Raw genomic sequence first — 45,952 nt, forward strand, 5'->3', positions numbered from 1 at the left:
ACCCGAACCCGGGGTGATCTGCCAGTTGTAGCCGATCTGCGCACCGCCGGAGAAGCCGTCCTGGCTGCGGTCGCGGAAGGAGGCGACGGTGCCGGGGGCGGCGTAGGGGAAGGGCACCGCGAAGGTGTTGTTGGTGCGGCTGCTGGCGTCGAAGGCGTAGCCGGCGTTGATACCGAAGTAGGCGCCGGTCCAGGTGAAGACCGGGACGGGGGTGAACACCGGCGGCGGGGCGGCGCGGCGCGGCAGGTCGGCGGCCGAGGCGGCGGCGGTCAGGGCCGTGAAGGCGGCCAGCGAGGCCAGGAGCTTGGTCATAACGGAAGGTCCAAATTTCGATCTGGGTGTATGGCTACCGGTCCGTGATAGAAAAGGCTGTAGTTTTACGGACACACCATTCGGCGACGGGGTAGGGCGGCTTAGTAAACCGAATATGAACGCACCCGAGATCGGCAAAATACATCGCCTGACACTCAGCCGGTCGCCACAACATCTCAGATGCGTTTTGGTTGCAGTCCGCCGCCACGTCGCTTGGCAGCTGTGGCCGAAGGGCTACAGGACGGGGTCGGCGGTTCGCTGCAGTGTAGGACCCTCACTGGGTTTTCAGCCCCACCATGCCGATCCGGCCCGAGGACCGCTACTTCTGTCCCGTCGATTGGGCGCAGCTCTCGGCCGTGATCCGGTTCGGGCGGGCGAGAGACTGCTGCGAAGGTTGCGGGCGGCCGCGCAGGCGGATGGTCTACCGCCTCGGCGATGGCCGTGGTGGGCGCGGATGCCGGCCGGTGGCGCCGTGGCGCTCGGTATCCTCGGCGGCGTCGTGGTTGGCAGTGCCATCGCGTTGGCCAACAGCGGCTAGAGCGGTTTCGGTTTAATCGGGGTCGTATCCTGTCGCGACGAAGAAGTTTGCAGCCTCGTCGGGCGTGACGGCATCGACGAGCCGCCCGATAGTGGTCCAGAGCCCTTCGCGCGTGCGCTCGGCGGCCTTGCGCAGCCCCGCCTTCAACTTCGAGAACGCCATCTCGATCGGATTGAAGTCCGGCGAGTAGGGCGGGAGGAACAGGAGCCGCGCGCCTGCCGCCTCGATCGCCGCGCGCACGGCCGGGCCTTTGTGGCTGCCGAGATTGTCCATGATCACGATGTCCCCGGGTGCGAGTTCGGGCACCAGGACCTGATCGACGTAGACTTGGAAGGCGTCGCGGTTGATCGGCCCGTCGAGCACGAACGGCGCGGCGATCCCGGACAGGCGCAGGCCCGCCACCAGGGTCGTGGTCTTCCAATGACCGTGCGGGACGGGGGAGCGCAGCCGCTGGCCGCGGGGACAGCGCCCGCGGGTGCGGGCCATGTTGGTGGCAGTCCACGTCTCGTCGAGGAACACCTGCCGGTCCGGGCCGAGATCGGGCTGGCTCTCGAACCACGCTTCCCGGGCGGCCTTCACGTCCGGCCGATCCTGCTCTGCGGCGTGGGCCGTCTTTTTTTGTACGTCAGGTCGCGCGCGTCGAGGAAGGCCCACAGCGTGCCGAGCCCGACGGTGAGGCCATGCTCGTCCTGCAACCGGGCGCGCATCTCCTCCAGGGTGATGTCAACCTTCTCGTCGATCAGCGTACGCAGGAACGTCTCGTAGGGGTCGAGCTTGGAGCGGCGGGCACGCCCCTGCGGCCGGGCGGCCACCGTCCCAGTCGCGGCGAGCGCCGCCATCCAGCGGATCGCGGTTGCTTGGCCGACCCCGAAGCGGGCGGCCGCCTGACGGCGCGAGGTCGCCGCAGCCGCGGTCACCACCCGCTCGCGCAGGTCCAAGCTGTAGGGGCGGCCCATGCATCACTCCGGCTGTCGACCGGCCTAATGAATCAGCCTCCCAGCGCCGCGTGAACCCCACCAAGCCGACTCAGCCCAAACCGAAAACGCTCTAGTACCCGGGCCGTCCGGTCTGCTCCGCGCCCAATCCGTACGGTTCCTCTGCCACGTCGAGCGACGCGCGTACGTTGACCCGTACGGGGACGAGCACGTTCGGCGGGTCGGGGTTCGTGAGGAGGCCCACGCCATTCCCGGAGGCTGGGGAATGGCAGACGTGGGTGGCCTAGGTGGCTTTCGTATTTGATCCGGTATCGGCCAGGATCGCGTCGCCGCGGCGCCGACACACCTATCCACCGTGGAACATAGCGCCACCGGAACAAGAACCGAATCTCGGCATTGGCGGCTCACATTGTGGAGACGACGATGACTGACAAGAAGGGCAACGGTAGCACGACAGCCAAGAAAGCGAATGCCAAGGCGAGCAAGGAGGGTAAATCCAATCCTCGTAAGTCGTCGGCGGCACAGGCCGAACTCGGCAAGAAGGGCGCTAAGAGCAAATAAGCGAAGCCTTCACCCCACTTAGACGGGCGCTTCGAGGGCTGGCAGCCCCCGGGGCCGGTGCCCCGCGGTCTCCAGTCCTGCCGCCTCGCACCGACCCTCGCACGACTGCTCGACCTGGGCTTCGAGGGGTAGATGCGGAGATCTGTCCCCACCAGCCTGTCATCGCGTGCCCGCCGGCAACAGCACCGTGTGGCGTCGCGAACGCCTCGGGCACATCGGCAAGGGTAAGCGTTACCGTAGCAGGTGTTCCGCGCAGAAAAAGGCCGCTCCCGAAGGAGCAGCCCGACGTCTAGGGAGGAAACGCTCTCGGGGAGGGCTGCGAAACTGCGACGCCGTCGCGGTCTCACGTGGCCCGCCTCAGCCTGCGCGGTGCGGCGCACAACTGCGGTCGGGCTTCGTCGCGCGCAAAAGTGGCGCTGGATGTCCGCTCAGGTGCGCGTCCGCGCCGTGGCTCGGGCTCCCGGAACGTTCCGGGGCCGCGTCTCACCTAGCTTCGTGGGAGACGCAGTCGTGTCGGCCGTCAGCGGGCCAAAGCGTCGGCCGGGCCACCGGCATGCTGGCCCGAGTACCGGTAGGCCGGGGCGGTGCGATAGTGGGTCACTGAGACTTCTGGCAGGACCACCGAGGCGTTGCCGACGTAGCCCGAGTAGGCCGAAGCCGGATAGGGGCTGTGCCTGCTGTCGATGCCCTGCGCCAGGGCGGGCGTGGCGACGGCGACCAGGGCGGCCGCGGCGAGCAGATGCAGCTTCATGACGATCTCCATGCGGGTTCGTTCGACTTCACGGGGAAGCCATCCGGTCAGTCGGGTCGCGTGAGGAAGATCGTCGGTGCGGCGGTCTCGATCGCGGCGGCTGTGCTTGGCCGGCTGTGACCTCTCAACGGCATACTCTGCCGATCGTTCGCCGGGTTTTGTGCGCCGCCACACAGGGGGTGCACCGAGACAGGCGATCTATCCGTGACCCCTCCCCACCAATACCCCCCGACAAATCCCGACCGAGGTCCGAGGTTGTGAGCGGCTTGCTGCGCAGGCGCACACCAAGATCAAACGCCAGGATCAAGCATCCCATTGTTGACGAGGGCGTTGCGCGTGGAGCTGTGCCTCGGCTTGCTCGCGCTGCAGGATCTCATGGCGGAGCGCATCGTTCACGGATCGAAGTTCGCGGGCGCGATGCCGGTCGGTCCGAATGACCAGCCAAGCGAGGGCAGCAGCGAGACACAGGGCGGTGACGATAACTGCAGCCAGGATCGACCGGCGGAACGCGGCTCGTTCGGCGCGTGTGGCCTGGAGTTCTATCTCTGCTCGGTCGAACTCAGCGATAGCCGTCCGAATACGCCTCATCAGGTCGCGTCCGGCGTTGGTGCGCACAATGGTGAGCGCTCCCGCTTGGTCGCCCGCCTGCATGCGCTCGGTCGTTCGCGCTAGCTCGGCCACCTTCTCACCGATGATGGGGCGGAGCTGATCCAGCCGGGCTTGCTGCTCTGCGTTGTCGCCCGTGAGGTACCGCAACTCTGCCTCGGCAGCCGGCAACTCGCGGCGAGCGGTCGTGAACGGGTCGAGGTAAGTCAGGTCGCCGGTGAGCAGGTAGCCGCGCTGGCCTGTCTCCGCTTCTTGAATGAGCCGAGATAGCCGCGCCTCGGCCCGCCGCACTTCAGCGGAGTGCACAGCCCACGCATCGGCATCCGCGCTGGCCAGAGCGGCAACGACGGCTGCCAAGCCGGCGAGAATGAGCAAGGCGAACCCGACGACCATCGCGGCGGTTTCGCGAGATCCGGGGGGGCGTCGGGCGGAGCGATCTTCCAAGTTGCATCCTCCGCACTGGGAATTGGCAGCTTGGCAGTGCCGACATAGGGGCCGCGTTGGCAAGACCATCGCACGTCGCTCAGGCCCGACAAGGGCTCGTCGCCGCGGTCGCCACACCGCCCTGCTGCAGACCGTCGCCGCGTCGCTCGTCCCGTCCGACTGCCCGCGAGATTTCTCACAGGATCGCCTCGGTTACGGTCGAACGCTGCCCCTCGGCGGCCTTTCATCGCTTCCGTTGCCTACTCCTCTGTGCGCCGCTTAACGGGCGGCAGGGCGTCGCCGGGCGTCGTCGCGTCCCGTTGATAGTTGGGCCCGCCGATCGCCACCTCGGCGACGTCGTCGATCGCCTCGATCACCTTCGAGGTCGCGTTGTAGAGCGGCCCCCGCGGCTTGGCCCTGGTCAGAGCCTTGCGGCGCTGCCAGTGCCAGTGCTCAAGCGCTTGGACCGCCGTTTGCACTGTTCTTTCAAGTCGTGGAGGACCAGTGCATGCGCCTGGATCTTGATGGGCAGGGCGGGTGGCTGATTACACCGGCGCAATTAGCGCATCGGCTCGGCATGAGCGAGCCGGCTCTACGACGGCAAGCTGCTCTCGGCCATATCGATAGCCGCCTTGATCGAGGCTATGGCCGTGATGAGGGCCGTTCGCGTGTGACGGTAATCGTTGGCAAATTCGGTTGGCAGGGCATCTTCCATGCCGATGGCCGCCTGCTCTCTGAGTTCCGGTGGGAGCCTCGGCCAAGCACCATGAGCCTCAACAAGCTGAAGGCATCGCACAGACCTTGAAGACTGTCCGCCGTGGCTCATCGAGAGTGGCCGCGAACCAGCGCCGTCGAGCCTCAGATAACCGCCCTGCCCCCATTCCGCGTTTCGGGCTGCGTTGCGTACTGGCCCCGGTCGTGAGGAACGGCACCAAGGCCCGGTCATCCCGTACCCGGATCGGGTGACGGGTCTTATCGGGCACATCAGCCCCGCGGGTCTCCGAGTGCTGCTTCGCTATCGGCCCGCCTTTGCGAGGTCATCGCGAGTTCCTCCCAAACAGCCCTCAGACCGGTAGCTCCCGCTACCGGGCTTCTTTTTGACCAACAGGAGGGTCAGACTGCTGATGGTCAATGGAGGATTAGGGCGAGCATGCGACGCCCTCAAGTCCGCGCAAGCCTTTGGGTTCGCAATGCTGGGCGCTCGAAAGCACTGGAGACCCCGCAGCGCGTACATGGAAAATCAGGAAAGTACATGCACGGTTCACTGACAACAGCACCCGCTGTCCGCTGGCTTGCAAAGCTGTCGCTTTGAGCGTGCCTTCAAGTGACGACGGCGGTTTTCAAGGATCTGGCGACGTCATCAGCCTGATCTCGGGTCAGGCCCGTCAACAGAATGGCATCGTCCCGGTACACCGTGTACGTGCCGTCGTCTGTCGCGCGGATACGGATCATGTCAGCCCCCCGTGGCGAACTGCGTAGTAGCGTATACTCGGGCAGGGTATTGGCAAGGGTTGGCCGGTAAGAGTCTGTTTGCCACCGTGTCGCAGCTTGCACCCGCGGCCGGAGCGCGACCTCCGAGCTTCGGCAAGAGTGGCGTCAGGGCGCGATCTCGTTCCGGTCCCGGTGCGGCCTCGTCGGCGCAGTCGCGCTCGCCTAGCGTGGACCGCTCTTCTCGGATCTGACGCCGTGCACGAGGGTCGCCAGGTAGATGGCGGATGCGATCACGGCGCAGGCGATGACGCCGAGGGCTTGAGCGGTTGGCACGGTCATACCAGCAACCATGCCGTCCGGTTGTGGCGAGCATGTTGCCGGATTTGGGCAGGGCAATCACGAGCTAGCGATATGGTGTGCCGGGCTCCACGGCGGGCGTTAGGTCACAGCCATGCTTTGGTCCTGCCTGATCCTCATCGCCGAACAGGCGTTCGTGCCGGCGCAGTGGGAGCGCGCCTCCGTGCGAAGGGAGGCGGTTCTCGAAGGGCTCGTGCTCGGTGCCGTCGCCGCCACCGTTGGCACCGGGGCTCTCGTATTCTCGACAGGAGCCATTGAGATCCGCGGCATAACCCACTGCGTGGACTGGCAGCGAAGGCACAACCAGGTGCGGCTGGACGATGGGCCGCTACCGCCTCTTGCCCCTGAACGCCCCAGTCCCCCGCTACTCAAGCACCGTGCGGCCGCTCCTGGTCGAACCGCCGAGATGTAGAACGGTGCAGAGGCCCAGTCCGTCCGAAGGAGCGACCGATCGGCACGTGCGCTCGGCGCTTGGTTTCAGCGAGCGCTCTGCCACCGAGCAGTGATCTCCCGGAAGGCCACATCGCCGTCCGCCTCTGACGCGCCTTCCGACCCGAAGGATCGAACCGACTGGCGCACGATGACGCCGTCGCGCGTGATCGACCAGTCGAACCGGCCGGGCTCCTTCGCAGAGGGCGTCACACGCAGCGTGTGAGGGTTCGGCTTGAAGATGATCATGACCTGCATGTGGTGGCTGACAGAACCATCCGTCAGGGGACGGAAGACAATGGACGGGCCGGAGTTCTCCCCAAGCCCCGTCAACCCGTGATCAGATAGGGCGACGGGGCTGACTGTCGTCCCTGAGGCACAGGACGGACTGCCTGCCGGGGAACGCGCTCTCGGGTCTCGGCCGTTCGGCTCGACAGCGAACGGCGAGAACACCCACTGTTCCAGACCAGATGGCCGAGACCGGCCACCACTCAGGTGAGTGCCTGTGGGTGAAGCGAGGGCGTGCCGGAGTACCGGTTCGGATCCTGCGGACAGCCGGTATGCACCCGGCGATGAGAAAGCCTCCGGCGGCCATTCTCCGCGTAGGATCCATAGAGCACCAGCGCACCATGGCAGGATGGGCAGCGCTTGGGCGCCATCACGTAGACGCCTCTTGCTTCGGTCGCGCTGATCGGACGCCAGACGCCCTCGATCTTGGCTTCACAGATCTGTGTATCAAGTGCTGCCATGCCTGCGAGGCGCCATGCTGAAGGGGTCGATACCAGCCTCGGATCGGGTGCGAGAGCGTGGCAAAACGCCAGCGCTCAGTTCATGCGTTGGCGCCGGTTCTCGACCTCCTGCTGGGCCAACTTGCGCCCCAGCGCCAGCAGCAGCGCATCTGCCTGGGCCTTCAGATTGGGATCCTGCATCTCCACGATCGCCTGTTGGGCGGCAATGATATGATCGGCCGCCCGGTCCAGAGGCGCCTCGCCCAAGTGTGTCTCGGGCTCGTCGAACGTACCCTCGCTCACCCGCATCCGAGTGATGTCGATCAAGATGCCGCTCCCACCAATCGGCCTACCAATGTGATCGTGTGTGAAACGGCCGCGGGCCAAGACCCAGCGCGTCCGCCCGTCTATGGAGGTCACCCGGTATTCGGTCAGGTACGTGCTGCCGTCACGAGCACTGCGCCGAGCCAGAGCGAGCACCCGCTCTCGATCCTCTGCATGAATTGCATCGATGTACGCAGCGAGCGGCATACCTTCCTCGGATTCGCCGGGAACCAAGTTGAACAGCAGCGCCACGAATCCATCGGAGCGTACTTGATCAGTTGCCGCGTCCCAATCCCATCGGCCGATCACATCGAGTGCATCGAGGGCGTTCTGGAATGCTGCGGGACAGGTCTGTCGCGGAAGAGGCTTGGCTTTCGGCACCGAGGCACCCGGCTTTGGTTACTCGCTAACCTTTCTATCTGGCACAATCGTGCAATCACAAGGGAAAATTTATGCCGCACCGCAACTGCTGCGTGCACATTTCGACGGTCGTATGCAGAGCGTATGATCCGTACGTGCATGAGGCGCCATCGTGCGCTCGGACGGATGGCCGATGAGATCGAAGAGGGCAAGTCTGAGCGTGGACGCGCAGGAGGATCAGCCACAGGGCGACATCCACGACCGTCCGATGCAGTCGGGGGTCTCAGCGAAACGGTGGGTTCTGGGCCGCGTCGCCGAAGCGCTGGGGATGCCTCTGGCCACGCTGTACGACCCGCTCAGCGCTACCATGCTAGCGGCAGATGCCGCCTCCGATCTCGACCACGAATGTGAGGCACTTCTGCACGCCTACAAGCGCATCAGCGATCCCGGGCGCCGCCGCCTCCTCGATCTCGTGCAGGAGGCGGCCGAGAGAGCCTGAACCGCCGACCCGTGGGTGTTCGAAGGCGGTTCGGCCTACCGAACCAAGCAGGGTCAGATCTGGTGGATCCCGGTATGGGAATTCGCCAGGAGAGGCGCTGACCGGTGAGCTGCCGGCGCTTCGCGTAGATCGGCAGCACGGGCTCGCTGCCGGCCTTCACCGTGCTGGTGGCGATCCTGGCGTACCGCGGGCTCACAGGGCTGGTGCCGTGGCGGCTCAGAATGGATCGAACGGGCCGCGTGCCCCCAGGTTCTGCAAACAGAACCCTCGGCGCTGTGGGGAGCACCCCGCGGGGGCGGCCGTTGCCCCGAGATGCGCACAGCCCCCGCCGTCCTGATCATGCTCGTCCGCTCGGGCCCGACCTCGTGTACGTGGCGGGCGACACGCTCCCGCCACAAGACCCATCGCGCCAGACGACAGCGCTCAAGTGGATCGTCAGCCCTCCTGCGATCGTGGTGTTCCGGGCTCCTCAATGAGGATCTCACCGCTTCTGGTTGCCACTCTCCAGCGCTGCTCCGCCTGCGTGTTGGCTCGGGCAGGCATTCCACTCGCCGCTCGCCCGCGGCTTGTGACGGCCCCATTCCTTCCGGACCACAAACGTCAGATCCGCCCGGCCCGGCGCCGCGGCTATCTTCCTTCAAGACCAGCATAGCGTCGGAGATATCGAACCATCTCTCAACCAAGCGCGTTTCTCAGCCTTCAACTCAAAGGAAGCTTCTCATGCGTCATCGCGTTCTCGCAGCCGCGGCCGTCTTCAGCCTCGTTACAGGTGGGGCCTATGCGCAGGCTCCCGCGGCGGCTCCTGTTGCGCCCTCCACTCCCGGCGCTTCGGGCGTAGTTGCGCCGCAGAACAGCACTACCGGTAGCAACGGCGCCGTGACGGCTTCGCCGACCGGGCAGCCGGCCGACACGATGTCCAACAGCTCGTCGTCCGCCGGGAATGCCAATCAGCCTGAGCGCGCTGTTCCTCAGGGCGGCGGTGGTGGCGGCAGCAGCAAGTAGCCGCTGAGCGCCAGCATTTGCGCGCTCTTCCTTCGGTCCCGCCGGCACCGCCGCGCGGGGCCTTCTATCCGCATCTCACTCTGTCGGCACCGGGCCTTCGTATCGGACGTCGACCCACCCGCGTCGTCTTCAGAAGGTGTTCCGCCCCAGAGGGGCCGATGCACGGCCAAGCCATCTACGCCGCCGTCATCGCCGGCTCCGTCGAGTTCGACTGTCTCTATCACGAGGTTCCCGAGACCCGAGACGACTGATCGGGTCGGCAATACAGGACCGCGAATGAGCCCGCCCGGTCCGCCGGAGCGGGCTTTTTCGTTCCAGCCGACCAGAACTAGGTGACGCGGCCGGACACCGCGTAGATGACGATCCAAATCCCGACAGTTAGGACGATCGACGCCATGACAGCGGCCGGATGAGCCCGCGTGTGGGTATCGGCGCTGCGTGAGGGAGCGATCTGATCCGAGCCGTCGCTCCCGGCGCGAGATGGCCCCGACGCCAGCGACCGCACGGCCGAGTATGGCGCCGAGGGCGGGTCATCGAGCTAGGCGGACGCGATCAGCATCCAGTTGCGAGCCCGAGCCAGTCGGTCGTCGTCAGAGGCAAGCGGCATGTCCGTGATGACGCGTTCGACGATGTGGCGCGTCATCTCCTCATCTAGGCCGATGCCCACCGCGAACCCTTCGAGGCGCCTCATCAAGCGCTCGATGACGATCTCGCGGTTGGGGTCGGCGTCGTCGCTCATCCCTGGTCCGGAAAACCCATGATGACGGCGGTCTTCGCCGTCGTGCGGAACTGCTCGGGCGTGGTGCCCTTACCTCGCCTTGCATATCAGAGCGCCCGTCTACCGTCGCCTCCTGTCGCGACCAGATCTGAGGGGGACTGAGCATTGAGCGCCCACCGACGGTCGGGCTAATGCCTGCTAGCGGATGGAGCGCTCCAAGATCATTGAGCGCGGTGATACTCCGTTTGGTGGCACGATCAAGTTCCACGATGGTGCGCAATTTCATTGCGCGATCGTGTTTATTTTCGACTGAATGACCTAGGTAAATGACAACAATTTATATTTCTCAAACAGACGTGGATGATGGATGTATCGGCAGATGGGAACTGCTAAACGCGGCTCTTGACTGAGGCGAGGTACTCGATGTGCGACTCAGCCTTGGCGGGCTCGGAGGTTTCGATAGTGCCTCCGAATGTCAGTCCGACACCTGAGACGCTCATCCTCCGCGAACATATTCGCCGGATCCTGCGCAAGCTCTGCGATCTCGGTGGCGTTCGATAGTCCGGACGTCAGCGCCGCCAGCAGGCACGCGGATGTCCGGATGTAGCCGCGTGGCTCTAGCTGGGTTCTCGAAGGGCCACGGAGGCGGCGACCGCTCGCATCATACGCGGCTCCTGAGCGAGCCGGCGGAAACTCACCCATCTGAGACGTCCTGAGAGCTATAGGTGCCGACGGCACATGGCCGAAAGCCGCCGGTCCGCTTCTGGGCTGGTCCGCTGGAAAATCGGACGGGCTGCCAAGATCCAGCTCGGACAGGTATGCTCGCCAGATCTTCGCCTCGAAGCAGTTGTTCAGGGCGAATCATTCTCCAAGATGTGCTCGACCGTGGGTGGCCGAAGCCACGCACTCGCCGTATCCGAGTCGCCACGCGCATTGCGCCGGATGACCTGCGGCGGCTGCCCGAACGCTCGGAGGAACGCGCGACGCATCCGGTTGCGGTCTGCGAAGCCGGTTTGGTTGGCGACGGCGTCAATAGGATGCCGGCTGCGTTCCATCAAAACCCGCGCAGCCTCGACCCGGAGATTTTCGACTGCCTTGGCCGGCGATTGGCCGGTCTCCGCATGGAAGACGCGGCTGAACTGGCGCGGGCTGAGGTGCGCGGCTTCCGCCAACTCCTCGACCGATAGCGGGCGGTGTAGATTGCGCTTGGCGTAGGTCAGGGCCGCTTGGATGCGGTCCGACTTCGCGTCGAGGTCGAGCAGGGTCGAGAACTGCGACTGGCCCCCCGCCCGGCGATGGTAGAGCACGAGCTTCTTGGCGATCTCCTTCGTCACCTCGTGACCGAGATCTGCCTCGATCAGAGCGAGGACGAGGTCGATGCCGGCACTCATGCCCGCCGATGTCCAGATCGGGCCGTCGTTGATGAAAATGCGGTCCGTGTCGGCCGCGCACTTCGGGAACCGGTGCTGCAACTCGCGCGCATGCATCCAGTGCGTCGTGACCCGTCGGCCGTCGAGCAGTCCGGCCTCGCCGAGAACGAAGGCCCCCGTGCAGATGGCGGTGACGCGCCGGGCCCGGGCAGCCGCACGCTGAACGAGCGCGACGAGGCCCGGCGTCGACGGTTGCACGAAGGTGCCGCCGCCGATGACGAGTGTGTCGAAGGGCGTCTCGCCGAATGCCTCCGTTTCCACATTCATGCCGGCCGAGGTGCTGACCGGACCTCCGTGCTCGGAGATGAAGTGGATGTCGTAGATCGCTTCGTCCGATGCGAGGTTGGCGACCTCGAAGGCCGGCACGGCCGCCAGCGCCATCATCGAGTAGCCGGGATAGACGACGAAGCCGACGCGCTGCATGCCACCTCCTATGACCTAAACCGACGCAAATATGACATTTGCGCCATGTCGGGGCAACGGTAGCGTCCTCACATCGAACGCCGCCAACCTGTGGCGCGAGAGAAGAGGAGAACGACGATGACTACGCAAACCGGCAAGGGCCTTGCCGTTGTCACCGGTGCATCCGCCGGCATCGGCGCGGTCTACGCCGACCGTCTCGCCAAGCGGGAGTATGACCTCCTGCTGGTCGCCCGAAACGGTGAACGCCTGCAGGCGCTGGCCGACCGTCTGACCCACGAGACAGGACGCAAGGTCGAGCCGTTCAAGGCCGACCTAGGCCGCAAGGACGATCTCACGCGCCTGGAGATGCGCCTGCGCGAGGACGCGAGCATTACCATGCTCGTCAACAACGCCGGCATCGGCTCCGTCGCCTCGACCCTTCAGGCCGACGTGGAGGCGATGGACGCGATGATCCAGCTCAATATCACCGCGCTGACCCGACTGACCTACGCGGTCGCGCCGGCTTTCGTTGCGCGCGGCTCGGGGACCATCATCAACATCTCGTCCGTCGTCGGCATCGCGGTCGAGATGCTCAACGGCGTCTACAGCGCCTCGAAGTCCTACGTCCTCAGCTTCGGCCACGCGCTGCAGAAGGACCTCGCGGACAAGGGCGTGCGCGTCCAGACCGTGCTGCCCGGCGCGACGGCCACAGAGTTCTGGGATGTCGCAGGATACGCGGCCCAGAAGACGTCCGCGATCACCATGTCGGCGGCCGATCTGGTCGACGCAGCCTTGGCTGGTCTCGACCAGGGCGAACTCGTCACCATCCCGGGCCTGCAGGACGTAGATGACTGGACGCGCTGGGAGGAGGATCGCCGGGCCATGGCCGCCAAGTTCGGCAACGCCAAGCCGTCGGCGCGCTACGGGCTCGCGGCGGCGAACGCGGCCTGAACCCGGAGACTGTCCATGCCGTACCTCCAGCTCGACGTGACCGGCCCGTATTCCGTGGCCTCCAAGAAGCGCCTCGCGGCGCAGATGAGCCGGACCTATGCGGAGATGATGTCGGTCGACATCAGGCGGATCAGCGTCGCCATCCGCGAGCTCGGCGAGGGCGGCGTGTGGCGGATACCGGAAGCCGGCGGCGAGCCGGTGCCGGTCTCCGTGATGATGCTGGACATCCGCAAAGGACGCTCGGCCGAGTTGCGGATGGAGGTCGCCAAGGCGCTGTGCGCCCATTGCGTCGAGATCCTCGGCCTGCGCGAGGATCGCCTCAACGTCGAGTTCACGCAGCATTCCGGCGACGAGATGTATCACCCGACCCTCGGGGGCTACAGCCCCGAGTGGTCGCCGGACGAGCGATGATCAGTGTCGCAAACGGTTCTGGCCGTAAGCGGCTGGTCCATCTTTGTGAGTGCCGGTGTCGAGAGCGGACGAGCCGCTCCTAACTCGCTGAGGTTATGCCGAGCGCCTGGCGCTCAGTGCTGTACAGGCAGAGTATAAACAGTCCTCGGATCGCAGGCTGCCGAAGGAACGCGGTGACAAATCCTGCGCCGGCTTGTGAGCCTTGTGATGCCCGTGATCTGACTGGCGATCTCGCTCACCACAGCGATGTCGGCATAACACAGGAGCGACGGATCAAACCTCGACCTGCATGCCGGTCTGCGCGGTGATGCGGCTGTAGTGCTCGGTCCGGCGATGCCGGGCGAAGTCGAAGATCGTCGTCTTGCCGAAGGCGCACTTGTCGAAGTCGCAGGCGGCCAGGATGAGTTCGTCCTCCTCCGTTGTCGCCCGTGCGAGGACGAATCCATCCGGGTCGACGATGATCGAGCCGCCCATCAGCGGATGCCCATCCTCGATGCCGGCCTTGGCCACGCCGACGACATAAGTTGCGTTCTGATAGGCGCCCGCCTGAAGCGACAGGTCGGAATGGAACAGACGCTTCTCCAGGCCTTCGGCACTCTGCTGACCGTTCGCCGAGGGGGTGTTGTAGCCGATCGTGACGAGTTCCACCCCCTGAAGGCCCAGGCACCGGTAGGTCTCCGGCCAGCGCCGGTCGTTGCAGATCGCCATGCCCATCACGACACCGGCGTTGCGCCAAACGCGAAATCCGAGATCGCCCGGCTCGAAGTAGCGCTTCTCCAGATGCTGGTGGGTGCGCTTCGGGTCGTACTCGCTGTGCCCGGGTAGATGGATCTTGCGGTACTTGCCGACGATGGCGCCCGCCCGGTCGGTCAGGATCGAGGTGTTGAAGCGGCGTCCCTCGGGCGTCAGTTCGGCGTAGCCGAAGGTGATCGCAATCCCCAGGGCGCGTGCGCGCTCGAACAGGGGCGCCGTCGCGCCGTTCGGCATCTCGCGCTCGAAGAACCCGTCGATCTCGGCCTCGTCCTCCATGTACCATCGTGGAAAGAAGGTGGTAAGCGCGAGCTCCGGATAGACCAGCATCTCGACACCCCGAGCGGCGGCGGCTTCCAGAAGGTCGATCATCCGGGCCACGACGACCTGCCGGCTGTCGGCACGCTGGATCGGGCCCATCTGAGCGCCGCCGACGACGAGTTGAACCATGGGTGAGCTCACCTTTCTGGATCGGTCATGGCCGGGCCGAACGCCCTGCAACCCCGTATTCTCCCGCCGGTGCAAAGCCGCTGCCAAGCTCTGAAACCGGCGCCTGCACGAACCCGCATGCAACCCTTGCAGACAGCTTGGCTGAAGATTTGCGGGACAGACGTCAGTTGCCGGCCATCCCACGTCGGCACGAGACCGAGGTCCCGACATGTCGACGTTGGCATCCTGGCGATTCGCGATCTTGTCCTTCGCCTGGCTGGTGGGCATGCACCACGCCTCCTTGGCCCAGGGCGTGCTGCGGATCGGCATGACCGCCTCCGACATCCCGCTGACCACGGGACAGGCCGACAACGGCGGCGAGGGGATCCGCTTCGTCGGGCAGACGATCTACGACGCGTTGATCGCCTGGGACCTCTCCCGCTCCGACAAGCCGGCCGAACTGATACCCGGCCTCGCGACGAGCTGGACGGTGGATCCGGTCGATAGGAACAGATGGACGCTCAAGATCCGACCGGGGGTCAAATTCCACGACGGGTCCGATTTCACCGCCGATGCGGCCGTTTGGAACTTCGACAAGCTGTTGAAGCCCGACGCCCCTCAATACGACCCGCGACAGTCCGCGCAGGGCAAGGTGCGCATTCCGGCGGTTGCGAGCTACCGGGCAATCGATCGGATGACGCTGGAGGTCATGACCAAGGCACCCGATGCGACGCTCCCCTACCAGCTCGTCTATATCGCCATGTCCTCGCCGGCGCAGTGGGAGAAGGTAGGCCGGTCCTGGGACACCTTCGCCAAGCAGCCATCGGGTACGGGCCCATGGAAGCTGACGCTGTTCGCCCCGCGCGAGCGCGCGGAGATGGTGCCCAACGGCGCCTATTGGGACCAAGCACGTGTGCCGAAGCTCGACAAGCTGGTGCTGGTGCCGCTGCCCGATGCGAACGCGCGTGTCGCCGCGCTGCGTTCCGGTCAGGTCGACTGGATCGAGGCGCCGTCGCCGGACGCGGTCGCATCCCTGAAGAAGGCGGGCTTCACCATCGCCACCAACTCGTATCCGCACAACTGGACATGGCACCTGTCGCGCGTCGAGGGGTCGCCCTGGAACGACATCAGAGTGCGAAAGGCGGTCAATCTCGCCATCGATCGCGAGGGATTGAGGGAGCTGCTCGGCGGCTTGGCGGTGCCAGCCACGGGGTTCCTACCTTCCAACGACGCGTGGTTCGGCAACCCCACGTTCCGGGTGAAGTACGATCCCGAAGCGGCCAGGAAGCTCCTCGCCGAAGCGGGCTACAGCCCGGCCAAGCCTCTGAGGACCAGGATCGCGATCTCGGCATCGGGCTCCGGCCAGATGCAGCCTCTGCCGATGAACGAGTTCATACAGCAGAACCTTGCCGAGGTCGGCGTCCAGATCGACTACGAGGTGGTCGAGTGGAACACGCTCATCAACATGTGGCGCGCCGGTGCCAAGGCCGACATCTCACGCGGCGTGACCGGGATCAACTACAGCTACTCGCTGCAGGATCCGTACAGTGCGCTGATCCGTCATCTTAAGTGCGACCTGACGGCTCCCGTGGGAACCAACTGGGGATACTATTGCGATCCAGCGATGGACAAAATGTTCGATGACGTGCGCAACACCTTCGATCCCGTTCAGCAAGCCAAGGTCCTGATGAGGATCCACGAGAAGTTCGTCGACGATGCGCTGTTCGTCATGGTCGTCCATGACGTGAACCCGCGAGCCATGAGCTCGAGCGTGAAGGGGTTCGTTCAAGCTCAGAGTTGGAACCAGAGCCTCTCGCCGGTCTACATCTCGGCTCCGGAACGTTAGCGGGTGAGATGAGCGCCGTTCAAAGCCGATAGGACGTTGGCCGGATGTGGTCGATAGCGGAATGGCTGCTTCGGAGAAAAAACTGACAGGAAAGCAGCCCGCCTAAGAGCCTATGAGCAATCCGCAGCCGGCATGATTGACACGTGAGCTGACACCACCTTCCAACCGCTGTCGGGTAGACGCATCCAAGTCTGGCTTTGACGCCCGATGCCGGCCTTGCCGCGCGGCTTGAATTCCAGATTGACCGTGGCGAAATCGCTCCCGAGCGTCAGGATCTCCAGCCGGATTCGCGCCTCCTTGGTCCCGCCCGGCGGCGGATCGGCTGCGACGCGTGCGGCGTGGACTTCGGCAAAGCCGTAGCAGTTCTCGTGGAGGGCGAAGCGGATCGTGTGCGGACTGTCCCAGAAGGTCTCATCGAGAACGGCGACATCCTTCTCGACGAGCGCCCGCTCGTAGCGCTCAAACAGGGCGGTGATCTCGGCCACGACCTCGGGGCGGTTCACAGTCGCGTCCATTCAGCCCTCCAGGGCGACGGCGGTACGGAGCAGGTCGAGGTCGGCTCCACGGGCACCTAGGATCGACAGGCCGACCGGAGCGCCGTCGACAAGTGCGCCCGGCAGATTGACCTGCGGGACGCCGGTGAGGCCGCCGTGGCTCGTCAGGCAGGCGATGCGCTCGCGCAGAGGATGCAGCGCGCCGAGCGGCAGCCCGCGCAGGGGCGCCGGGAACGGGGTGGTCGGGAGGCACAGGATCGTGCCGGGGGACAGAAGCCGCGCGAGCCGCGCCCGGGCCTCGATCCGCATCAGGCTCGCAGCGCTGCGCTCGGCATCGGTTATCATCGAGCCCTGGATCAACGATCGGGCGACCGCGAAGGCCATGCGTGGATTGCAGGCATTGAGCCAGGGTTCGAAGGTCTGCCACGCCTCGCTGCTCTGGAGGACGCGCTGCGCCCGCTGCCACACGGACAAGCCCTGCGGCGCAAGGGTCACGTCGCGGCGGTTGCCGATCAGGGCGGCCAAGCGGTCGACCTGCGGGGCCAGCGCCTCCTGCACGGCGGCATCGGCGAAGCCGAGCGCGTCGGCGGCCACGAGCAGCGTGTGCGGCGTGTGGTCCGGCATAGCTTCGCCGAACACCACCTCGCCGACCCGCGCGAAGGTGCGCGCGTCCCGGGCGAACCAGCCGCAGGTATCGGAGCTCGGCGCCTGGACGCAGATCCCAGAAAAGTCGACGCGGCCGTGCGTTGGCCGGATGCCGTAGAGGCCGCAGAAGCTCGCCGGTACGCGCACGGACCCGCCGGTATCCGTGCCCAGGGCGAAGTCGCAGGCGCCCGCGGCCACCGCGGAGGCCGAGCCGCTGGACGAGCCGCCGGGCACCCGATCGGGCGCCGCAGGATTGAGCGGCGTGCCGTCGTGGGCGTTCTCGCCGAGAATTCCCAGTGAGACTTCGTCGGTGACCGTCTTGCCGACGACCGAGGCGCCCGCATCGAGCAGCGTCTGCACCACGCCGGCATGGCGGGCCGGCGTCGGGTAGACGCGCGGCCAGTCCGGGTTTCCGCCTCCCGTGGGAGTGTCCGCGAGGTCGATCAGGTCTTTGACGGCGAAGGTGAGGCCGGCAAGCGGCCCCGTCGCGGATCCGGCGACGCGGAGGCGCGATCCGGGCAGGAACGGGTCCGTCGAGAGGGGCTGCGCGGTCGTCATGCGGGGATCGGTTCCTGCCATTGGGCGCCGGGCACGGCGGCGAACAGCGCCTCGGTATAGGGGTGCTTCGGCGCGAAGAAGATCTCGGCCGTGGGCGCGACCTCGACCACCTGACCGGACCGCATCACCGCGATCCGGTCGCAGACCTGCAGAGCGACCCGGAGATCGTGGGTCACGAACAGCATGCTGAGGTGCAGCCGCGCCTTGATGTCGGCGAGCAGCGCAAGGACCTGCGCCTGCACGGAGACGTCCAGGGCCGAGACCGGCTCGTCGGCCACCAGGATCTCGGGCTTCATGGCGAGCGCCCGGGCGATGCCGATCCGCTGGCGCTGGCCACCGCTGAACTCGTGCGGGAAGCGCTGCGCCGCCGAGGGGTCGAGGCCGACCAGCGCCAGCATCTCGCACGCCTGGACCCGTGCGATCCCGGGCTCGGTGCCGTGGATGATCGGCCCCTCAGCGACGATGTCGACCACGCGCTGGCGCGGATCGAGGGAGCCGTACGGGTCTTGGAACACCATCTGCACGCGCCGGCGGTGCGGGCGCATCTGGCGGCGGCTCAGCTCGGCGACGCTGTGTCCGGCAAGCAGAATTTCGCCGCCATCGACCGGCATCAGGCGGGTGATCGCCCGCGCCAGCGTGCTCTTGCCCGAGCCGCTCTCGCCTACGAGGCCCAGAGTCTCGCCCCGCCTAAGCAGAACGTCCACGCCGTCGAGGGCTCGGGTGACGCGGCTCCCGAAAAGGCCGCGGGCGCCGTAGGTCTTCTCGACCTGCTTGGCCTCCACCACGAGAGGTGCGGTGCTGGCGGCGCGGCGCGGCGGCGGGACGAGCTTCGGCACGGCGGCGATGAGGGCGCGGGTGTAGGGATGCTTCGGAGCCCCGAGCACCGAGGCTTTTGGCCCCTGCTCGACCAGGACGCCTTTCTGCAAGACTGCCACCGTGTCGGCGATGTCGGCCACGACGCCGAAATCGTGCGTGATGAACAGGACGCTCGTGCCGTGCTCGCGCTGCAGATCGCGGATGAGGGAGAGAATCTGCGCCTGCGTGGTGACGTCGAGGGCCGTGGTCGGCTCGTCGGCGATGAGCAGCCGCGGGCTCAGCGCCAGCGCCATGGCGATCATCGCCCGCTGGCGCTGGCCGCCCGAGAGCTGGTGCGGGTAGGAGCGCAGGAGCCGGATCGGGTCCGGGAGGTGGACGCTCGCGAGGAGCGCGAGGATGCGCGCCCGGCGGTCCGCGCGCCCGAGCGTCGTGTGGATTCGCAGGACCTCGTCGATCTGCCGCCCGATCGTGTGGAGCGGGTTCAGGGCCGTCATCGGCTCCTGGAAGATCATCGCAATGCGCGCCCCCCGGACCTTGCGCATCTGACGCGCGGTGATCGCGGCGAGATCCGCGCCCTCGAACTGGATGCGCCCGCCGGCCACACGCACGCGCGGTCCCGGGAGCAGCCCGAGGATCGCGCGGGCCACCATCGACTTGCCCGATCCGCTCTCGCCGATCAGGCAGGTGACCGCGCCGGGCCGCAGGACCAGATCCAGGTCGGTGACGGCATTCGGACGGTCCGCGCCGGGCGGCAGCGTGATCGTGAGCTTCTCGATCTCGAGGACGGCGTCGCTCATCGCTCTCGGAGCCTCGGATTCAGGACCTCGTTCAGGCCGTCCCCGACGAGATTGATCGCGAGGACGGTCAGCAGGATCGCCAGCCCGGGGAAGGCGCAGATCCACCACGCCGACCGGAGCACCGCGCGGCCCGAGCTGATGATCAGGCCCCAGCTCATGACGTTGGGATCGCCGAGGCCGAGGAAGGCGAGCCCCGCCTCGATCAGGACCGCCGTGCCGATCAGGAGCGTGCCGACGGCGATGATCGCCGAGGTGCAGTTCGGCAGCATATGGCGGAAGACGATGCGCGCGTCGCCCGCCCCCAGGCCGTCGCAGGCCAGCACGAACTCGCGGCCGCCGAGCGCCACGAACTCACCCCGGACCAGCCGGGCGATGCCGGGCCAGGAGACGGCCGCGATGGCCACGACCTCGCTGAAGAGCGACGGCGACAGGATCGCCACGATCAGGATCGCCAGCACGAAGGCGGGGATCGTCTGGAAGAACTCCGTGAGTCGCATCAGCGCGACCTCGACGCCGCCCCGGTAGTAGCCGGCCAGCCCGCCGATCAGGGTCCCGAGCAGGATCGCCGCCCCGGTGGCGCTGAGGCCGATGATCAGGGAGGTGCGGGCGCCGTACGCGATCTCGGCGGCCACGTCCCGGCCCAGCGTGTCGGTGCCGAGCAGAAACTGGCCGCCCGGCGGCTGGAGGGCCGGGCCGACGAGCGCGAACGGATCGCCCGGATAGAGCAGTGGCGTGAGCGCCACGAGGGCGATCAGGCCGAGGAGCACCGCCGCCCCCGCGAGCGCGAGGCGGTTGCTTGCGAACCGCGCCAAGGCCGTTTGCATCGCTACAGCTCCATCCGCGGATCGAGGCAGACGTAGACGAGGTCCACGGCGAGGTTGATCACCACGACGAGGCAGGCCGAGACGAAGAAGATGCCGAGGAGCAGGTTGAGGTCGCGCGACTGGAGCGCGTTGAAGGCCAGTGTGCCGACCCCCGGCCAGCCGAACACTGTCTCGACCACGATCGAGCCGCCGATCAGGTTGCCGGCCTGCACGCCCGCCATGGTGACCACCGGCAGCAGCGCGTTGCGCAGGACGTGCCCGACCATCACCCGCGCCTCGGTTTGACCCTTGGCGCGGGCGGTGGTGACGTAGTCCATGCCGATCTGTTCCAGCACGGAGGCGCGCATCACCCGCGCGTAGACCGCGAGGTAGAACAGCGCGAGCGCCACCGCCGGCATGACGAGGTGGCGGCCGACGTCCCAGACCTCGTCCCAGCCCTCGTTGTCGGCGCCGACCGTGTCGTAGCCGCTGGTGGGCAGCCAGCCGAGACGGATGGCGAAGACCACGATCATCATCAGCCCGAGCCAGAAGCCCGGGGTTGCGTAGGCCACGAGGCTGACGAGAGAAATGACCGCGTCGCGCCAGGAATTCCGCCCGGTCGCGGCCACGAGGCCGAGGAGCGTGCCGATCAGCAACGCGGCCGCGAAGGCGGTCAGCATCAGCAGCCCGGTGGGCCAGAGCCGGTCGACGATCAGGCTCCCAACCGGGCTGTCGTTGCGGAACGAGTAGCCGAGATCGAGGTGGAGCATGTTCAGCAGGTAGACGCCGAACTGCGTGGCAAGTGGCCGGTCGAGGCCGAATTTGTGGCGCAGCTGCTCCATGTATTCGGGGCTGGCCGCCCCGCTCTCGCCCGCCAGCACGGAGGCCGCATCGCCGGGCGCGAGGTGGATCAGGAAGAAGTTGAGCACGACGATGCCGAGCACCACCGGGATCGCCAGCAGCAGCCGGTAACCGAGGAAACGCGCGAGCCGCACGGGACTACTTGTCCATCCAGGCCCGCTCGAAGGCTTGCTGGGTTCCGAGGGGGCCGGTCGTGTGGTCCTTGAGGCGCCGGTTGAAGACGCTGACGTACTGCACGTCGATCAGCCAGATCATCGGGCTGTCCTCCGCCAGGACCTGCTGGACCTTCTTGTAGAGCGCGGCGCGCTTCTCCGCATCCGGCTCGCGCGCGCCCTCGCCGAGCATGCGATCGACCTCGGGATTGCTGTAGAAGGTGTCGTTGACGAAGGTCACACCCTTGCGGATCTGACTGGTAAGGAACTGCTTGTTCAGCCCGTAGACCGGGTCGACGCCCTGGCTGAGGAACGGCTCGTTCAGGTCGTAATCGTAGTTGGTGTAGACGCGCCGCAGCCAGGTCGCGGTGTCCTCTGAGCGCAGCGTCACGGCGATGCCCACGCCGGCCAGCGCCTGCTTCAGGTACTCGGCCTGCCGCAGCCACTGCTCGCCGAAGGAATTGACCTCCAGGTGCAGGGCAAAGCGGGTCCCGTCCGCGCCGCGCGGGGCGCCGGCTTCGTCGAGCAGCCGGTTGGCGATGTCCAGACGGTCGGGCACATCGTACTGGCGCACGTCGTCGGTGTAGAGGCCGGCGGTCTTGAACTTGCGGCTGAGCGGGCCGGTGGCGGGCTGGCCGTAGCCGAACATCACGTCCTTGAGGATGACCTTGCGGTCGATGGCGTAGGCGATCGCTTGGCGCACTTCCTTCTTCTGGAGATGCGGGTGGCGGCCGTTCAGCTCCAGAACGCTCTGGGCCGGCGTCATCTCGTAGCCCTTGGTCGTCAGGTCGAGGATCGGGTTGGTCTTCATCCGCGCGAGATCGGCGTAGTTCACCGCGCTGTACCCGGCGAAATGCGCCTCTCCCGCCTCCATGGCTGCCGAGCGCGTGGCCGCGTCCGGGATGAACCGGGCGACGATCCGGTTGAGATACGGCAGGCCGGGCTTCCAGTAGGTCTCGTTGCGATCGAGGCGCACGAACTGGCCGCGCTCCCAGCTCGCGAACTTGAACGGGCCGGTCCCGATCGGCTTGTTGGCGCTGGGGTTCTGGAGGACGTCCGTGCCCTCGAAGACGGAGCGGCACAGGATCGGCAGGTCGCGCCCGGAAAGCGCCTTCATGATGTAGGGCGCGGGATTGGCGAGCCGCAGCACAGCGGTCATCGGGTCCGGCGTGTCGACGGCGACCAGCTCCGCGAGCATGACCGGCGCGATCGGATTGTACTTCTTCAGGATCTCCATGAAGGAGTACTGCACGTCGGCGCTGGTGAACGGCTTGCCGTTGTGGAAGGTCACGCCTTCCTGAAGCTTGAACGTGATGGTCTTGCCGTCGGGCGCGACCTCCCAGGACTTCGCGAGGTTCGGCTGCGGGTTCTGGTCCCAGTCGTAGGTGCACAGACCCTCGTAGACCTGGGTGGCGATCGGCGGGATGTTGCCCGCCGACACCGCGTAATGCGCGAGGGTCGAGGGCTCGGGATGGACGATCATCACCATCGTGCCCCCGCGTTTCGGTTCGGCGGCGCGCGCGCCGCTCGCGGCCGCTGCGAGGCCGAGGGGAAGCGCCAGAATCGTGCGGCGGGAGAGATCAGTCGCGTCGAACGTGCGGGACAAGCCAGAGGACTCCTGAAGCGTCCCGGCATTTCGCAATACGCGTGCCATGTATGCTTCCGGATTGAGTGTTATATTGCGTGACATGAAACATTTCTTTGTAGTTTCAATCCATCATCCCTCAGGGTAGAATAAATATTCTGCACATTATTGACCAAGGTCGATGCCCCGCTGCGCAGCCCCGGTGCCGTGCAGCGGGCACGATGAACTACGCAAATCAGCGGTTCGGGTCCGGACCATCATCGGATGGCGGATATGCCCATGAATTCACTGGAATGCCGCAAGTATCGACTTCGGCACCTTGCAGATGTACGTATAGTTCGGATTGACCATCTGCGTGCAGCGCGCCTCGGCGATCTGCGCGAGCAGCAGATAACCCTCCGGCTCGGGGATGTTCCACTCATCGGCGAGCCAGTAGATCATGTCGGCGAAGGCGATGCGCATCGCGTCCTCGAGCGGGCGGGCGCAGCCGAGTGTGCAGATATGCGTGGGCGTCTCGATCCGCGGGTGGCCGAGCCGCGCCGGCGCTGGCACGAGGCTCACCCGCAGGGTCACGTTCGCACCGATCTCGATCGCTCCCATGCCGACCGCTTCGCCGTCGCCCTGAAGCGCGTGACAATCGCCGATGAAGAAATGCGCGCCGGTCTTTTCGACCCGCAGCATCACGGTATTGCCGGTTGTGACCTCCTGAACGTCGAGGTTGCCGCCATGCGTGCCGTTGTCGACCGTCAGGACCGCGCCGTGGACCGGCGCGACGCCGATGACGCCCGCCATCGGCTTTACCGGCAGCCGGAGCCGGTCATTCCAAATCACATGGCCGTCGTGCACGTCGACGACCTTGGTCCGGATGCCCCATTCCTTGCGGCGCACCCAGTCCGGGAACATGCCGTGCCCGGGCCAGAGGGAGCTGTAGCCGCGCTGGCCGAGTTCCATGTCGAGGATCTCGACCTTCAGCATGTCGCCCGGCTTCGCGCCCGCGACCTCGATCGGGCCGGTTGCCCCATTCACGAACGGGAATGTGACGTCGGCCTCGGTCAGGTTCTGCCCGAGTTCCCTGATGACGCCGTCACCGATGTTGATCACGCATTCGACCGTGACGATCTCGCCCGGTGCGATCGTCGCGACGAAGGGCTCGTCGCCCGAGAGGGCGTACTTGATCGTTCCCTGCTTGCTGATGCGCTGCGTCACACGGGGCTCCTGATAACGATGGCGTTGATGTCCAGGGGTGGCGTGGGTCAGTGACGATCCCGCCAGGGCATGAGCAGCCGCTCGGCCCGGCCGACCAGGAAGGTCAGGATAAGGGCCAGCGCGATCGTGCCGACCAGGGCGGCGAAGACCTTCGGGATCGCGTAGAGGGATCCTGCCTGGAAGATGGCGTGGCCCAGGCCCACGGACGACGACATGAACTCGCCGACGATGGCACCGATCAGCGCGAAGCCGACGGTGAGCTTCAGGCCAGCGAAGATATCGGCGAGGCTCGACGGCACCACGAGCTTGGCGAAGATCTGCGGCTTCCGCGCGCCGAGGGTCCGCATGAGGTTGATCTGGTCCGGGTCGACGCCGAGCGCGCCCTTGTAGGAGGTCACGAGGGCGACCACGACGACCGAGAGCGTCGACATCGCGACCTTCGAGGCGAGCCCCGTCCCGAACCAGATGATAATGATCGGGGCGAGCGCGATGATCGGGATCGAGCCGATTGCGACAATGAAGGGCTGGACGACCCGCGAGACGAAGGTCGAGTACCAGAGCGATAAACCGGCGAGCGTGCCCACGATGTTGCCGATGAGGAACCCGAGCCCCGTCTCGAGGGCCGTCACGCCCGCATCGCGCAGGAGCGTGCCGTCGGCGAGACCCTGCCAGAGGAACCGGCTGATCGCCGAGGGCGAGCCGAACAGGAAAGAGGATTGCGGGCTTTGGCGGGTCTGCCATTCCCAGGCCGCCAGCAGGGCTGCGAGAAGTGCGATCTGCACCAGCAGGACGAGCGCGCCTGAGCGCAGGCGCGCACCGTCGCGCGGCGGTGCGGGCGGGGCATCCCGGCTCGTCCCGATCACGGTTGCCGGTCCGGTCGCGGCGTCCGACATCTCAGGACCTCGCTGCAGCGCGGCTGATGCCACGACCGGCGCCGCCGACCGTGGTGCGTGGGATATCGAGATCGGCCCAGATCTGGCGGACGTAGTCGCTGAAGCCGGCACTCTCCCGGGCCCCGATCATGTCGTCGGGCGCACAGTCGAGGTCGATCGTGTAGGCGGCCTTGACGGTGGTCGGCCGCCCGCTCAGCACGAGGACCCGGTCGGCAATCGAGACGGCCTCCTCGATGTCGTGCGTGATCAGGAGCACGGACTTGCCGCCGTCGCGCACGAGCCGCACCGTGTCGGCTTCGATCAGCAGCTTCGTCTGGAAGTCGAGCGCCGCGAAGGGCTCGTCGAACAGCAGGACCTCCGGATCGTTGATCAGGGTGCGGGCAAGCGCCACCCGCTGGCGCATGCCTCCCGACAGGGTCGCGGGATAGGCCCCAGCGAAACCGTGCAGACCGAGCTGGTCGAGGAGCGCGCGCGCCCGCTCGTCGGCCAGACCGCGCGGCATCCCTCGCAGTTCGGTGCCGAGCTTCACGTTGTCGAGGGCCGTGCGCCAGGGCAGCAGAAGATCCTTCTGCAACATGTAGCCGATCCCGCTGGGCGTGCGGCCGCGCCGGTCGAGGGGCACGCCGTTCCAGAGGATGCGGCCCGAGTCCGTCGGCGTGAGACCACAGACGGCGTTGAGGAGCGTGGTCTTCCCGCAGCCCGAGGGGCCGACGATCGCGACGATCTCTCCGCGGGCGAGCGCGAAGGTGAGATCACCGACGACAGGCAGGATGCGACCGCCCGTCCGATACGCCTTGGCGAGATGCTCGACGGAGAGCGGAGGCACGGGAGACCCGGGGCGGCCCACCGCTTGCAGAGTACCTTCGGACACGGGGACGCCGTTCAGCCGGCGCGCTTTGCGGCCTTGTCGGCGAACGTATTGTCGACGACCTGATCGAAGGTGAGCGTGCCTTTGATATTCCCGAGATATCTTTGCATGCTCATCAGGCTTTCCCAGGCGACCTTCTCGGTCACGACGCTGGAAGCGGGGATCTTATACTTCAGCTCCGCATCGATGGCAGCGTCCACGACGTCGCCCGGGAGGTCCGGAAATTCCAGCCGCGCGACCTTCTTGGCATAATCGGGATCGCTGTAGGTTCTGCGCCCGGCCTCCTCGAAGGCTGTCACCAGGGCCTGCACGGTCGAGGGATCCTTCTGGATCGTTCCGGGCAGCACCATGATCCCGGTATTGCAGAACGGCCCGACGTAGTTCGAGAAATCGAACACGATTTTTGCACCCTGCGCCACCGCCTGAGCGACGCCGGGCTGGTAGGCGACCGCGATGTCGGCCGCGCCGGCGAGCATGGCGGCGATCTCGGTTCCGGGACTCACCGGCACGATCGTCGCGTCGACGCCGAGCCTCATCCCATTGCTCTCGATGAGGCGCTTGGTCACGCTGAAGTTGGTGTTCGGTTCCGGCGAGGTGGCGATCCGCTTGCCCTTGAAGCCCTTCGGATCGGTGAAGGGATCGACCGACTTCGAGACCGCGAAGTAGTGGGCTCGCTGAACAACGGTGCCGACCACCATCCCGGGCCCGCCGTTCTCACGCGAGATCACCACCATCGTGGGGTCACCGATGGCGAAATCCGCCGAGCCCCCCAGCACGGCCGCGAAGGTCTGGGTGTCGCCCCCGGCGGCGCTCACCTGCAGGGCGAGGCCGTTCTTCTCGAAGATGCCGGCGTGAATCCCGACGTAGAGGTTGATGTAGCCAAGGTTGTGGACGGCCTCGCTGAAGCGGACGGTCTTGAGTCCTGCGGCACGCGCGGAGGTCGGCGCCCATGCCGCGCCAACCGCTAGGCCGGTCATTCCTCTCAGGATCGAGCGCCGATGGAGCAGGGGCGACCAGGGCTGAGGCATACGAGCTCCGCGGGAGTCGATGAGGGAGTCGGGCGCGTGCCGAGAAAGGGCGACTGTCGAAGCACAAGATCCTGGGGCCGCTGCCGTCGGGCATTCGCTCAAGCAAGTTGGCTGCCAAACCGCGCCCTCATTCGCGGAGATTGCGCACCATTCGATATGAAATCCGGTCTGCAAGCTCGGAAAGCAGCGAGAATGTCTGATCCATGCCGCCGCAATGGACAAGAAGAGCCGATCAAATGCTACGCTTCAACAGCGATCGTTCGTCCATGATCGGCCGCGCCGCGGGCGGCGCAAAGACGCGTCGATCGAATGCCGACAGTTCTGCGCAAGGCGATCCGGCTCTGACTAGGAATTGCTCTTCGACATCCGTCGAGCAAGATTTTCGCCGATCATCACGCAGGTGAAGTGCAGGTTGGCCCGACAATCGCTCGGCATGATGGAGGCGTCACACACCCGCAATCCGTCGATGCCGCGAACCTTGAGATCGGGATCGACGACTCCGGATGCGTCCTGCCAGCCGGTCATGCGGCACGTGCCGGCCGCGTGCTGGATGTCGCCGGCCTCGGCAAGCATCAGGGCATCGAGCTCGTCGTCCGGGAGGCGCGCGGCGTCGCCGATCGCGAGCGGGCTCTCACCGAACCGGATCGCCGTCGCGAGACCGGCCAGGGCCGGATGCGCGGTGAGGCCTGCGAGACGGCGCACCGCGTCGCGCATGCGCAGGCGATCGCGCGGGTCATCGAGCATGTTCTCCTCGATGATCGGGTTGGCTTCCGGATTGGGCGCGGTGAGGTGCAGCGTCCCGCGCGAGAACGCGTCGTAGAGCCCGACGCCGACGGCGCCCTGCGGCGTCGGTTCCGGACCGGTCAGGGTCCGATGATTGTAGGCGACGAAGATCATGTCGCGCTCGCCGCCGCCCGCGAGGCCACTCGAGTACGTGACGCAACAGTTGGTGTGGCGCGCATCCGAGCCGAGCGCCCGATGGCCCGGCTTCAGATCCAGCGTCGCCCGCAGGATCGGATGGTCCATGAAGTTGCGGCCGACAGCCTCGTGCGCCTGCCGGACGGGAATGCCGAGGGCACGAAGCGGCTCGGCCGGGCCGATCCCGGAGCGCATCAGGATCGCCGGGCTGTGGACGGCGCCGGCGCACAGCACGATCTCGCGGCCATGGATCTCGGTCCAGGGCCCCGCACCGAAGCGGACGCGCAGGCCGACGGCCCGGTGGCCCTCGAACAGGACGCAGTCGACCAGGGCCTCGCAGCGGATCTCGAGGTTCGGCCGGTCGCGCGCCGGTTCCAGGTAGCCGTCATTGGTGGTGACCCGGTGACCGTTGCGGCTGTTGATCGGGTTGCACGAGACGCCCTCGCCCGTCGGCGCGTTGAGATCCGCCTTCCAGGGATGGCCGGCTGCGAGGGCGGCCGCGCGGAGCCCCAGATCCACCGCGCCCCAGGCATCCGGCTTCGCGCGATACACGGGGAGCGGACCGCCGCGACGGCAGCTGTCCTCCGGGCCGAAATCGGCATCGTCCTCGATCCGGTCGAAGAGAGGCAGCACATCCGCGGCTGACCAGCCGGAGCATCCCTGATCCGCCCAGGCATCGAAGGCCGCGGGAACGCCGCGGATCGCGATCTGCGCGTTCACCGTCGAACTGCCGCCGAGCGCGCGCCCGCGCCAGTAGAACCGGGGCTCCTGCGCACGGGTCCGCCGGCTCATCAGTCCCGGCCACTGCCAGTCCGCCTGATGTGCCGGGTCATACATGAACGGGATGATGTTGGCCGAGCGCAGCGCCGGCGGCGCATCGGCGGAGCGCCAGTCGCGTCCAGCTTCCAGCAGGAGCACCCGGCGGCGCGGATCCTCCGAGAGGCGAGCTGCCAAAGCCGCCCCGGCGGAGCCTGCGCCGACCACGACGATATCGTACGGGGCTGCGCTCATTGCTTCTCGACGTTCCAGAAGAGCGGGATAGCGGAGGGGATCAGACCGGTGAGCGAGGTCCGGTAAGCCGCGGGCTGCGCGAACTGGCCGAACGGGACGACTAGGCCCTCGCCGTAGACGATGGTCTGGATCTCCCCTGCGATGGCGCGCCGCTTGTTCAGATCAGGCTCGCGGGCGAAACGGTCGAACAAGCCAACCATGCGCGGGTCGCACATGAACCCGGAACTCGCCGCGTCCTTGCAGTTGAAGTTGATCGCGGAGTTGGTCAAAGGCGAGCTGAGATCGAGCCCGAGCGCATGGATGCCGAAGAGGCCCCAGCCGGCCTTCTTGGTGCGTTTGGCGAGCAGGGCTGCCCAATCCATCACCTGCAGGTCGACGGTGAAGCCGGCCTCCTTCAGCCGATCGGCCAAGATGGTCGAGGACACGCGCGCCGCCTCGAGATCGTTGGCCACCATCACGATCACCGGCTCGCCCTTGTAGGCGGTCTCCTTCAGAGCGGACCGTGCCGCCGCCACTGAAGGGGCGTGCAAGAGGTCCGTCCCGACATGCGTCTCGTAGGGCGAGCCGCAGATGAAGAAAGCGTCGCAGGTTTGCGAGAAGCGCGGGTCGAGGCCGAACCCGTCGAGGACCTCGCGCTGGTCGACGAGCCGCAGCAGCACGCGCCGGATGGCCGGGTCGTCGAAGGGCTTGGACGCCGTGTTGATGCGATAGTGGCCCGTGAACCTGTGCGGGCCGGTGAAGTTCATCACTGCCAAGCCCTTCTTGGACTCCATCTGAGCGATCAGGTCGAAGGGCGCATACTGCATGTAGTCGATCTCGCCCACGCCGAGGGCGCCCGCCGCCGTCGCCCCGTCGGGGATGACGCGGATGTCGAGGGCGTCGACCTTCACGACCTTGCCGCCCGCCAAGAAGTCGGCCGGCTCGGGACGTGGCCGATAGTCGGAGTTCCGGCGCAGGAGCATATGGTCGCCGGGGACGTGCGCGGCGCGGTCGTAGATGAACGGACCGGATCCCACGACCTCAGAGAGCTGCGTCGTCGGGGGCGTTGCGGCGAGCCGCGCCGGCATGATGAACGGCGTGGGGCTCGACGTCGTGCCGAGTGTGTCGAGGACGAGGCCGTAGGGCTCTCGCAGCGTCAGCACGAAGGTCCGGTCGTCCACGGCGTCGAGGGCAGCCGTCACGTCCATGAGCCGGCCGCCCAGCGCGCTGCGAGCCGCCCAGCGCCGCAGCGAGGCGACGCAGTCGGCGGCCCGGACCGGCGCGCCGTCGTGGAAGCGCAGCCCGTCGCGCAAGGTGAAGCGCCAGGTGAGTCGGTCATCCGTCACCGACCATGTGTCGACCATCTGCGGCCGGAACACGCCCGTCGCGTCCGGCGCGAACAGCGTCTCGTAGACCATGAAGCCGAAGGTTCGCGTGATGTACGCCGTGGTGAAGTAGGGATCGAGGGTGACGATCTCGGCTTCCAACACCGCCTTCAGCGTCGTTTCCGCGCCCGCGGAGCCCGGCGCGAGCAGCGCCACGGCCGCGAATAGGCCGGAAAACCAGGATCGTCTCATTTCGCATTCGCCCTTTGCCTGGGCCGCAGAGGCAAGCCGGATACCAAGCCGATCGCGCGTCGGCTGGCGATCGCGTTTGAGCCGGCATGCGGGGGTGCCGGTATACGATCGGAGGGATCGTCATGGATGATCCCGTATTCGCGCGTCTTCGAGGCGGGCACACGGTTCAGGGAACGAGCGGCTTCCACGAGCGCACGGGTTCTCACCGGCTCAGAGGTGACGGTGCTGTCGCTCACCTCGGACGCTCACCTCGGACAGGCGCGATGCCGTCCGCCTCGACGCGCATGTTCTGATGCTGGCCGGGGCCGTCTGGTCGGTATGGCGCTCGGACCCCTGGAATGGGGATCGGGCCGCGGATCTTCGAGTAGCCGTTTATGCGGCTCTGCCTCCCAACCGAGCACACGCTCCGCACGATCGACGACAATGGCCCGACCAACATGCGCACGGCCTTGACCAAAGGCCTCATGCGGCTCCTCATGTGGAACATGCCCTTCCACGCCGAGCATCGCCTCCACCCGCCGATCCTGTTCTATCGCCTGCCAGTCGCCCGCGCGGCGTTGTGCCTCGGCATGCGCCAGCGAGACTACGCCCACTGGCATGTCGGAATCGTGCGGATGCTGCGCCCGTGAGCGGTTGGGCGACGGCCACCGGAACCTTCGACCTCGGCGACCTGACGCTACAGTCGGGCGCGGTGCTGCCGAGAGCGCAGCTGCGCTGGAAGACGCATGGGACGCTGTCCGCCGCCCGGGACAATGTCGTGCTCTATCCGACGAGCTATTCGGCCCAGCATACAGACTTGGAATGGCTAATCGGGCCCGATGGGGTGCTCGATCCGAGCTGTTGGTTCATCGTCATCCCGGACATGTTCGGCAACGGCCTGTCGTCGAGCCCGTCGAACACGCCCGACTGGCCCGGCCTCGTCACCGCCTGGGACAACGTCCACGCCCAGCGCCGCCTTCTCGCCGAAGTGTGGGGGATTGCGCGTCTGCACGCCGTCTATGGCTGGTCCATGGGGGCGCAGCAGGCCTACCACTGGGCGGCGCTGTTTCCCGAGCAGGTCGCCCGCGCGGTGATCAATTGCGGCAGCGCCCGGACCGCCACCCACAACCGCGTGTTCCTGAAGGGCCTCATGACGGTGCTGGAGGCCGCGCCGGAACATCGCGGCGCCGGCCGCTTCTCGGCCGAGCCCGCCGCGGCGCTCCGGGCCTTCGGGCGCATCTACGCGGGCTGGGCGCTCAGCCAGGATTTCTACCGGGCAGACCTGCACCGCACCGCCCTCGGCGCCCCGGACCTCGACACCTTCCTGCGCACCGACTGGGAGGAGCGCTTCGGCCGCCGTCCGGCAGCCGATCTGTACGCGCAGCTCCACACCTGGGATGCGGGCGACATCAGCCGCGACCCGCGCTACGGCGGCGACCTCGCGCAGGCGCTGGGCGCGATCACGGCCCGGCTGCTGCTGATGCCGGGTGCGACCGATCTCTACTTCCGCGTCGCCGACAACGTCGCCGAACTGCCGCACCTGCGCGATGCCGTCCTGCGGCCGATCCCGAGCCTCTGGGGCCACCGCGCCGGCAATCCCTCGACCAACCCAGCCGATGCGGCCTTTCTCCGCCACACCGTGCGGGCTTTCCTTGCCTCGGCAGAAGCGAGCGCGTCCTGAAAGCCCCGGCCTATCCGCCATCGCGGGGAGAGTCGTCTCAAGCGTCGCTACGCGCCCATTGCATGAGTTGATCGAAGCTCGGCAGACGCTCGCGTTTGTCCTGACGCCAAGCTGCGTCGGCATGGCTCGGCAGAGGAAGGTAGTACCAACGTTTCCGACGCTTTGCGCGTCAACGAGTGTTGGCCTAATTCATTGAACGCCCGGGAAAATCGGGATGTCCGCCCTGGAGGACTCAGCACAGCCATGCAGCATGCGATGGACAGAAGCTGAACTCGGCAAGGGGCATCTTTCCTCGGGCGCGACGCCCGCGATCTCGCGAACCGACGGGATGGCCCGTATTTTGAAGCACGGAGCGCCGCACGCTACAAACGATGGGTGTCGTCCGGTCGCTGTCCGCCTGCGCGGCGAGCACGCCATCCCCCGTCTGAGCGCTGCCTCGAAGCTATCGGATACGGTGGCATTGAGACGCGTCGCTTCGTGGCATAGCCGTTCGGTTACTTGGGTAAGTGATCCCGGATATCGATGGCGGGCCGACGACCACATGGCGCAGAGCGGACGGTGATCCAAGCTGAGCCTTGCAACCCATGCCGCCTCGCGGGTTTCCGCCCGCGGGCCGTGCTTTGCCTTCTACGCCCGCTCGCCCGTCAGGACGGGGACCAGCGGGGGGCGCGTGCGGCCCAATCCCAACGCCAGCGCGGCGCCTGTGGCCGTGACCAGGGCGAGCGGCAGCAGGCCCAGCGCGTAGCTGCCGCTCGCGTCCTTGATCACGCCCATCAGGTACGTCCCGACGAAGGCGCCGAGATTGCCGATGGCGTTGATCTGCGCAATCCCGGCCGCAGACGCGCCCGGCGGCAGCCATTCCGTGACCATTGCCCAGAACGGGCCCTTGACGGCGTAGGTCCCCAGGATCGCCAAGAACAGGATCGCGACCGTCGGCCCGAATCCCTGTGCGGCCAGTGCCGCCGCGAGGCAGAGCGCCGTGAGCGCCTGCGGCCCGGCGACATGCCACGCCCGCTCCCCCATGCGGTCCGAGCGTCGGGCCCAGAGCACCATCAGCCCAGCCGCGACTCCGAATGGCACCGAGTTGAGCAGGCCGATCTCCATGGTTGAGAGGCCGTGGGACTTGAAGATCTGCGGCTGCCAGATCGACAGACACGCGCTCGCGCCGACGCTTCCAGCAAAGATCAAGCCCGCGGCGAGCACGCGCCAATCGAGGATGACTCGCCAGACGGACGATCGGACCATTGGCTGCTCCGCGCGCTCGGCTTCCAAGCGTCCGGTGAGCCAGCCGCGCTGCCCCTCGTCGAGCCAAGTCGCCCGATCCGGCCCTTCCGGAAGATACCTCAGGACGAGGAGCCCGAGCATCACGGCGGGCGCGGCCTCGACGATCGACATGAGCTGCCAGCCGCGCAGGCCCAGCCAGCCGTCGAGCCCGAGTAGCGCCGCTGAGAGCGGCGAGCCGACGAAGTTCGACAGGGGAACAGCCACCGCGAAGAGGGCGATCACCCGGGCGCGATAGACCTTCGGGAACCAGTGCGTCAGGTAGAAGATCACGCCGGGATAGAAGCCGGCTTCCGCCGCACCGAGCAGGAAGCGCACCGCGCAGAATGAGATCGGCCCGATGACGAGCGCGGTGGCCGCCGAGATGAACCCCCAAGTGATCATGATCCGGGCCAGCCACAGGCGGGCGCCGAACCGCTCGAGCATCAGGTTCGAGGGCACCTCAAACAAAAAGTAGGCGACGAAGAATAGACCCGCGCCTAGGCCGAAGACCGACGCGGATAGGCCGGCATCGGCATTCATCTGCAGCGCCGCGAAGCCGACGTTGACCCGGTCAATGAAGGCGACGAGGAAGCCCAGCATCAGCAGCGGCATGATCCGAAGCGTGACACGCCGCATCGTCGCCCGTTCGATCTCGGACGGGATCTCGTCGCTCGTCGATGTCACGAACCGCTCCGGGTCTGAGAGGGCATCCGCGCGCGGACGCTGGCCCGGGCGCAGCCGACTGGCAGCACGGGCTGTGCCAGCTCAGCCCGGTTAGGTGCCGACCCGGAGGGGGGCGGCGAGCTTGCGCAGGTAGGCGATGACCGACAGAGCCGTGATACGGCCCGTACGAGGGTTCTCGTCGGTCGGCACGTTCTCGATCGTCATGGAGAACCGCGCTGAGTCAGCCTCGACCTCGATGCGGTGGGTGTTGCGATCGAGGACGGGATCGGCCCAGATCTCGAGCTCGGTCCGGTCCGGGCCGATGCCGGCGAGTGAGAGCGCGACCGCGACGTTGAGGTTGGCAGGAAACCCGCGAGCCGCCTCGCGCGGGCTGCCCGAAAAGACCCGCATCGGCTCGGTGATGCCAGCGATCTCGATGCCGTTCTCCACGAGGTAGGGTGCGCCGACGAGGCCGCGCACGGGCTTGCGGGTAATCATCCGCACGGTGTGGATCGTCCCCTCCGCTGCGGCCGTCACGGCGTCGAGGCCGAGCAAGGCGCCGGTCGGGACGACAATCTGACCGCCGTGGGCGCGGGCGGTCTCCATGAGGTCCTCGTGCTCGAGCAGCGCCCCGCAGCTCAACACAACGGCGGTTTTGCCCGCCGTCACGAACGGCCGCACGATCGCCGGGAGGTGCTGGGACGGCGCGCATTCCAGCACGATGTCGGCCGACGGCTCCAGGGCGTCGAATGCGGTAACGACCTCGGGCGGCGCGTCGAGCGCCGCGAGCTCGGCCCGGGCTTTCGCGGCATCGCGGACCGCGACGGTGGTCAGGCTCAGGCCAGGTATGGCGCCCCTGTCGAGCGCGCGCGCCACAGCCCGGCCGACGGTGCCGAGCCCGGCGATCGCGACGCGCCCGCCGCGGATCGGCGACCTGGCTACTTCCTCCGGCAGCATGCTGAGTTCCCGTTCACCGAAGCCGGGGCGGCCGGTCACCAGAACCCCTCTGCATCGACCATGCCGAGGGCCGAAACGGATCAGTCGTTTTTTGGACCGCCCGCGAACCGGCGGCTAGGCTCAACCGCGCTGAGCCGCGACGGCGCGAGCCTGTTCGCGGGCCGTCTCTTGCCGGACGCACAAGTCCGCCGGCGGCATGCAGCGTGCCACGTGTGTTCGAGGGTGGGACCCTGGTCGCCCCGCCGTGGCGAGATACACATGCCCGACAATGCCTAGCTGCTCGATCTCATTGACGTCCCGTTATCGCGTTGGTCCGGCGTGAGTGCGAGTCTTCCGGTTGTGTAAGACCCTGACGGGAGGAGCAGAGCCGTGAAGAAGAGCAGGTTCACCGAAGAGCAGATCGCCTTCGCACTGAAGCAGGCCGAGACCGGGACGTCGACCGCGAAGGTGCTGCGCCGGATGGGCATCTCCGAGCAGACGTGTCTCAGGGGCTTCCTCCGTTCTTTTAAGCATCCATCCGCTTGCCGGGCTTCAGCCGTGTCGGCTCATTCGTGCCGTCTGGCCCGCCGCTTGCGACGCCATTGCTCCTCCCGACTTCAGCCCCGCCGGCACTGCCGCGCGGGGCTTTTTGGTTGTCCGTGCCCGATGATGGGTGAGGACACGCATGTCGCCTTCCGGTATTGCACAATGCCGCGTGCACGACAGGTTCTTAGGATTTCTTTATCTATCCCAAGTATTGATACCAAGCATATTGCTTTTTTCAGCACGATATGGCTATGGGCGTGCCGTGCGGCATGTCTGCCCGAGCCATCAAAAGCAGTAGGATTAAAGTGACAAGCGAAAACATTGACCACGCCGCTGGCATCGTAGAGCTGGCCGGCGACATCGTTGCCGCCTACGTATCGAACAACTCAGTTCCCCTTGCCGAACTGCCTGACTTGATCCGGAGTGTGCACGGCGCGATCGCCAGCCTCGTTTCCGGCACCCCGAACCCTTCGACTGGCGCTGTCCTGCAGGCCGAGGTCGAGAAGCCGAGCGCAGCCCAGATTCGCAAGTCTGTCCGCCAAGATGGTATCGTCAGCTTCATCGACGGCAAGACCTACAAGACGCTGAAGCGCCACCTGACCAGTCACGGCTTGGATCCGCGCAGTTATCGCGAGCGCTATAGCTTGCCGGCAGATTATCCGATGGTGGCCCCGAGCTACGCTGAACAGCGTTCTGCTCTCGCCAAGGCGATCGGCCTCGGCCGACCCGGTGCAATGGCTGCGCTGATTGACGAAGTGGCTCAGCCAGAGCGGAAGGGCCGACACAAGGCCGCCTAACGTTCCGGGCGTTTCGCCACTCCGCTATCGAGACCTCAAGTGTCGATCCTCAACCCGCCCGGTCCGCCGGCGCGGGTTTCCTTGTCTCGGCGCTATCCCTTCATCTCGGCAAGCATCGTGGCGCCTTCGGTTAGAAAAAATGCTTTGATCTTTTGGTCGCGGATTCGCAGGGCGCAGTGTCTCGCAATCTCGCTCATCGACCGATTCTTCGGGTTCCTGAGGAGATCGGCCAGATACGTCTGGGCCTCGGCCTCGGTCTCGATGGTGAAGGGTTGAGGGTCCACGAAGCACCTCTCGTTTTGATCTGTCCGGTTTGCCGTGGCGCGCCTTTTAGTGCCCCGTCGACCGACGAACGGTTAGCTCGCAAGAGGCGCTTTCAGCGCGTAGCCTGCAAATCGATAATGGGGCCTCCGATGTCGAAGAACTCGTCCTCGTTAAGATCCGCCAACTCGATCTCTTGCCGCGGGCGCTGAAGCGGCACGAGCGCAGAGATCATGCCGAGACACACTGCCCCGGCGATCAGGGCAGCAAATAGTGCGAGCGTCATAGTTAACATCGGAATGCAACGCGATAGCCGACATATAGACCGTTAGGCTTAAGGCTTGCTTGCGTCAGACCGCACGCGTTTTCTAATCGCCGCCGGTCATCCTGACGCCGAATCGAGGCGCGTACCGGCTCCAACGGGTGAGACAATCCCGATCCATGCCGCCGAAGAGCGGCTCGCCTTCTCCTGCCACTCGAGGCGAAAAAGCTGGTCGGCATGCCGCGAGCGAGATGATCAAGACTCTAAGCCCTGAGACAGGCAGCGTTCAGGGCGTCGTGCGCCGGCTCGAAAAGGTTGGGATCATCGTGGCGCATGAGCATCTAAAAGCCGGCATGCCCACTGCTGAAGTTGGCCCGGAGCACGGCTTCCTGCGCGTCGGGTATGCCGGCGCCCTGATGGTCACCCACAGTCGGGTCGTCGGCGTCGAGCCTGACCGGACTGTGTTCGATCGCTTCTCCGGCTACCGGGCCACGCCCGGGCGGACGTGGGGGCCGCCGGTCTGGGAGATCGCGGCCAGAAGCAGAGCTGCGTAGCTGCTGATTGCTTCGGCTGAGCCGGCCTTCGAATTAGGGGCGGTCAACAGGCGCGGCGGATGCGCGGCAGCCTCGGTCGAGAAGGTAGGTCACGCCTGCAAGCAGAGTGGCTTCCTGTTGTGGTCTCACGCGCTTCAGCATGACCGTGGAGGCGCACTGATCGGGACCGTCGAGTGGCATGGAGCACGCAGCATCGCTATTGCCGGGGAGCACGATCCGCGCAGCTTCTGCCGTCCCCTCACGCTCGAACGTCCCGTACAGGCGGCTGAAGTTGATTCTATAGCCGCCAACTCGGGTCGACATGATCGAGTACGAGCAGTGATTGATCCGCGTGACGATCACCGCGCCATCATCCCCGCCGGTCAGCAGCGCGCGGTCTGCCGATAAGACCTTGAGTTTCGTCGAAGTGATCGGCAGCGCATGTCTCAGAACGTAGGCTGCCTGCGCGAGCGTTCGGCTATCGCGGCGACTGGCAGCGCCCGCCGGCGAGATCAGGCACAGCACCAAAGCTAGAATGAGAACTGCGTACATGCGGTCAGAATATCGGCTGCCGCATGCCTGTCGAGGCGCCCTCGGGTTTCCCCCTCAACAGCTCCGCGCCCCCGCGCCAAACTTGCGAGCTCGCGGCTAAGGGGCGCGGCTGACCCCGCCGGTGATCTGCAAGGATGTCGGGAGCAACCGCGATGTGAGCCGGCGCAGGATGTTGCGCCGGGCCAAGCCATTAACGCCTCGGGCCTTTTTCGAGCGCAAGGTGCGGTTATGTCCAGCTGCGTACCGAGCCAGCCGTGCACTTCGAGATCCGATCCACCGGCCGCCACCTCTGGACCTAGGTGCTGCTCGACGCCTCGCATCTGACGGTGATGGAATTGGACCGGACCTTCCCGTCCGAGGCGCAGGCGTCGGCGGCCGCGTCGGCCTTCTCGAAGCTGGTGACCCCTGCGGGCAAGACGCTCACCGCGCCGACGTCGGGCAGCCTGCTTTAGGCTCCGGCCGCGCGCCCGCCGCACGGCTTGCTTGCGTCGATCTCCACGAGATGCGCACGGCCGGCCGCAGTGATGAACCACGCGTCCTCGCGACGCCCCGGGCCAGGCGCCGAGCGGAATTCGACAAACCCTCGCTTGCGTAGGACCGACTTGGCCGACAGATAGGCGCTGCGGCGCAGTTCCTGCGGGTAGAGAAGGCAGGCGCGAAGGGCCTCGAGCTGGTGGCCGCGGGCCGACGCGAGCGGTTCGGTGGGCGTGACGGCACCGAGCTATCGCGGGTCGACATCCCCGACGAGCCTGCGGATCGCGGCAAGGCCCCACAGGTCCGCGTCAAAGAAGGCCAGGTCGCCGATCTGCCAGCGCTCGAGCTCGTCAAATCCGTATGGCAATGGCCTATAAATTTGAAGATTGACTACTCTCTATTCGTCTTATGATCGGCTTGATATTTGAGCCATATAGCACGATCAACTTCGACGCGCTTGAGGCGGTCGGACTCTTTCTCGTGCGTCAGCCACAGGACAATGCCGACCATCGTCGCTAGAACGAGCGGGCCGAGAAAAAGAACAAGCATCTGTGCGAGCGTCAGGCTCACGCGCGCAGGGCTCCAAGCAGGCGTCTGGCCACCAGATGTAGTATACCTGCCAAGAGACTCCAACTAACCAGGAGAGCGCTGGCTGTAAGCGCGCTGGCGGTGCCCGAGAAGATCGCCACTGACGGGGAGATGCCGCCGACAGCCACGGAGGCGACGGCGACGCCGTTGACCCACATCGCTGTCAGCTTCGCCCGCTCATTGCGGATCAGCTTGGCGTCGTCGGGGCTGAGTGGCGGGATTTCGGTATCGGCCATGACACGGGGTAGCTCGGAGCAACCGAGGGGTTGAACAGGGGCTCGATCCGTGAGGCTATTTAGAACAGAACAGGAACAAAATCCAGGGTTGAGTTGGCCTTATCGCCGGCTTTGGCGCTTCCATCCCCAAAATGCCAGAGCGCGGCTTTCGGCAGTTATCGGCGACGAAGATCGCGACGCATCGCATCAGCAGGGCATGGTCACGGCTTCGCAACCAGGGCCCCTAAGGCTTACCCCAAAAGAAGCAGCTTGGTTCGACTTCATCATGCCAAAGACCGGCCTGTCGGGCGCCTCTATGGCTTACTTCCAGCCTTCTTCGACGTCTCGGCCGGCTTGATGCTGCCCGTCTCAGATACCCGATCACGAGCTTGTTCAAAGCGCTTCTTCGAAGCGACGAGTTCGCGCTGTGAACCGGCAAGCTGCCCCTTCGCTGCGTCACGGGCCGCAATAGCTTGGCCGAGTTCCGCGCGGGCAGAGGCGAGTTTGCCTTGCCACTCACGAACGAGGTCCATGTTCGCCTGCTCCAACTCTTTCTGGCGACCCACTAATCCGTCTCGCTCGGTTTGAAGAAGGCTGACCTGAGCTGTGAGATCGCGGTTGGCCGACGCTTTATTCGCGTAGGCTCCCCAACCCGCTATGGCGTAAACCCCAAGGACCAGGGGCAGCAACTGAGCGCGTGTTGGCTTCCATGCAAAAAGCATCTGAAGTTTCCAATGCATCAGTTCGAGCAGGCGAGGCATGGACCGGCTGTCTCTCATGTCAGTTAAGCGGACCTTGTCGGTCCGAACGGCTAATCGATCTGACCAAGAATGATGCCCGCACAGCGTTAATTCTTGTTTACGATGCGCATCACGGAGCGATTTATCGGCGTGGCGCGGGTTGCAGAAACCGGTACGCGGCCGACTTTGTCTGGGTCGCGCCGCTGCATCTCAAGCCGCTCAAGATCGATCAAGGCTGCCGTAGTCGGTGTAGCCGCGCGGTGGCCTATGGGATCGGTTACCAGCCTCGAGCTTGGTCAACCTGCACGAAAAGCGCGACCGCGGCGCCCATCGGCGGCGCTGGCTCAGGCGCGCGAGCCGATCCTGACGCGGTTGCGTGCGGCTCGCCGCCTGAACCTGGTAGGCCTTTCAGGTCTGCGGCCTGATCATGCCAGGATGTTGACGGCACGCGCGGCGACCAGAGCCACCGTGAGTAGGGAGACCAACGCCTCAGCCATCATCAGCAATTTCGCGCGCGGCGTCAGCGGTAGCGTATCGGTGGGCGAGAAGGCGGTGGCGTTGGTGAAGGCCAGAAACAGGTAGTCCACAAAGCCCGGCACGAACGGGTCAGCCGTATCCTGCTGCGGCAGCGTCATCTGTGGAAACAGAAAGTCTGGATCCCGCGCACTCGGGTGGCCGCGCAACGCCGCACCGCCGCGATCCGTCGTCCAGAACCACAGGGCGAAGATCACGACATTGGTGCCCCAGATATTGAGGGCATCCACGAGCAAGGTCGGGCCGCCGGCTGCCTTGCCATTCAGGAGGGCGTGGACCAGGGCTACAAGAGCGGCGGTATTGGTCACGGTGATCAGCGTGGTCATGAAGAGAGCCATCCTGCGGATCAGGCGATGATGGCGGTGCACCTCGGCCCAGTGTGCGTCTGTCGTGGCGCGTCGCGCCCGGCCCTGGTTCCAGGCCGTGGCGGCCGAGAGTGGCACCAGCAGCGCCAGTTCGAGCGTCGGGGCGAGCCAGCGAGGTCCGAGCGAGAAGTCGTTCACAACGAGCAACTGGAGGCCAGCCACGCAGGCGATGGCGCTCCGGGCCAACCAGAAGTCCAGGGCACTGGTCCGAACGCGATCAGGGTGCGGCGGCCTCGCCATCAACGACGTCCCTTGAGGAGTTATCTCGTTGGGGCGGTCGCGCCCCTAACGCTTCTTGCCTAGCTCGGCGGCGATGTCCTTGGTCATTCGACCGACCTTGCGATGCGCGGCCGTAAGCTGGTCCTGCGTCACACCCCAGCGCTTGATCCAGAACTCGACAGCCTTGCGTTCCGACAGATCGAGGCGGTCCCTGTCGATAAAGCCACGCTTGTCCTTGAGGCCGGCCATGGGGATCCTGTTGGTTGGTGACAGGTGATCTGGGAAAGACCTAGCGAACGTCCTCACGAGGTCCGTGCATAGGGCTGCGGTAAGCCGCAGTGATACCTTTAGCATCCGGCATCTGAGCCCCTCGCTAACGCACGTGATGGCCGGCCTCCGCGAGGGCGGCGATCATTCAACGCTACGAAAAGGACAGCTCGTGGAAGCTGAGCCGCAGCATGAGGCAGGGTTGGCTGGGCTCCTCGTGGTCGGCTTCAAACAGGTGCTCGCGCAGGCCGTTCACGCCCTCGACGAATCGCGCACAGATACTGGCATGGAGGCGGCGTCGAGTGGCATCAGGTCGGTCATGCACCATACATTCGATTGCGTTCCCGTTCGTGACAACCTTCACTGAGGTTGTGCTGTCGCTTTGAGCCATTCATGAAGCTTGGTCCAGCGCGGCCGCATGTTGCCGCCGCGGACCGCGATCCCCAGCGCCTTGCGCTGTGCCAGCAGCACGACGAGTCGCTTTCCGCGGGTCACACCCGTGTACAGGAGGTTCCTCGCCAGCATGGTCCAATGTTGCATGGCGAGCGGAATCACCACCGCCGGATACTCCGAGCCCTGCGATTTGTGGATGGTCGTGGCGTAGGCCGGTACCAGCGTGTCGAGTTCACCGTAGGGATAGATCACCTTCCGACCCTCGAAATCGACGATCACCGCCCCCTCGTCCTCATCGATGCGCGCCACCGTGCCGAGATCGCCGTTGAACACCTCCCGGTCGTAGTCGTTTTGGCTCTCCATCACCCGGTCCCCCGGCGAGAAGCGCCAGCCGAACCGCTCCACCGAGGTAGAGGGATTCGGATTCAGCACCGCCTGAAGCTCATGGTTGAGGTTGCGCGCGCCGAGCACACCGCGCTGCATCGGCGTCAGCACCTGCACGTCGCGGACCGGGTCGAGTCCAAAGCGGTGCGGAATGCGCCGGGTCACCACCTCGATCAGCGTCGCCGCCGCCGCCTCGGGCTCTTCGATCTCGATCAGGTGGAAGTCACTGTCCGCGCCCCGTCCAGCCAGTTCGGGCAGTTTGCCGGCGTTGATCCGGTGTGCGTTCACCACGATCCGGCTCTCGGCCGCCTGTCGAAACACTTCGGTCAGTCGCGCCACCGGGATAGCCCCCGAAGCGATGACGTCCGCTAATACCTGCCCAGGTCCAACGGAGGGCAGTTGGTCAACGTCGCCGACCAAGAGCAGCGCCGCGTGCTCTGGGACCGCCTTGGTCAGGGCGTTCATCAGCGGCACATCGACCATCGAGGTCTCATCGATCACCAGTAGGTCGCAGGCGAGCGGGTTCTCCTCGTTGCGCGAGAAGCCGCCGTGCTTCGGGTCGATCTCCAGCAGGCGGTGGATCGTCTTGGCCTCAAGCCCCGTCTGCTCAGTCATGCGCTTGGCCGCTCGGCCAGTCGGGGCGGCGAGCAGCACCTGTATGCCCTTCGCCCGCAGGATGCGCAGGATCGTGTCGAGCGTCGAGGTCTTGCCGACCCCTGGACCGCCGGTGATCACCGCGAGCTTGGCGCCGAGCACACGGCGCACGGCCTCACTCTGCGAAGGTGACAGTGCCTTGCCGGTCTTTTCTTGGACCCAGGGCAGCGCCCGAGCGAGGTCGATCTCCGGCCAGGGCGGCGTGCCCTTCGTTCGCCGGAGTAGCCGCTCGGCAATCATCCGCTCGGCGGCGTGCAGCCCGGCCAGGAAGATGCACGCCTTATCACCGAGGATGTCCTGCACAACCTCACCGGTCTCCAGCACGTCGAGCAGCGCCGAACGGATCAGCGTTGCCTCGACGCCGAGCAGCTCGCCCGCGAGCTTGATCAGCTCCGCCACAGGTAGGGCACAGTGGCCGCCGTCGGTCGCCGTCTGAAGGGCAAACGAGATGCCCGCGCGCAGCCGCTGAGGCGCCTCCGGGGTCAGCCCGAGCTTCATCGCGATAGCGTCGGCGGTCTTGAAGCCGATGCCGCGGATGTCCTTGGCCAGCCGGTAGGGATCCTCGGTCATGACCGCGATGGCCTCGTGGCCGTAGGTCTTGAAGATCCGCACCGCCCGCGCCGTTCCGACGCCGTGAGCGTGCAGGAACAGCATGATCTCGCGCACGGCCTTCTGCTCGGCCCAGCCGGCGATGATGCGGGCGGCGCGCTTCGGGCCGATGCCGGCGACTTCAGGCAGGCGCTGCGGCTCAGCCTCGATGATCTCGAAGGTGCTCTCGCCGAAGGCCGCGACGATGCGCTTAGCCATGGCGGGGCCGATGCCGCGCATGTGGCCTGACGCGAGATACTTCTCGATGCCCTCGACCCCGGTGGGCGGCGTGACCTTCAGGGTGTCGGCCTTGAACTGCACGCCGTGCTGGCGGTCCGTGTGCCAGATGCCGGTGGCGGTGATCCACTCGCCGGCCGCGATGGCGGGGGCGTGCCCGATCACCGGCACGAGGTCGCGCTTGCCCCGCGCCTGCACCTTAAGCACGCAGAAGCCGGTCTCCGGGCTGTGGAAGGTGACGCGCTCGATGGTACCGGCCAGCGCCTCGATTTCTGGACCGGCCGAGCCGGGGAATGGGCGCGTAGCCACGGCGGCTATGAGATCCTACGAGCCTGCCCCGGAGATCGACGCCCCGACACTTTCCGAGGCATTTCCGCAGTATGGGCCGCCGGTCACTTAATGTCATGGTGCTGATCGACACAGCGGGCCGTGTCGGCGTTCATTCAATCTGCGAGACACCACCCACGTTCGATGTGACGAAGATGCTGGCCGACGCGCTCAGCGAGCACCTTGCGCTCACCTATCAGCGTTCCTTCGACAGTCGCGAGCCAAGGTTCACCGAGGTGGGCTTCGACCGCCAGCTTGGCTACACCGGCCCGGCCGATCGCGCGGAGCGGTACCCGGCGTTCTTCTGGTGTAAGACCGAGCCGGACATCGCGGATGCGATTCGCTTTCTCGGTCTAATGGTTGAGGGGCGCAGGTGGATCGACCAGGCCTCCGGGTCGTGGCGATCGTGGGCACGACGACGATCCGCATCTCCGCCCGCACGCTGACCCAGACGCAGCCCTCCCCGTCCCGTCCGTGGCTGAAGCGTTCGCGCGCATGCGCGCTGGGCAGGCGGATGCCTTCGCGCTCTCGCAACACACGCTACGGCCGGTGGTCGCGCAGATCCCGGGCTCCCGGATCGTCGCGGGCGGCTTCCAGCAGACGCAAGTCGCCGTCGCCGTTCCGAAGGGCCGACCTGCCGCCCGCCTACGTCACGGCGTGGCTCGAGGGGGCGAAGCGCACCGGCGTCGTCCGGCGGATCTTCGATACCCGCGGTTTCCGCGACGACGCGGCCGCGCGCTGACCGGACCTCGCAACCGGCACCACGCGGCGGACCGATGTGCCGCGCCGAGGCACGCGTGCCGCGCAGCTATTTGGCCTGACGGCCACCGATCCGCTCGGCAGGAGACCGGCGACCAACGGACACCCCGCGACGAACCTCGTTCGGCCGCGCGACCCCGGATCTCTGTTGGCGTCCGGCCGGTTGACCGGAGAGAGGGGCCGCCGGCCGATCCAGTCCGGCGCGCAGACAGTTCAAGGCAAGCCAAGAGGAGGCTTCGTGGACGGATCCAGGAAACGGGAAAAGCGCGACCTCAAACCTCTGGTGATCGCGCTCGTCGTCGTGGGGCTCGTCTTTGCGGGGGCCATCGCGGGCTACTGGACCTGGCAGACCGGCAGCCAGCAGCATACCGCCTCGCGGCAGAGCGACGGATCGGCGACGGCTCTCCCAAAGTGAGCTGGCGACCCAGGCCATAGATCTAGCGAACACCGTCATCGTCGGCGCGGCGGGCGCCTGAGCGGGTGGATCGGCAGTATCGAGGCGGGACTTAAAGGAAGGCTCCCGCGATACGGGCAATCAAAGCGGTCCGTGACACCCGGTCTTCAACGGAACCAGGTATTCGGGCAGCGCCGACGGAGGTCGGCTCCGCCAAGATCTGGAGATGGGTTGATGCTCAAGTCACTCGCCGCCGCGGCACTGCTCACCGTCGGCATCGCCGTGCCGGCCTCGGCGCTGCCAGTCCCGGGGTCGCCGCTCCCCGCCGCGCAGGACGGGCTGATCCAGCACGTCTACGGCGGCTGCGGGCCCTACGGCCACCGTGGGCCGTATGGCGGGTGCCGCGCCGGCGGCCAGTGGGGCGGGTATGTCGGTCGGGCCTGCCCGCGCGGCTTTCATCTCGGTCGCGGCGGGCGGCGCTGCTGGCCGAACCGGTACTGGTAGCAAGCACCCCCGGCCCCTGTGACGCGGCCGCGACACGGGCCGACGGACCCCTGTGGACGGCGCGCCACCCCCGATCCGTCACGGTTCAGGGGCGGGCCTGACGTCCTCGCCCCCGCCCCCGGCCGTGCCCTGTTCGCCCGTTCCCGCGCCGTCATTCTCGAGCACTGCGAGCGCCTCGCGGTGCTCGTCTCCTCGGCCCTGTTCCTGGCCGGCGCGCTCCCGCTGTTCTGGGCGGTCGGCTGATCGCCGTGGCACTCCGTGCCGGAACGCAGGAACACCCCGGGAGCGTGCGCTCCCAGGGTGCTGCCGACCTCGCGGCCAGTTTGATCGGGCTGGGGATGCGAAGGTCAACCGGAAGGCTGCTCTTCGGCGGCGGAGAGCGATGAGGCGAACCAGCACCCTCGCGCCCGCCGCCGCATCTCCCGGCACAGCCGCCGGGAGCAGCGCGACCGG

General features: G+C 66.4%; 47 protein-coding genes and 2 pseudogenes. 15 read left to right on the forward strand and 34 right to left on the reverse strand.

Annotation, left to right across the window (positions count from 1 at the left end; all coding sequences use genetic code 11):
• Together ME121_RS23095 and ME121_RS34075 are read right to left on the reverse strand one after the other, a co-directional pair.
• Positions 1 to 312: pseudogene (locus ME121_RS23095) on the reverse strand (porin family protein); the annotation flags it as partial.
• A gap of 550 nt (positions 313 to 862) precedes the next feature.
• Positions 863 to 1,806, reverse strand: a protein-coding gene (locus ME121_RS34075; RefSeq protein WP_206406872.1) for an IS630 family transposase whose coding sequence is annotated in 2 segments (ribosomal slippage) — positions 863 to 1,470 and positions 1,470 to 1,806 — 945 coding nt in all. Because the reading frame shifts where the segments join, the coding sequence is not laid out codon by codon here.
• Positions 1,807 to 2,208: 402 nt separating this feature from the next.
• Between ME121_RS34075 and ME121_RS34080 the strand changes: the two genes are divergently transcribed.
• Positions 2,209 to 2,346, forward strand: a complete 138-nt coding sequence (locus ME121_RS34080; RefSeq protein WP_179240078.1) for a hypothetical protein — start codon at positions 2,209 to 2,211, stop codon at positions 2,344 to 2,346.
• A 520-nt stretch (positions 2,347 to 2,866) separates the two neighbouring features.
• Here the strand turns inward: ME121_RS34080 and ME121_RS23110 are convergent.
• From ME121_RS23110 to ME121_RS23120, 3 genes are all read right to left on the reverse strand, one after another.
• Positions 2,867 to 3,097 (reverse strand): hypothetical protein, encoded by a 231-nt coding sequence (locus tag ME121_RS23110; RefSeq protein WP_059409653.1) that lies wholly within the window; start codon positions 3,095 to 3,097, stop codon positions 2,867 to 2,869.
• 303 nt (positions 3,098 to 3,400) lie between these two features.
• The gene (locus ME121_RS23115) at positions 3,401 to 4,096 is read right to left on the reverse strand and encodes a CHASE3 domain-containing protein (protein WP_059409636.1); all 696 of its coding nucleotides are present in this window, start codon (positions 4,094 to 4,096) and stop codon (positions 3,401 to 3,403) included.
• A gap of 290 nt (positions 4,097 to 4,386) precedes the next feature.
• A complete protein-coding gene (locus ME121_RS23120; protein ID WP_059409637.1) occupies positions 4,387 to 4,605 on the reverse strand; it encodes a hypothetical protein in 219 nt (72 codons plus the stop codon).
• Positions 4,606 to 4,634: 29 nt separating this feature from the next.
• Between ME121_RS23120 and ME121_RS34085 the strand changes: the two genes are divergently transcribed.
• Positions 4,635 to 4,931 (forward strand): DUF6522 family protein, encoded by a 297-nt coding sequence (locus ME121_RS34085; protein ID WP_133250947.1) that lies wholly within the window; start codon positions 4,635 to 4,637, stop codon positions 4,929 to 4,931.
• A gap of 1,460 nt (positions 4,932 to 6,391) precedes the next feature.
• On the opposite strand, the gene ME121_RS23125 is transcribed toward ME121_RS34085, so the two are convergent.
• The 3 genes from ME121_RS23125 to ME121_RS23130 all read right to left on the reverse strand — a co-directional run bounded on the left by ME121_RS23125 (position 6,392) and on the right by ME121_RS23130 (position 7,776).
• The gene (locus ME121_RS23125; protein ID WP_076729487.1) at positions 6,392 to 6,592 is read right to left on the reverse strand and encodes a hypothetical protein; all 201 of its coding nucleotides are present in this window, start codon (positions 6,590 to 6,592) and stop codon (positions 6,392 to 6,394) included.
• Positions 6,593 to 6,834: 242 nt separating this feature from the next.
• The gene (locus ME121_RS34090; protein ID WP_083461073.1) at positions 6,835 to 7,092 is read right to left on the reverse strand and encodes a hypothetical protein; all 258 of its coding nucleotides are present in this window, start codon (positions 7,090 to 7,092) and stop codon (positions 6,835 to 6,837) included.
• 75 nt (positions 7,093 to 7,167) lie between these two features.
• The gene (locus ME121_RS23130; protein ID WP_059409639.1) at positions 7,168 to 7,776 is read right to left on the reverse strand and encodes a PAS domain-containing protein; all 609 of its coding nucleotides are present in this window, start codon (positions 7,774 to 7,776) and stop codon (positions 7,168 to 7,170) included.
• Between the two features lie 199 nt (positions 7,777 to 7,975).
• On the opposite strand from ME121_RS23130, the gene ME121_RS23135 reads away from it, so the two are divergent.
• On the forward strand, positions 7,976 to 8,254 hold the full coding sequence (locus ME121_RS23135; protein WP_143739317.1) for a hypothetical protein: 279 nt from the start codon (positions 7,976 to 7,978) through the stop codon (positions 8,252 to 8,254).
• 1,540 nt (positions 8,255 to 9,794) lie between these two features.
• On the opposite strand, the gene ME121_RS23140 is transcribed toward ME121_RS23135, so the two are convergent.
• Together ME121_RS23140 and ME121_RS23145 are read right to left on the reverse strand one after the other, a co-directional pair.
• On the reverse strand, positions 9,795 to 9,995 hold the full coding sequence (locus ME121_RS23140) for a hypothetical protein (protein ID WP_059409641.1): 201 nt from the start codon (positions 9,993 to 9,995) through the stop codon (positions 9,795 to 9,797).
• 830 nt (positions 9,996 to 10,825) lie between these two features.
• Positions 10,826 to 11,827, reverse strand: coding sequence for a GlxA family transcriptional regulator (locus tag ME121_RS23145; RefSeq protein ID WP_059409642.1), 1,002 nt, complete (start codon positions 11,825 to 11,827; stop codon positions 10,826 to 10,828).
• A 117-nt stretch (positions 11,828 to 11,944) separates the two neighbouring features.
• Here ME121_RS23145 and ME121_RS23150 point away from each other — a divergent pair, with 117 nt between their 5' ends.
• Entirely contained in the window at positions 11,945 to 12,757 is an 813-nt protein-coding gene (locus tag ME121_RS23150; RefSeq protein ID WP_029359257.1) for an SDR family NAD(P)-dependent oxidoreductase, read from the forward strand.
• A 15-nt stretch (positions 12,758 to 12,772) separates the two neighbouring features.
• A complete protein-coding gene (locus ME121_RS23155) occupies positions 12,773 to 13,168 on the forward strand; it encodes a tautomerase family protein (RefSeq protein WP_029359258.1) in 396 nt (131 codons plus the stop codon).
• Between the two features lie 273 nt (positions 13,169 to 13,441).
• On the opposite strand, the gene ME121_RS23160 is transcribed toward ME121_RS23155, so the two are convergent.
• Positions 13,442 to 14,368 (reverse strand): N-carbamoyl-D-amino-acid hydrolase, encoded by a 927-nt coding sequence (locus tag ME121_RS23160; protein ID WP_029359260.1) that lies wholly within the window; start codon positions 14,366 to 14,368, stop codon positions 13,442 to 13,444.
• A gap of 265 nt (positions 14,369 to 14,633) precedes the next feature.
• On the opposite strand from ME121_RS23160, the gene ME121_RS23165 reads away from it, so the two are divergent.
• Complete coding sequence (locus ME121_RS23165; protein ID WP_059409654.1) at positions 14,634 to 16,193, forward strand: ABC transporter substrate-binding protein; 1,560 nt, start codon at positions 14,634 to 14,636, stop codon at positions 16,191 to 16,193.
• Positions 16,194 to 16,303: 110 nt separating this feature from the next.
• Here ME121_RS23165 and hpxZ read toward each other — a convergent pair whose 3' ends face one another.
• The 12 genes from hpxZ to ME121_RS23225 all read right to left on the reverse strand — a co-directional run bounded on the left by hpxZ (position 16,304) and on the right by ME121_RS23225 (position 30,384).
• Positions 16,304 to 16,708 carry an oxalurate catabolism protein HpxZ gene (gene hpxZ / locus ME121_RS23170; RefSeq protein ID WP_029359265.1) on the reverse strand — a complete coding sequence of 135 codons (405 nt, stop codon included), beginning with the start codon at positions 16,706 to 16,708 and terminating at the stop codon, positions 16,304 to 16,306.
• Positions 16,709 to 17,890, reverse strand: coding sequence for an amidase (locus ME121_RS23175; protein WP_059409643.1), 1,182 nt, complete (start codon positions 17,888 to 17,890; stop codon positions 16,709 to 16,711). It abuts the gene before it with no gap.
• The gene (locus ME121_RS23180) at positions 17,887 to 19,503 is read right to left on the reverse strand and encodes an ABC transporter ATP-binding protein (protein ID WP_059409644.1); all 1,617 of its coding nucleotides are present in this window, start codon (positions 19,501 to 19,503) and stop codon (positions 17,887 to 17,889) included. Before ME121_RS23180 ends, ME121_RS23175 begins: the two co-directional genes overlap by 4 nt.
• Complete coding sequence (locus ME121_RS23185) at positions 19,500 to 20,315, reverse strand: ABC transporter permease (protein ID WP_342586404.1); 816 nt, start codon at positions 20,313 to 20,315, stop codon at positions 19,500 to 19,502. Before ME121_RS23185 ends, ME121_RS23180 begins: the two co-directional genes overlap by 4 nt.
• Positions 20,316 to 20,329: 14 nt before the next feature.
• On the reverse strand, positions 20,330 to 21,301 hold the full coding sequence (locus tag ME121_RS23190; protein ID WP_053622072.1) for an ABC transporter permease: 972 nt from the start codon (positions 21,299 to 21,301) through the stop codon (positions 20,330 to 20,332).
• A gap of 4 nt (positions 21,302 to 21,305) precedes the next feature.
• The gene (locus tag ME121_RS23195) at positions 21,306 to 22,925 is read right to left on the reverse strand and encodes an ABC transporter substrate-binding protein (RefSeq protein ID WP_029359273.1); all 1,620 of its coding nucleotides are present in this window, start codon (positions 22,923 to 22,925) and stop codon (positions 21,306 to 21,308) included.
• Between the two features lie 264 nt (positions 22,926 to 23,189).
• Positions 23,190 to 24,110: an acetamidase/formamidase family protein gene (locus ME121_RS23200; protein WP_059409645.1), complete on the reverse strand. Its 921-nt coding sequence runs from the start codon at positions 24,108 to 24,110 to the stop codon at positions 23,190 to 23,192.
• 47 nt (positions 24,111 to 24,157) lie between these two features.
• Positions 24,158 to 25,003: an ABC transporter permease gene (locus tag ME121_RS23205; protein ID WP_083461070.1), complete on the reverse strand. Its 846-nt coding sequence runs from the start codon at positions 25,001 to 25,003 to the stop codon at positions 24,158 to 24,160.
• Between the two features lies 1 nt (position 25,004).
• Positions 25,005 to 25,829 carry an ABC transporter ATP-binding protein gene (locus ME121_RS23210; RefSeq protein ID WP_348648828.1) on the reverse strand — a complete coding sequence of 275 codons (825 nt, stop codon included), beginning with the start codon at positions 25,827 to 25,829 and terminating at the stop codon, positions 25,005 to 25,007.
• 56 nt (positions 25,830 to 25,885) lie between these two features.
• Positions 25,886 to 26,848 (reverse strand): ABC transporter substrate-binding protein, encoded by a 963-nt coding sequence (locus ME121_RS23215; protein ID WP_059409646.1) that lies wholly within the window; start codon positions 26,846 to 26,848, stop codon positions 25,886 to 25,888.
• 396 nt (positions 26,849 to 27,244) lie between these two features.
• Complete coding sequence (locus tag ME121_RS23220; RefSeq protein WP_059409647.1) at positions 27,245 to 28,828, reverse strand: GMC family oxidoreductase; 1,584 nt, start codon at positions 28,826 to 28,828, stop codon at positions 27,245 to 27,247.
• Positions 28,825 to 30,384 carry an ABC transporter substrate-binding protein gene (locus ME121_RS23225; RefSeq protein ID WP_059409648.1) on the reverse strand — a complete coding sequence of 520 codons (1,560 nt, stop codon included), beginning with the start codon at positions 30,382 to 30,384 and terminating at the stop codon, positions 28,825 to 28,827. Before ME121_RS23225 ends, ME121_RS23220 begins: the two co-directional genes overlap by 4 nt.
• 374 nt (positions 30,385 to 30,758) lie before the next feature.
• On the opposite strand from ME121_RS23225, the gene ME121_RS23230 reads away from it, so the two are divergent.
• Entirely contained in the window at positions 30,759 to 31,013 is a 255-nt protein-coding gene (locus tag ME121_RS23230; protein ID WP_029359278.1) for a fatty acid desaturase family protein, read from the forward strand.
• Positions 31,010 to 32,044: an alpha/beta fold hydrolase gene (locus ME121_RS23235; RefSeq protein WP_059409649.1), complete on the forward strand. Its 1,035-nt coding sequence runs from the start codon at positions 31,010 to 31,012 to the stop codon at positions 32,042 to 32,044. The genes ME121_RS23230 and ME121_RS23235 overlap by 4 nt, the downstream gene beginning before the upstream one ends.
• 627 nt (positions 32,045 to 32,671) lie before the next feature.
• On the opposite strand, the gene ME121_RS23240 is transcribed toward ME121_RS23235, so the two are convergent.
• Positions 32,672 to 33,991 carry an MFS transporter gene (locus ME121_RS23240; RefSeq protein ID WP_053622066.1) on the reverse strand — a complete coding sequence of 440 codons (1,320 nt, stop codon included), beginning with the start codon at positions 33,989 to 33,991 and terminating at the stop codon, positions 32,672 to 32,674.
• 90 nt (positions 33,992 to 34,081) lie between these two features.
• Complete coding sequence (locus tag ME121_RS23245; RefSeq protein WP_127991284.1) at positions 34,082 to 34,927, reverse strand: aspartate dehydrogenase; 846 nt, start codon at positions 34,925 to 34,927, stop codon at positions 34,082 to 34,084.
• A gap of 369 nt (positions 34,928 to 35,296) precedes the next feature.
• Here ME121_RS23245 and ME121_RS34095 point away from each other — a divergent pair.
• A pseudogene (locus ME121_RS34095) lies at positions 35,297 to 35,407 on the forward strand (transposase); the annotation flags it as partial.
• A gap of 350 nt (positions 35,408 to 35,757) precedes the next feature.
• Positions 35,758 to 36,249 carry a Ros/MucR family transcriptional regulator gene (locus ME121_RS23250; RefSeq protein ID WP_053622080.1) on the forward strand — a complete coding sequence of 164 codons (492 nt, stop codon included), beginning with the start codon at positions 35,758 to 35,760 and terminating at the stop codon, positions 36,247 to 36,249.
• A gap of 92 nt (positions 36,250 to 36,341) precedes the next feature.
• On the opposite strand, the gene ME121_RS23255 is transcribed toward ME121_RS23250, so the two are convergent.
• Complete coding sequence (locus ME121_RS23255) at positions 36,342 to 36,533, reverse strand: hypothetical protein (protein WP_029359286.1); 192 nt, start codon at positions 36,531 to 36,533, stop codon at positions 36,342 to 36,344.
• Positions 36,534 to 36,625: 92 nt separating this feature from the next.
• A complete protein-coding gene (locus ME121_RS34100) occupies positions 36,626 to 36,796 on the reverse strand; it encodes a hypothetical protein (RefSeq protein ID WP_164891288.1) in 171 nt (56 codons plus the stop codon).
• A gap of 227 nt (positions 36,797 to 37,023) precedes the next feature.
• Here ME121_RS34100 and ME121_RS23260 point away from each other — a divergent pair, with 227 nt between their 5' ends.
• The gene (locus tag ME121_RS23260) at positions 37,024 to 37,326 is read left to right on the forward strand and encodes a hypothetical protein (protein WP_053622065.1); all 303 of its coding nucleotides are present in this window, start codon (positions 37,024 to 37,026) and stop codon (positions 37,324 to 37,326) included.
• Positions 37,327 to 37,359: 33 nt separating this feature from the next.
• Here the strand turns inward: ME121_RS23260 and ME121_RS23265 are convergent, their stop codons facing one another.
• Complete coding sequence (locus ME121_RS23265; protein ID WP_053622064.1) at positions 37,360 to 37,857, reverse strand: hypothetical protein; 498 nt, start codon at positions 37,855 to 37,857, stop codon at positions 37,360 to 37,362.
• A 299-nt stretch (positions 37,858 to 38,156) separates the two neighbouring features.
• Between ME121_RS23265 and ME121_RS23270 the strand changes: the two genes are divergently transcribed.
• Positions 38,157 to 38,309 (forward strand): hypothetical protein, encoded by a 153-nt coding sequence (locus ME121_RS23270; protein WP_246753213.1) that lies wholly within the window; start codon positions 38,157 to 38,159, stop codon positions 38,307 to 38,309.
• A 412-nt stretch (positions 38,310 to 38,721) separates the two neighbouring features.
• Here ME121_RS23270 and ME121_RS34105 read toward each other — a convergent pair whose 3' ends face one another.
• The 6 genes from ME121_RS34105 to recD2 all read right to left on the reverse strand — a co-directional run bounded on the left by ME121_RS34105 (position 38,722) and on the right by recD2 (position 43,824).
• On the reverse strand, positions 38,722 to 38,901 hold the full coding sequence (locus ME121_RS34105; protein ID WP_127991288.1) for a hypothetical protein: 180 nt from the start codon (positions 38,899 to 38,901) through the stop codon (positions 38,722 to 38,724).
• Positions 38,898 to 39,155, reverse strand: coding sequence for a hypothetical protein (locus ME121_RS23275; RefSeq protein ID WP_059409650.1), 258 nt, complete (start codon positions 39,153 to 39,155; stop codon positions 38,898 to 38,900). The genes ME121_RS34105 and ME121_RS23275 overlap by 4 nt, the downstream gene beginning before the upstream one ends.
• A gap of 293 nt (positions 39,156 to 39,448) precedes the next feature.
• Positions 39,449 to 39,895: a hypothetical protein gene (locus ME121_RS34110; protein WP_127991289.1), complete on the reverse strand. Its 447-nt coding sequence runs from the start codon at positions 39,893 to 39,895 to the stop codon at positions 39,449 to 39,451.
• A gap of 404 nt (positions 39,896 to 40,299) precedes the next feature.
• The gene (locus ME121_RS23280) at positions 40,300 to 41,013 is read right to left on the reverse strand and encodes a hypothetical protein (RefSeq protein WP_053622062.1); all 714 of its coding nucleotides are present in this window, start codon (positions 41,011 to 41,013) and stop codon (positions 40,300 to 40,302) included.
• 45 nt (positions 41,014 to 41,058) lie between these two features.
• Positions 41,059 to 41,241: a DUF3606 domain-containing protein gene (locus ME121_RS23285; protein WP_029359293.1), complete on the reverse strand. Its 183-nt coding sequence runs from the start codon at positions 41,239 to 41,241 to the stop codon at positions 41,059 to 41,061.
• Positions 41,242 to 41,619: 378 nt separating this feature from the next.
• Positions 41,620 to 43,824, reverse strand: coding sequence for an SF1B family DNA helicase RecD2 (gene recD2 / locus ME121_RS23290; protein WP_059409651.1), 2,205 nt, complete (start codon positions 43,822 to 43,824; stop codon positions 41,620 to 41,622).
• Between the two features lie 95 nt (positions 43,825 to 43,919).
• Here recD2 and ME121_RS23295 point away from each other — a divergent pair, with 95 nt between their 5' ends.
• From ME121_RS23295 to ME121_RS23300, 3 genes are all read left to right on the forward strand, one after another.
• On the forward strand, positions 43,920 to 44,288 hold the full coding sequence (locus ME121_RS23295) for a hypothetical protein (RefSeq protein ID WP_179240025.1): 369 nt from the start codon (positions 43,920 to 43,922) through the stop codon (positions 44,286 to 44,288).
• A gap of 551 nt (positions 44,289 to 44,839) precedes the next feature.
• Entirely contained in the window at positions 44,840 to 45,016 is a 177-nt protein-coding gene (locus ME121_RS34115; RefSeq protein WP_179240026.1) for a flagellar basal body-associated FliL family protein, read from the forward strand.
• Positions 45,017 to 45,229: 213 nt separating this feature from the next.
• On the forward strand, positions 45,230 to 45,499 hold the full coding sequence (locus tag ME121_RS23300) for a GCG_CRPN prefix-to-repeats domain-containing protein (protein ID WP_024830641.1): 270 nt from the start codon (positions 45,230 to 45,232) through the stop codon (positions 45,497 to 45,499).
• The last annotated feature ends 453 nt before the right edge of the window (positions 45,500 to 45,952 follow it).

Source organism: Methylobacterium sp. ME121, assembly GCF_000974725.1.
Lineage (GTDB): Bacteria > Pseudomonadota > Alphaproteobacteria > Rhizobiales > Beijerinckiaceae > Methylobacterium > Methylobacterium radiotolerans.

Bases quoted from the DNA above. Each gene is read 5' to 3' on its own strand.
- ME121_RS23275 (WP_059409650.1), bottom strand. From the start codon at position 39,155: ATGGCCGATACCGAAATCCCGCCACTCAGCCCCGACGACGCCAAGCTG.
- ME121_RS34080 (WP_179240078.1), top strand. From the start codon at position 2,209: ATGACTGACAAGAAGGGCAACGGTAGCACGACAGCCAAGAAAGCGAAT.
- ME121_RS23245 (WP_127991284.1), bottom strand. From the start codon at position 34,927: ATGCTGCCGGAGGAAGTAGCCAGGTCGCCGATCCGCGGCGGGCGCGTC.
- ME121_RS23150 (WP_029359257.1), top strand. From the start codon at position 11,945: ATGACTACGCAAACCGGCAAGGGCCTTGCCGTTGTCACCGGTGCATCC.
- ME121_RS23165 (WP_059409654.1), top strand. From the start codon at position 14,634: ATGCACCACGCCTCCTTGGCCCAGGGCGTGCTGCGGATCGGCATGACC.
- ME121_RS23160 (WP_029359260.1), bottom strand. From the start codon at position 14,368: ATGGTTCAACTCGTCGTCGGCGGCGCTCAGATGGGCCCGATCCAGCGT.
- ME121_RS23125 (WP_076729487.1), bottom strand. From the start codon at position 6,592: ATGATCATCTTCAAGCCGAACCCTCACACGCTGCGTGTGACGCCCTCT.
- ME121_RS23285 (WP_029359293.1), bottom strand. From the start codon at position 41,241: ATGGCCGGCCTCAAGGACAAGCGTGGCTTTATCGACAGGGACCGCCTC.
- ME121_RS23175 (WP_059409643.1), bottom strand. From the start codon at position 17,890: ATGACGACCGCGCAGCCCCTCTCGACGGACCCGTTCCTGCCCGGATCG.
- ME121_RS23300 (WP_024830641.1), top strand. From the start codon at position 45,230: ATGCTCAAGTCACTCGCCGCCGCGGCACTGCTCACCGTCGGCATCGCC.
- ME121_RS23295 (WP_179240025.1), top strand. From the start codon at position 43,920: ATGGTGCTGATCGACACAGCGGGCCGTGTCGGCGTTCATTCAATCTGC.
- ME121_RS23260 (WP_053622065.1), top strand. From the start codon at position 37,024: ATGATCAAGACTCTAAGCCCTGAGACAGGCAGCGTTCAGGGCGTCGTG.
- ME121_RS23115 (WP_059409636.1), bottom strand. From the start codon at position 4,096: ATGGTCGTCGGGTTCGCCTTGCTCATTCTCGCCGGCTTGGCAGCCGTC.
- hpxZ (WP_029359265.1), bottom strand. From the start codon at position 16,708: ATGGACGCGACTGTGAACCGCCCCGAGGTCGTGGCCGAGATCACCGCC.
- ME121_RS23230 (WP_029359278.1), top strand. From the start codon at position 30,759: ATGCGGCTCTGCCTCCCAACCGAGCACACGCTCCGCACGATCGACGAC.
- ME121_RS23140 (WP_059409641.1), bottom strand. From the start codon at position 9,995: ATGAGCGACGACGCCGACCCCAACCGCGAGATCGTCATCGAGCGCTTG.
- ME121_RS23265 (WP_053622064.1), bottom strand. From the start codon at position 37,857: ATGTACGCAGTTCTCATTCTAGCTTTGGTGCTGTGCCTGATCTCGCCG.
- ME121_RS34110 (WP_127991289.1), bottom strand. From the start codon at position 39,895: ATGCCTCGCCTGCTCGAACTGATGCATTGGAAACTTCAGATGCTTTTT.
- ME121_RS23280 (WP_053622062.1), bottom strand. From the start codon at position 41,013: ATGGCGAGGCCGCCGCACCCTGATCGCGTTCGGACCAGTGCCCTGGAC.
- ME121_RS34090 (WP_083461073.1), bottom strand. From the start codon at position 7,092: ATGGCAGCACTTGATACACAGATCTGTGAAGCCAAGATCGAGGGCGTC.
- ME121_RS23110 (WP_059409653.1), bottom strand. From the start codon at position 3,097: ATGAAGCTGCATCTGCTCGCCGCGGCCGCCCTGGTCGCCGTCGCCACG.
- ME121_RS23145 (WP_059409642.1), bottom strand. From the start codon at position 11,827: ATGCAGCGCGTCGGCTTCGTCGTCTATCCCGGCTACTCGATGATGGCG.
- ME121_RS23215 (WP_059409646.1), bottom strand. From the start codon at position 26,848: ATGACCGGCCTAGCGGTTGGCGCGGCATGGGCGCCGACCTCCGCGCGT.
- ME121_RS23220 (WP_059409647.1), bottom strand. From the start codon at position 28,828: ATGAGCGCAGCCCCGTACGATATCGTCGTGGTCGGCGCAGGCTCCGCC.
- ME121_RS23225 (WP_059409648.1), bottom strand. From the start codon at position 30,384: ATGAGACGATCCTGGTTTTCCGGCCTATTCGCGGCCGTGGCGCTGCTC.
- ME121_RS23205 (WP_083461070.1), bottom strand. From the start codon at position 25,003: ATGTCGGACGCCGCGACCGGACCGGCAACCGTGATCGGGACGAGCCGG.
- ME121_RS23180 (WP_059409644.1), bottom strand. From the start codon at position 19,503: ATGAGCGACGCCGTCCTCGAGATCGAGAAGCTCACGATCACGCTGCCG.
- ME121_RS34085 (WP_133250947.1), top strand. From the start codon at position 4,635: ATGCGCCTGGATCTTGATGGGCAGGGCGGGTGGCTGATTACACCGGCG.
- ME121_RS23155 (WP_029359258.1), top strand. From the start codon at position 12,773: ATGCCGTACCTCCAGCTCGACGTGACCGGCCCGTATTCCGTGGCCTCC.
- ME121_RS34100 (WP_164891288.1), bottom strand. From the start codon at position 36,796: ATGACGCTCGCACTATTTGCTGCCCTGATCGCCGGGGCAGTGTGTCTC.